51 protein-coding genes are annotated in these 46,470 nt (G+C 57.7%); 33 read left to right on the plus strand and 18 right to left on the minus strand.

Features of this window, described 5'->3' with window-relative positions:
* Positions 1-41 precede the first annotated feature (41 nt).
* The gene (locus FN633_RS05440) at positions 42-269 is read left to right on the plus strand and encodes a YceK/YidQ family lipoprotein (RefSeq protein ID WP_154057009.1); all 228 of its coding nucleotides are present in this window, start codon (positions 42-44) and stop codon (positions 267-269) included.
* Here FN633_RS05440 and FN633_RS05445 read toward each other — a convergent pair whose 3' ends face one another.
* Both FN633_RS05445 and FN633_RS05450 read right to left on the minus strand, forming a co-directional pair.
* On the minus strand, positions 270-644 hold the full coding sequence (locus FN633_RS05445) for a MysB family protein (protein ID WP_042392686.1): 375 nt from the start codon (positions 642-644) through the stop codon (positions 270-272).
* 158 nt (positions 645-802) lie between these two features.
* Positions 803-1,741, minus strand: a complete 939-nt coding sequence (locus FN633_RS05450) for a Kdo(2)-lipid IV(A) acyltransferase (protein WP_154057010.1) — start codon at positions 1,739-1,741, stop codon at positions 803-805.
* A 132-nt stretch (positions 1,742-1,873) separates the two neighbouring features.
* Between FN633_RS05450 and trhO the strand changes: the two genes are divergently transcribed.
* Positions 1,874-2,923 (plus strand): oxygen-dependent tRNA uridine(34) hydroxylase TrhO, encoded by a 1,050-nt coding sequence (gene trhO, locus FN633_RS05455; RefSeq protein ID WP_154057011.1) that lies wholly within the window; start codon positions 1,874-1,876, stop codon positions 2,921-2,923.
* Between the two features lie 49 nt (positions 2,924-2,972).
* Here trhO and FN633_RS05460 read toward each other — a convergent pair whose 3' ends face one another.
* The 10 genes from FN633_RS05460 to mdtH form a co-directional block, all read right to left on the minus strand.
* Complete coding sequence (locus FN633_RS05460; RefSeq protein WP_154057012.1) at positions 2,973-3,548, minus strand: YceI family protein; 576 nt, start codon at positions 3,546-3,548, stop codon at positions 2,973-2,975.
* A 1-nt stretch (position 3,549) separates the two neighbouring features.
* On the minus strand, positions 3,550-4,116 hold the full coding sequence (locus tag FN633_RS05465; RefSeq protein ID WP_154057013.1) for a cytochrome b: 567 nt from the start codon (positions 4,114-4,116) through the stop codon (positions 3,550-3,552).
* Between the two features lie 269 nt (positions 4,117-4,385).
* Positions 4,386-4,502: a YceO family protein gene (locus FN633_RS05470; RefSeq protein ID WP_154057014.1), complete on the minus strand. Its 117-nt coding sequence runs from the start codon at positions 4,500-4,502 to the stop codon at positions 4,386-4,388.
* Positions 4,503-4,553: 51 nt separating this feature from the next.
* Positions 4,554-5,675, minus strand: coding sequence for an N-methyl-L-tryptophan oxidase (solA, locus tag FN633_RS05475; RefSeq protein WP_154057015.1), 1,122 nt, complete (start codon positions 5,673-5,675; stop codon positions 4,554-4,556).
* A 116-nt stretch (positions 5,676-5,791) separates the two neighbouring features.
* Positions 5,792-6,046 (minus strand): biofilm formation regulator BssS, encoded by a 255-nt coding sequence (gene bssS / locus FN633_RS05480; RefSeq protein ID WP_042392696.1) that lies wholly within the window; start codon positions 6,044-6,046, stop codon positions 5,792-5,794.
* Between the two features lie 268 nt (positions 6,047-6,314).
* Positions 6,315-6,560: a DNA damage-inducible protein I gene (gene dinI, locus FN633_RS05485; protein ID WP_154057016.1), complete on the minus strand. Its 246-nt coding sequence runs from the start codon at positions 6,558-6,560 to the stop codon at positions 6,315-6,317.
* A 75-nt stretch (positions 6,561-6,635) separates the two neighbouring features.
* Positions 6,636-7,682: a dihydroorotase gene (gene pyrC / locus FN633_RS05490; RefSeq protein ID WP_154057017.1), complete on the minus strand. Its 1,047-nt coding sequence runs from the start codon at positions 7,680-7,682 to the stop codon at positions 6,636-6,638.
* 127 nt (positions 7,683-7,809) lie between these two features.
* Entirely contained in the window at positions 7,810-8,370 is a 561-nt protein-coding gene (locus tag FN633_RS05495) for a lipoprotein (protein WP_154057018.1), read from the minus strand.
* A 127-nt stretch (positions 8,371-8,497) separates the two neighbouring features.
* Positions 8,498-9,145: a glutaredoxin 2 gene (gene grxB / locus FN633_RS05500; RefSeq protein WP_154057019.1), complete on the minus strand. Its 648-nt coding sequence runs from the start codon at positions 9,143-9,145 to the stop codon at positions 8,498-8,500.
* Positions 9,146-9,210: 65 nt separating this feature from the next.
* Complete coding sequence (mdtH, locus tag FN633_RS05505) at positions 9,211-10,419, minus strand: multidrug efflux MFS transporter MdtH (RefSeq protein WP_154057020.1); 1,209 nt, start codon at positions 10,417-10,419, stop codon at positions 9,211-9,213.
* Between the two features lie 192 nt (positions 10,420-10,611).
* On the opposite strand from mdtH, the gene rimJ reads away from it, so the two are divergent.
* The 4 genes from rimJ to murJ all read left to right on the plus strand — a co-directional run bounded on the left by rimJ (position 10,612) and on the right by murJ (position 14,444).
* Positions 10,612-11,199 (plus strand): ribosomal protein S5-alanine N-acetyltransferase, encoded by a 588-nt coding sequence (gene rimJ / locus FN633_RS05510; RefSeq protein ID WP_042392708.1) that lies wholly within the window; start codon positions 10,612-10,614, stop codon positions 11,197-11,199.
* 12 nt (positions 11,200-11,211) lie between these two features.
* Positions 11,212-11,859: a YceH family protein gene (locus tag FN633_RS05515; RefSeq protein ID WP_154057021.1), complete on the plus strand. Its 648-nt coding sequence runs from the start codon at positions 11,212-11,214 to the stop codon at positions 11,857-11,859.
* A 2-nt stretch (positions 11,860-11,861) separates the two neighbouring features.
* Positions 11,862-12,785 (plus strand): Gfo/Idh/MocA family protein, encoded by a 924-nt coding sequence (locus FN633_RS05520; protein ID WP_154057022.1) that lies wholly within the window; start codon positions 11,862-11,864, stop codon positions 12,783-12,785.
* Between the two features lie 123 nt (positions 12,786-12,908).
* Positions 12,909-14,444 carry a murein biosynthesis integral membrane protein MurJ gene (murJ, locus tag FN633_RS05525; protein ID WP_154057023.1) on the plus strand — a complete coding sequence of 512 codons (1,536 nt, stop codon included), beginning with the start codon at positions 12,909-12,911 and terminating at the stop codon, positions 14,442-14,444.
* 47 nt (positions 14,445-14,491) lie between these two features.
* Here murJ and flgN read toward each other — a convergent pair whose 3' ends face one another.
* From flgN to flgA, 3 genes are all read right to left on the minus strand, one after another.
* Positions 14,492-14,914, minus strand: a complete 423-nt coding sequence (gene flgN / locus FN633_RS05530) for a flagella biosynthesis chaperone FlgN (protein ID WP_154057024.1) — start codon at positions 14,912-14,914, stop codon at positions 14,492-14,494.
* A 4-nt stretch (positions 14,915-14,918) separates the two neighbouring features.
* Complete coding sequence (gene flgM / locus FN633_RS05535) at positions 14,919-15,212, minus strand: flagellar biosynthesis anti-sigma factor FlgM (RefSeq protein ID WP_042392719.1); 294 nt, start codon at positions 15,210-15,212, stop codon at positions 14,919-14,921.
* A gap of 94 nt (positions 15,213-15,306) precedes the next feature.
* Positions 15,307-15,966: a flagellar basal body P-ring formation chaperone FlgA gene (gene flgA, locus FN633_RS05540; RefSeq protein ID WP_154057025.1), complete on the minus strand. Its 660-nt coding sequence runs from the start codon at positions 15,964-15,966 to the stop codon at positions 15,307-15,309.
* A gap of 174 nt (positions 15,967-16,140) precedes the next feature.
* Here flgA and flgB point away from each other — a divergent pair, with 174 nt between their 5' ends.
* From flgB to flgL, 11 genes are all read left to right on the plus strand, one after another.
* Positions 16,141-16,557: a flagellar basal body rod protein FlgB gene (gene flgB / locus FN633_RS05545; RefSeq protein ID WP_042392724.1), complete on the plus strand. Its 417-nt coding sequence runs from the start codon at positions 16,141-16,143 to the stop codon at positions 16,555-16,557.
* 3 nt (positions 16,558-16,560) lie between these two features.
* Positions 16,561-16,965 carry a flagellar basal body rod protein FlgC gene (gene flgC, locus FN633_RS05550; RefSeq protein WP_042392725.1) on the plus strand — a complete coding sequence of 135 codons (405 nt, stop codon included), beginning with the start codon at positions 16,561-16,563 and terminating at the stop codon, positions 16,963-16,965.
* Positions 16,966-16,976: 11 nt separating this feature from the next.
* Positions 16,977-17,654: a flagellar hook assembly protein FlgD gene (gene flgD / locus FN633_RS05555; RefSeq protein ID WP_042392727.1), complete on the plus strand. Its 678-nt coding sequence runs from the start codon at positions 16,977-16,979 to the stop codon at positions 17,652-17,654.
* Positions 17,655-17,680: 26 nt separating this feature from the next.
* Positions 17,681-18,886, plus strand: a complete 1,206-nt coding sequence (gene flgE / locus FN633_RS05560; RefSeq protein WP_154057026.1) for a flagellar hook protein FlgE — start codon at positions 17,681-17,683, stop codon at positions 18,884-18,886.
* 20 nt (positions 18,887-18,906) lie between these two features.
* Complete coding sequence (locus FN633_RS05565; protein ID WP_042392731.1) at positions 18,907-19,662, plus strand: flagellar basal body rod protein FlgF; 756 nt, start codon at positions 18,907-18,909, stop codon at positions 19,660-19,662.
* Positions 19,663-19,675: 13 nt separating this feature from the next.
* Positions 19,676-20,458 carry a flagellar basal-body rod protein FlgG gene (gene flgG, locus FN633_RS05570; RefSeq protein ID WP_042392733.1) on the plus strand — a complete coding sequence of 261 codons (783 nt, stop codon included), beginning with the start codon at positions 19,676-19,678 and terminating at the stop codon, positions 20,456-20,458.
* A 60-nt stretch (positions 20,459-20,518) separates the two neighbouring features.
* Positions 20,519-21,217, plus strand: a complete 699-nt coding sequence (flgH, locus tag FN633_RS05575; protein WP_106403933.1) for a flagellar basal body L-ring protein FlgH — start codon at positions 20,519-20,521, stop codon at positions 21,215-21,217.
* An 11-nt stretch (positions 21,218-21,228) separates the two neighbouring features.
* Complete coding sequence (locus tag FN633_RS05580; RefSeq protein WP_042392737.1) at positions 21,229-22,326, plus strand: flagellar basal body P-ring protein FlgI; 1,098 nt, start codon at positions 21,229-21,231, stop codon at positions 22,324-22,326.
* Positions 22,326-23,282: a flagellar assembly peptidoglycan hydrolase FlgJ gene (gene flgJ / locus FN633_RS05585; protein ID WP_042392738.1), complete on the plus strand. Its 957-nt coding sequence runs from the start codon at positions 22,326-22,328 to the stop codon at positions 23,280-23,282. Before FN633_RS05580 ends, flgJ begins: the two co-directional genes overlap by 1 nt.
* Before the next feature lie 75 nt (positions 23,283-23,357).
* The gene (gene flgK, locus FN633_RS05590) at positions 23,358-25,010 is read left to right on the plus strand and encodes a flagellar hook-associated protein FlgK (RefSeq protein ID WP_154057027.1); all 1,653 of its coding nucleotides are present in this window, start codon (positions 23,358-23,360) and stop codon (positions 25,008-25,010) included.
* A gap of 14 nt (positions 25,011-25,024) precedes the next feature.
* Positions 25,025-25,978, plus strand: a complete 954-nt coding sequence (gene flgL, locus FN633_RS05595; RefSeq protein WP_154057028.1) for a flagellar hook-associated protein FlgL — start codon at positions 25,025-25,027, stop codon at positions 25,976-25,978.
* Between the two features lie 81 nt (positions 25,979-26,059).
* Here flgL and FN633_RS05600 read toward each other — a convergent pair whose 3' ends face one another.
* Positions 26,060-27,271: an MFS transporter gene (locus FN633_RS05600; RefSeq protein ID WP_154057029.1), complete on the minus strand. Its 1,212-nt coding sequence runs from the start codon at positions 27,269-27,271 to the stop codon at positions 26,060-26,062.
* Positions 27,272-27,380: 109 nt separating this feature from the next.
* On the opposite strand from FN633_RS05600, the gene FN633_RS05605 reads away from it, so the two are divergent.
* Positions 27,381-28,316, plus strand: a complete 936-nt coding sequence (locus tag FN633_RS05605) for a LysR family transcriptional regulator (RefSeq protein ID WP_154057030.1) — start codon at positions 27,381-27,383, stop codon at positions 28,314-28,316.
* A gap of 42 nt (positions 28,317-28,358) precedes the next feature.
* Here the strand turns inward: FN633_RS05605 and rne are convergent, their stop codons facing one another.
* Positions 28,359-31,661, minus strand: a complete 3,303-nt coding sequence (rne, locus tag FN633_RS05610) for a ribonuclease E (protein ID WP_154057031.1) — start codon at positions 31,659-31,661, stop codon at positions 28,359-28,361.
* Positions 31,662-32,228: 567 nt separating this feature from the next.
* Here rne and rluC point away from each other — a divergent pair.
* Positions 32,229-33,176, plus strand: a complete 948-nt coding sequence (rluC, locus tag FN633_RS05615; protein WP_208673963.1) for a 23S rRNA pseudouridine(955/2504/2580) synthase RluC — start codon at positions 32,229-32,231, stop codon at positions 33,174-33,176.
* Between the two features lie 58 nt (positions 33,177-33,234).
* Here the strand turns inward: rluC and FN633_RS05620 are convergent, their stop codons facing one another.
* Positions 33,235-33,819, minus strand: a complete 585-nt coding sequence (locus tag FN633_RS05620; RefSeq protein ID WP_154057033.1) for a Maf family protein — start codon at positions 33,817-33,819, stop codon at positions 33,235-33,237.
* Between the two features lie 141 nt (positions 33,820-33,960).
* On the opposite strand from FN633_RS05620, the gene yceD reads away from it, so the two are divergent.
* The 14 genes from yceD to ptsG all read left to right on the plus strand — a co-directional run bounded on the left by yceD (position 33,961) and on the right by ptsG (position 46,399).
* Complete coding sequence (gene yceD / locus FN633_RS05625; RefSeq protein ID WP_042392753.1) at positions 33,961-34,482, plus strand: 23S rRNA accumulation protein YceD; 522 nt, start codon at positions 33,961-33,963, stop codon at positions 34,480-34,482.
* Between the two features lie 48 nt (positions 34,483-34,530).
* The gene (gene rpmF / locus FN633_RS05630; protein ID WP_042392755.1) at positions 34,531-34,704 is read left to right on the plus strand and encodes a 50S ribosomal protein L32; all 174 of its coding nucleotides are present in this window, start codon (positions 34,531-34,533) and stop codon (positions 34,702-34,704) included.
* 121 nt (positions 34,705-34,825) lie between these two features.
* Positions 34,826-35,860: a phosphate acyltransferase PlsX gene (gene plsX, locus FN633_RS05635; RefSeq protein WP_154057034.1), complete on the plus strand. Its 1,035-nt coding sequence runs from the start codon at positions 34,826-34,828 to the stop codon at positions 35,858-35,860.
* 6 nt (positions 35,861-35,866) lie between these two features.
* Complete coding sequence (locus FN633_RS05640; protein WP_154057035.1) at positions 35,867-36,820, plus strand: beta-ketoacyl-ACP synthase III; 954 nt, start codon at positions 35,867-35,869, stop codon at positions 36,818-36,820.
* Between the two features lie 17 nt (positions 36,821-36,837).
* Entirely contained in the window at positions 36,838-37,767 is a 930-nt protein-coding gene (gene fabD / locus FN633_RS05645; RefSeq protein ID WP_154057036.1) for an ACP S-malonyltransferase, read from the plus strand.
* Positions 37,768-37,783: 16 nt separating this feature from the next.
* Complete coding sequence (gene fabG, locus FN633_RS05650) at positions 37,784-38,518, plus strand: 3-oxoacyl-ACP reductase FabG (protein WP_042392763.1); 735 nt, start codon at positions 37,784-37,786, stop codon at positions 38,516-38,518.
* A gap of 178 nt (positions 38,519-38,696) precedes the next feature.
* The gene (gene acpP / locus FN633_RS05655) at positions 38,697-38,936 is read left to right on the plus strand and encodes an acyl carrier protein (protein ID WP_042392766.1); all 240 of its coding nucleotides are present in this window, start codon (positions 38,697-38,699) and stop codon (positions 38,934-38,936) included.
* Between the two features lie 88 nt (positions 38,937-39,024).
* Positions 39,025-40,266 carry a beta-ketoacyl-ACP synthase II gene (gene fabF / locus FN633_RS05660; protein ID WP_154057037.1) on the plus strand — a complete coding sequence of 414 codons (1,242 nt, stop codon included), beginning with the start codon at positions 39,025-39,027 and terminating at the stop codon, positions 40,264-40,266.
* A gap of 130 nt (positions 40,267-40,396) precedes the next feature.
* Positions 40,397-41,212 (plus strand): aminodeoxychorismate lyase, encoded by an 816-nt coding sequence (gene pabC, locus FN633_RS05665; RefSeq protein ID WP_154057038.1) that lies wholly within the window; start codon positions 40,397-40,399, stop codon positions 41,210-41,212.
* On the plus strand, positions 41,209-42,231 hold the full coding sequence (gene yceG, locus FN633_RS05670) for a cell division protein YceG (RefSeq protein WP_154057039.1): 1,023 nt from the start codon (positions 41,209-41,211) through the stop codon (positions 42,229-42,231). The genes pabC and yceG overlap by 4 nt, the downstream gene beginning before the upstream one ends.
* Entirely contained in the window at positions 42,221-42,862 is a 642-nt protein-coding gene (gene tmk, locus FN633_RS05675) for a dTMP kinase (protein WP_154057040.1), read from the plus strand. The genes yceG and tmk overlap by 11 nt, the downstream gene beginning before the upstream one ends.
* Positions 42,859-43,863: a DNA polymerase III subunit delta' gene (gene holB / locus FN633_RS05680; protein WP_154057041.1), complete on the plus strand. Its 1,005-nt coding sequence runs from the start codon at positions 42,859-42,861 to the stop codon at positions 43,861-43,863. Before tmk ends, holB begins: the two co-directional genes overlap by 4 nt.
* A 10-nt stretch (positions 43,864-43,873) precedes the next feature.
* Positions 43,874-44,671: a metal-dependent hydrolase gene (locus FN633_RS05685; RefSeq protein ID WP_042392778.1), complete on the plus strand. Its 798-nt coding sequence runs from the start codon at positions 43,874-43,876 to the stop codon at positions 44,669-44,671.
* Between the two features lie 294 nt (positions 44,672-44,965).
* On the plus strand, positions 44,966-46,399 hold the full coding sequence (gene ptsG / locus FN633_RS05690) for a PTS glucose transporter subunit IIBC (protein ID WP_154057042.1): 1,434 nt from the start codon (positions 44,966-44,968) through the stop codon (positions 46,397-46,399).
* Positions 46,400-46,470: the final 71 nt, after the last annotated feature.

Genomic DNA, 46,470 nt, shown 5'->3' on the forward strand with positions numbered 1-46,470 from the left:
AATACCGGCTCTACAGCCGGTATTTTTTTATAAGGAGAGGTATGCGGATAATCACTGTGGTGATCATGGCGATGCTGCTTAGCGGATGCGGCAGCATTATCAGTCGTACTCTTCCGGGGCAGGGACATGGAAACCAGTACTACCCCGGCGTCCAGTGGGACGTGCGCGACTCAAAGTGGCGCTACCTCACCGTGCTGGATCTCCCTTTCTCGCTGGTCTTTGACACGCTTCTGCTACCTATTGATGCGCATCACGGTCCCTACGAGTAATTAACGCTCGTCCCACTCGTCCGCTGCGGTGCGACCCTCTTCGGTATCCAGCGGCGGTTGAAGCTGGTATTCACCCTCATCCCACTCGTGAAGGGTATTCTCCTCCAGCCACTCCTGACGTAGCTCGATCTCATCGAAGTCACCGTCGAAAACGCTCTGTGCGGCTTCGCCGGTCAACAATGGCAGACACTCCCCGTCTTCGCCCTCATCGGCAAAAAATTCCACCTGCCACATGATCTCGCCATCCTGTAGCACATACTTCTGCATATTAAACTGCTGAATATTGGCGCTCTCTTCGTCCAGCTCCGGACTGTTGGCCAAAAACTCTTCACGAGCAGCATCAATGGCTTCTTCCAGCGTGGCGTACATGGTCATTGGTTTCTCCCTGTGAAATTGACATGTTGTTCAGGGAAAGAATAGTTGAATCTGAGATTTTACAAGAATGATTGCGGAAAATAATTCACGGGCGGGCGAGAGGATGAGTAGGCCGGACAGGGCGTTATGCCGCCATCCGGCGTTTCGGGACGCAATACTCAGTAACGGGACGGCACGCCCTCGGGACGGGTTTTAAAGCGGCGGTGCAGCCACATGTACTGCTCCGGGGCCATCAGAATGCACTTCTCGACAACCTTATTCATCCAGGCGGCGGTGGTTTCAGCATCGTCCAGCGGCGGTGACAGCTCGGGATCCAGCATCACCAGCTCGTAGCCTTTGCCGTCGGCTTTGCGGCGTGGAACAAAGGGAACCAGCGCTGCGCCTGAGAGACGCGAGAGCATCCAGGTTCCCGAGGTAGTAGCCGCCTGGTCGACGGCAAACAGCGGCACAAAGACGCTGGCACGCGGGCCGTAGTCATGGTCCGGCGCGTACCAGACGACTTCACCGTTCTTCAGCGCCTTCACCATGCCTTTCAGATCCTTGCGATCGAGCATGCTTTTATTGGAGCGTAGGCGTCCCCATGTTTGCAGCCAGTCGATCACCGGATTGTCGTTGGGGCGATAAACGCCAATGCCCGGCGTCTGCATCCCGAACATGCGTGCGCCCAGCTCCAGGGTTAAAAAGTGCACGCCAATCAGCAAAATACCGCGCTTTTGCCGCTGTAGCTCGTATACAGGTTCAAAATTGATGACCTCCATCCAGCGGGCAAGACGCTTATCTGACCAGAACCAGGCCATGCCGGTCTCCAGCAGGCCCATGCCGGTGGATTCAAAGTTCTTTACCGCCAGGGCATGACGCTCATTGGCGCTCATCTCAGGAAAGCACAGTTCAAGGTTGCGTATAGCAACGTGCGCCCGGCGCTTCATAAAACGCATGGCCAGCCGGCCAAGACCCGAGCCCAGGCGGTAGAGGAGCGGGTAGGGAAGCTGGACGATAAGCCATAAAATCCCTATGCCGAACCACGTCAGCCAGTAACGAGGGTGCAGCAACGCTGCTGAAAATTGGGGTAAATGCGTTTGGTCTTTCCTGTTATCCAACGCCTGTTCTCCTTTTTAATCATTCTGGTGTGCAAATGTAACGTAAACGCCAGGGATGTAAATTAACAGTAATTGCTTTATGATGCTGCCCGATTTTCATTCATCATTCACCGATCGCAGGAAACGTACACCATGCCAGTGTTACACAACCGCATTTCGAATGAGGAGCTGAAGGCGCGTATGCTTGCCGAAACCGAGCCGCGCATCACTGTCTCATTCTATCAATACTTTACCATTATCGATCCTCAGACCACTCGCGATGCATTATACAAGGCATTGACCGCCCTGAACGTTTTTGGTCGCATCTATCTGGCCCATGAAGGGATTAATGCACAAATAAGCGTCCCGGAGAGCCAGTTCGAGGCTCTGCGCGCCTGCCTTTACGCCTTCGATCCGGCACTGGACGGCCTGCGTCTGAACGTTGCTCTGGATGACGATGGTAAATCATTCTGGGTATTGCGCATGAAAGTCCGCGATCGCATCGTCGCCGACGGTATCGACGATCCGACCTTTGATGCCAGCGACGTCGGTGATTACCTGAAGGCCGCAGAGGTCAATGCCATGCTGGACGATCCCGATGCGATCTTTATCGATATGCGTAACCACTATGAGTATGAAGTGGGGCACTTCGAGCGGGCGCTGGAGATCCCGGCGGACACCTTCCGCGAGCAGCTGCCGAAGGCGGTCGACATGATGCAGGAGCATAAAGATAAAAAGATCGTTATGTACTGCACCGGCGGCATTCGCTGCGAGAAGGCCAGCGCGTGGATGAAGCACAACGGCTTCAATAAGGTGTGGCATATCGAAGGCGGGATTATTGAGTATGCGCGCCGGGCGCGGGAGCAGGGTCTGCCGGTACGCTTTATCGGTAAAAACTTTGTTTTTGACGAGCGGATGGGAGAGCGCATCTCTGAAGATGTGATTGCCCACTGCCACCAGTGCGGGACGCCGTGCGACAGCCATACCAACTGCCTGAACGACGGCTGCCATCTGCTGTTCATTCAGTGCCCGTCATGCGCGGAGAAGTATAAAGGCTGCTGTAGCGAGCTGTGCCAGACGGAGCGTGAGCTGCCGGAAGAGGAGCAGCGCCGCCGCCGGGCGGGGCGTGAGAATGGGAATAAGATCTTCAATAAATCCCGCGGTCGCCTGAATACCAAATTAGGCATTCCGGACCCGGAGTAAGGGGGCAACCCTGCCGGGGCGATCCCGGCAGGGGCTCTGCAAGGCGGCGCTATTTCTGGCGCACGCCCTCAACGGAGATAATCAGATCCACTTCCTGCGCTGCCGGACCCAGATCGGTATTGATGTTGAAGTCCTTCAGCTTGATTTTGCCTTCGGCTTCAAAGCCCGCGCGTACGCCGCCCCACGGATCGTCACCCTGGCCAATCAGCTTCGCTTCGAGGGTAACCGGCTTGGTCACGCCGTTAAGGGTCAGGTTACCGGTAATATCCAGCTCGTCGCCATCTTTCTTAACCCCGGTAGAGGCGAAGGTCGCTTGCGGGAACTTCGCTACGTTGAGGAAGTCCGCGCTGCGCAGGTGTTTATCGCGCTCGGCGTGGTTGGTATCGACGCTGTTGGTGTTGATAGTGACGTTGACCTTATCCGCAGCAGGGTTCTGTTCGTCAAAGGTAAATGTCCCGTTGAAGTCCTTAAAGGTACCGTACAGCCAGCTGTAACCAAGGTGCTGGATACGGAAGTTAACGAAGGCGTGCTGGCCCTCTTTATCGATTTTGTAATCGGCGGCCACGGCAGAGCCGGTGGTGAACAGCAGCGCGCCGAAGGTTAATGCCAGCAGGTTTTTCTTCATCTTATGCTCCAGAGTCAGGGGACGATTTACCCAGCATACGTTTGAGGGTGTCGTCTTTATCAATAAAATGGTGTTTAAGGGCAGCCAAGGCGTGCAGCACGGAGAGGATCACCACGCTCCATGCCAGCCACAGATGTAAAGTACCCGCGAGATCGGCCTGCGCACCGGCGTCGGTCAGCGTCGCCGGGATCTCAAACAGACCAAACACGCTAATGGCTTGACCGTCAGCGGTAGAGATCAGATAGCCGCTGATCACAATGGCGAACAGCAGGGCGTAGAGAATGATGTGTGCGCCAATGGCGGCAGCATGAGTCAGACGAGAGTAAGAGGCTAATGCTTTCGGTGGCGGAGAAACATGACGCCAGATCAGGCGAACCACCAGGCCCATCATTAGCAGTACGCCGATGCTTTTATGCAGCTCCGGGGCCTGATGATACCAGCCATCATAATAGCTCAGCGTAACCATCCACAGGCCAAGGGCAAACATGCCGTAAACCACAATGGCAACCAACCAGTGTAACGCAATAGAGACCGCACCATAGCGGCGAGCAGAATTACGCAGTTGCATAGAGTTAACCATACTCAAATATAAAGTTAACTTAAAATGGCCTGCAAAAAATATTAATGCAACTTAAAAATAACAAAAAGGGAGGCTATTTAATTTTGTTCAGTTTTTTTGCTATAATTTACCTGATGACCTTCAATGATTTCGTTTCACATTGAAAAAAATGAGCCTATTACTGAGCTTGCAGGCTGATTAGCCTGCTTACTTTCATTCAAAAAAACTGCGCTAAAATTAGGTTTTATTAAAGTAATGTCAACTTTTGTCAATATTACCTATCCGGCATAGAGTATATAAATAAAATCAATTAAGGCCAGCAGCAACCAGAAGGCAATATAGGCCATCAAATGTTCACGGACGTTTTCTGTGAGGTAAGTAAATAGCCGGCGCATTATATCTCCAGGGATAATTAAGCGTGTACAGGCCCGCGAGGGGCCTTTTGCTTATCCTGCCATGAAACGTCGTAATGAAAAGGGGGTTAAGTCAAACGCTGGCGTTTTACCTGCGGCAAAGTCAGCGACAATCTCGCCCAGTACCGACGCAAACTTAAACCCATGTCCGCTGAGGCCGGTGATAACCATCGTGCTGATGCTGTCCGGCAGCGTATCGATGATAAAGTCCTCATCTGGCGAATTATCATAGGTACAGGCGGCACCATACAGGCAGCCGCCGATGCCGGGAAGGCACTGGCGAAGGAACGGGAAGCACTCTGAGCCGTCAGTGGCGACGCGGCCAAAGGGCAGGCGCTCGTCTTCACTGCTGATAGGCTGGCCGCCGTTATGCCTGCCAATCTTAAGCGCATCGTCTTCTGCCGGAAAACCATAGTACTGGTCACCGTTAGCCAGCTCGCCGGTAAAGGCCGGAAAGTTGTTTTTACTGCTGTAGCGGCCATCGGCCTGATACCAGGCAAATACCTTACGCACCGGCTGAATGGGCAGGGCAGGTAGCAACTGCTTAACCCAGGTTCCGGCACTGACCAGCAGCTTCGTACCCTGATACTCGCCGTCAGCCGTCTCAATGGTCACGCCATCATCATGGTGATGGATCGCCGTCACCGGACAGTTAAACAGCTGTGCACAGCCCGCTTCCCGGGCGAGGCGGATCCAGGTTTTTATCGCCAGCTCGCTCTTCAGCACGCCAGAGTTGGCTTCGAACAGGGCGATGTAGTCGTCCGGCACGCGAAATTCAGGCCAGCGTGCCATCAGCGCGGCAGCGTCGAGTTGCTCAACGTTAAGGTTGAACTGCTGCGCGCTCTGCGCAACGTTGCGCAGAAAATCAGAGTCAGCGGGCCCCAGGTTAACTACGCCGCTGCGGATAAACACCTCTTCGCCGCTTTCAGCTGCCAGCTCTTCCCACAGCGCCTGCGCTCTGAGCACCAGCGGAACATACCTTTCGCCTTCGCCGTAGGCGTGGCGGATCAGCCGCGTATCGCCATGATGGCTACCCTGCTGGTGGGGCGGCATATGGGCATCGGTCATCAGCACCTTCAACCCGGCGCGGGTAGCATAATAGCCCGCCGCCGCGCCGACTGAACCGCTGCCGATAATAATTAGATCGTATTTCATTAGGCTCTCCAGGCAAAAACGCGTGCTCAGGAGAGTAATTAACCCGCCGACGTTATACAAGCCAGAAATAAATAAGGCACCCTATGGGTGCCTGTTGGTTGAAAAATGAGCATTCACTAATGCCGCTTGTACTCGTTTTCCTGGTAGTCGCCAGATTCAATTTTGGCAATGCCGGCTTCTAGAATCGATATAAATTGACGAGCAACGTCGGTCGTTAACCACAGAGTCTGTCCGACCTCGGTGTCATCACGGTCGGCGTGATTTGGGGTCTGGTAGTGCAGGCGCAGCATCAGCGCATCGTAACTATCTACGGTGCTGATGTCCCACCCTACGAGCGGATGGGTTTGAATGACTTCATTATTTTTTACCATTTTAACCCCCTAAATGCGTGTGTAGAGACAACGACTCTTGAGGTTCAATGCGTGATTATTGAAGCAACTTAAGTATATCAATAATTAAGCAGATTGCGCCAATAAAAAAATGGGGGACAGTTTTTCTGAACTTTCTTAGAATTTTTTGAACAAGAAAAGGGCTGATTAGGGCTTATTTATTACGGAGATAAGCGGCACCATCAGAATAATGCCTAAAAATGAAAAAAAGCCGGGGCGACCCGGCAAAAGCACAATAGGGAAACAACCATTAATCCTGCGTAAACCAGTCGTCCGCGCTCTCCCAGGTTTGCTGGAGGATCTCGCTAACGCGTTCTTTATCACCTTTGGCACCGCCGAGAACAGAGAGGTTGTTGGCGGCTGCATAGCGGACGGACACCTTGCTTTCGGTATCGGGATAGTCGCTCTGCAGACGGCGGGAGAGTTCGCTTGCCAGCGCGTCAATCGCGCCCGGCGGTAAGGGTGTTGTTTTAGCGATAGTCACTTCGATACGCATGATTGCCCCCTGAGTAATGTACTGTATTTTTATACAGTATAGACGCAGAACTTACAACAGGGAGCAAACTCTTTTTTAGCGACGGATCCGCCAGTTAACGCGCTCGCCCGCCAGGAAAGGGATCAGCGTATCGTCAGTGAGGGTGATGCTTTCCGGCACCTGCTCCTCTTCGCGGACCAGCTCTACGTAACCCTCGTTCACCGGCAGGCCGTAGAAGCGCGGACCGTTAAGCGAACAGAAGCCTTCAAAATGCGCCAGCGCGTTCATCTCTTCAAAGACGGTGGCATAGCTGGCCAGCGCCGTCGGGGCGTTGAAGCAGCCTGCACAGCCGCAGCTGGTCTCTTTACGCAGGCGCGCATGCGGGGCGGAGTCAGTACCAAGGAAGGCTCGCTCGAAGCCGCTGGCGACCAGCTCGCGCAGCGCCTGCTGGTGAACGTTACGCTTGAGGATCGGCAGACAGTAAAGATGCGGGCGTACGCCGCCCACCAGCATATGGTTACGGTTAAACATCAGATGCTGCGGGGTGATGGTGGCCGCCAGCAGCTCATTGCCCTCGCGTACATAGTCGGCTGCATCTTTCGTCGTGATGTGCTCAAACACCACCTTCAGCGCCGGCAGGCGCTGGCGCAGCGGCTCCATCACCGTCTCAATAAAGCGCGCCTCGCGATCGAAGATGTCGATCTCGGCGTGGGTCACTTCGCCGTGCACCAGTAGCGGCATACCCAGCGTCTGCATTCGCTCCAACACCGGCATGATAGCGTCAATGCTGGTCACCCCATGGCTGGAGTTGGTGGTGGCGTTGGCCGGATAGAGCTTGGCTGCGGTAAAGACCCCTTCGCGGAAGCCGCGCTCGACCTCGTTGGGATCCAGCGAGTCGGTAAGGTAACAGGTCATCAGCGGGGTAAAATCGTGGCCGGCAGGAACGGCGGCAAGAATACGCTGGCGGTAGGCGATGGCGGCCTCGACGGTGGTCACCGGCGGAGCCAGGTTTGGCATCACGATAGCGCGGCCATAGGTTTCACTGGTATAGGGCACCACAGTCTTCAACATATCGCCGTCGCGCAGATGTACGTGCCAGTCGTCAGGGCGGCGAATTTTTAAAACCTGGGGTTGTGCTGTCATGGTAGTGCTCCGGCTAAAGTGAAGTCAGTAATGGCTGGTTTTATGCCGGGCACTAAGCATAGGCGTAAACGTTTTCGTTTGCACCTCTTTCCTGACCGAGGTGCAAAAATTACGGTGCGCCTACGGGTCAGTTAACAAAGGGAATAACAATTTCACCCGCTTTAATCTCCAGCCCTTTGGCATACTTTTTCGCCAGCGCTTCGCCCTTGCTGCTGTCTTCGCTCAAGACGTAGGCAGGCTGCTGGTTAAAGTAGTTTTGCAGGGTCTGGTTCAGGTAAGGGATCAGGGTCTGCACCACCGGCTGCATTTTCTGCGGCATTACCGAGGCGTCTACCACCTCCATCTGCTGGAGAAAGATTGCCCCTTTCTCTTTATTAAAGACCGGGAGCGCCTTGAGCTTCAGCTTAACAGTGGCCTGCTGGCTGCCGAACAGAGAGTTAAGATCCAGCCCGGCATCGCCGGAGAGCGTAACTTTGCCCGGATCTTCGCGCCCGATGGCGCTGACCAGGTTATTTAGCACGATATGCGCATCCGCCACGCCTGGCAGGCCAATATCGCGGGAAAAATTATTGTGCTTTTGCAGCGCCTGGTTGATCTCCTGCTCGCTGACGGTGTACTGGGTGAGCTGGTTACAACCTGCCAGCAGGCCGCCTGCGACAAGGGCTGCGGCAAATAAAATCTTCTTCATGGGATCCCTCAAAAGCCATCCATTTATGCCATCGTGACATAAAGCAGCCTGGCGCACCAGCGGGAGGCGTAACAGCAGAAAAGGCTGAAAGCGGTGGCGGAAACCTGCGCTTCCGCCGTACCAGAGGTTAAATTGCGATAGATGAGAGGAGGTTAATTTGCGTCTGCTTGGCCATATTGTCGCGATAGTCGGCGACGCGGGTGGGCCAGACAATACCTGGCACAATCGTCAGGTTACGCAGCAGCGGGAAGAGGTGGATATCATCCTCAGAGAGTTCACCGTTAACCGCGTTGGGCTGGACAATATGCTTATCCAGATCGCGCAGGTCATCGCTGATTTTTTTCACCAGCCCCGGCGTATGGGCAAGATGCTCGCTAAAGTTGCCGATAGCCGCCTCTTTTTTCTTGGTGAAGTAAGCGCGCGCTTCCGGCGTCGCAAACTCATCAAACGGCGCTTTGGCAAAGCGTGGGATCAGCAGGCGATTGGTGTACTCGTTGACCTTGCGCAGCCACGCCTCAATGGCTGGCTTACGTGCGCCGGTCAGCAGCGGCGCGCCGTCGAGTTGGTCAACGTACTTCACAATGTCCAGGCTCTCGGCCATGTAGCGGCTGTCATCTTTTTGCAGGATTGGGGCCATCTTCTGGCCAATCATACGGGTGGGCGTGGCTTCATCATCGTTGAGCAACACGTTAAGTTCGACCGGCAGATTTTTCAGGCCGAAGATCATGCGGGCTTTCAGGCAGTACGGGCAGTGGTCGTAAATATAGAGCTTCACGTTTCCCCTCCAGGTGATGGTTGTCCGTAACCATCAGTATGGAAGAGAAAAAAGCGCCTTTCAAATCAGGCCTCCGGTTCGAGCACCCCAGGCCGGGGATGCCGGGGGCTGAACTGCCACCACAGCGCAAAGAGCGTTATCAGGCCAATCGCCGACAGCATCATCCACGGCAGCTCGGGCTGGCTGAAGGCTTTTCCGGCGTCGAACAGCCAGCCACCCCCCGCGTAGCCAAGGAATCCCCCGAAGGCGAGACCCAGGCGGCTAAAGCCCATATAGCTGCCCCGTGCCCGGGCGTCCGCCAGCTCGGCGCTCAGCGTTTCCCGCGCCGGTTCGGCAATAATCGAGCCGATATAAAACGTGCAAATTAATGTAAAGAGCTGTTGTAGCGAGCTCACCATGCCAATCGGCAGCAGGCTGAAGGTCATAAACAGCAGGCCAGCCATCAGGCGCTGCTCAAGGCGAAAGCGTTTTTCGCTCCAGCGGGCGAGCGGGTAGAGCAGGGTCAGCGACAGGCTTGCCTCAATGGCATACATCCACTTCACCGCTGCGGGGGAGCCAGCGATGTCGTTCACCATGATCGGCAGCATCAGCATCACCTGCACGGCCAGCATGTAGTAGCCGGTTAAGGTAAGAACGTAAGTCACGAAGCGTTTGTCGCCCATTACCCGGCTAAGCCCCTCCCGCACCGGGGTTTTCACCGTCGAGAGCCGCCACGCTGGCAGCAGCCAGGCGTTGAAGGCGGCGCAGAGGACAAAGATCACCGCGCCGGTGGCGCACACGAGGCGGAAATCGTACTGCAGCAGCCAGCTGCCAAGCAGGGCACCGATCACCGCCCCGGCGCTGTCCTGCATCATCAGCAGCGAGAAGAAACGTCCGCGCAGGTGCGGACGGATCAGCTTAACCACCAGCGCCGAGCGCGGCGGATCGAACAGCGTGCCGCCGAGGCCGGAGAGGATGCACGAGCTCCAGAGCAGCCACGGCTCCTGCGCCACGGCCATGGTGGCAAACCCGGCAGCCCGCAGCAGCATGCCGGTGACGATCATCGGCTTAGCACCAAAGCGGTCGGCGATAGCACCGCCGAAGATCCCCAGCCCCTGCTGAATAAGCTGACGCAGGCCGAGGGCAATCCCCACCATCAGGGCGGCCCAGCCGAGCTGATCCACAAAACGAATAGAAATAAGCGGGAAGACAACGAAAAAGCCCAGCACAACCAGCATATTATCGATGAGCAGGAAATATTTACCCAGGCGCCTGGCCTGCGATACGCGGGACATCTCCCCTCCTGGGAATGTCAAAATAGTTACCCTGCTATTTTGCGTGGTTGTTGGCCATTTTCCCACCGCTGCGGCGACAATATTTTTTTCTCAAAGCAACGCTTTGATTGATGCTCTTTATCGTAATAGTGGCCTGGCGCAGGTATAGTTATTCGCAGGGGTAACAAGACGTTTTGACAGGAGTGGTGATGAATGTTCGGCTATCGTAACAACGTTCCAAAAGTGCGCTTGACGACGGACCGGCTGGTGGTGCGTTTAGTGCATGAGCGCGATGCATGGCGTTTAGCAGACTACTACGCAGAGAACCGCCAGTTTTTAAAGCCCTGGGAGCCCATCCGCGATGAGAGCCACTGCTATCCGTCCGGCTGGCAGGCGCGCCTGAGTATGATTAACGAATTTCACAAGCAGGGAAGCGCCTTCTATTTTGCGCTGTTCGATCCCGATGAAAAAGAGATCATGGGCGTCGCCAACTTCTCTAACGTCGTGCGCGGCTCGTTTCACGCCTGCTACCTGGGCTACTCAATCGGGCAGAAGTGGCAGGGGCAGGGGCTGATGTTTGAGGCGCTGACCGCCGCGATCCGCTATATGCAGCGCACCCAGCATATCCACCGCATTATGGCCAACTACATGCCGCATAATCAGCGCAGCGGCGGCCTGCTGGCACGGCTGGGTTTTGAAAAAGAGGGCTATGCCAAAGCCTATCTGCTGATCGACGGTGAGTGGCGCGATCATGTCCTGACGGCGCTGACCACTCAGGAGTGGACCGCTGGCCGCAACTAAGGAAAGAAGAAAATGAAAATCCTGTTAAGCCCCGCCGAAGCGCGGATTATTGGCTGCCTGCTGGAGAAGCAGGTGACGACGCCCGAGCAGTATCCCCTCTCTCTGAATGCAGTGGTCAGCGCCTGCAACCAGAAAACCAACCGTGAACCCGTTATGTCTCTCAGCGACGCCGAGGTGCAGGATCTCCTCGACACGCTGGTCAAGCGCCACTTTCTGCGCAACGTCAGCGGCTTCGGCAACCGGGTCACGAAATACGAGCAGCGCTTTTGTAATTCCGAGTTTGGTAACCTCAAGCTCAGCAGCGGCGAGATGGCGCTCATCACCACGCTGCTGCTGCGCGGCGCGCAGACCCCTGGCGAGCTACGGATGCGGGCGGCAAGAATGCATGAGTTTGCCGACGTGCCGGAGGTCGAAAAGACCTTAGAGGTGCTGGCGGTGCGGGAGGATGGGCCCTTTGTGGTTCGCCTGCCGCGCGAGCCGGGCAAACGTGAAAGCCGCTACATGCACCTGTTTAGCGGCGAGGCGGCTCCGGAAGCCACCTCCATAGAGCGCGACGCGCCACAGCCAGAGGATCTCGCGGCGCGGGTGGCAGCGCTGGAGGGCGAGGTCGCCGAACTGAAGCAGCGTCTCGATTCGCTGCTGGCACACCTGGGAGATTAACCATGACACAGTTACGCATAGGCGTAGTGGGGCTGGGCGGAATTGCTCAGAAGGCCTGGCTGCCGGTGCTGGGCGCGGCCACCGACTGGACGTTGCAGGCGGCCTGGTCGCCGTCGCGGGAGAAGGCGTTAGAGATCTGCCAGCGCTGGCGGATGCCCTACGCCGGATCGCTGCCGGAACTGGCCGCTCAGTGCGATGCCGTGTTCGTTCACACCTCTACGGCCTCGCATTACGCGGTGGTAAGCGAACTTTTAAATGCCGGGGTCCACGTCTGCGTCGATAAGCCGCTGGCGGAGAACCTTGCCGATGCCGAGCGGCTGGTGGCGCTGGCCGCGCGTAAAAAGCTGATCCTGATGGTCGGCTTCAACCGTCGCTTTGCACCTCTGTATCGTGACCTGAAAACCCGCCTCGCCAGCGGAGCCTCGCTGCGCATGGATAAGCACCGGAGCGACAGCGTCGGGCCGCACGATCTGCGCTTTACGCTGCTGGACGACTACCTGCACGTAGTGGACACCGCCCTGTGGCTGGCGGGAGGCGAAGGCCAGCTTAACGGCGGCACGCTGCTGACCAACGACGAGGGGGCGATGATCTACGCCGAGCACCACTTTAGCCATGACGCCCTGCAAATCACCACCAGCATGCATCGCCGGGCGGGCAGCCAGCGCGAGTGGGTGCAGGCGGTGACCGACGGCGGCCTGTATGACGTGACCGACATGCGCGAGTGGCGGGAAGAGCAGGGCAGCGGCATTACGCTGCGTCCTATTCCTGGGTGGCAAAGCACCCTGGAGCAGCGCGGCTTCGTGGGCTGCGCCCAGCACTTCATCTCCTGTGTGAAAAATCAGACTGCGCCTGAAACCTCCGGCGAGCAGGCGGTGCTGGCCCAGCGCATCATCGACAGGCTCTGGCGCGAGGCGATGGTCGAATAACTCGCTGTAGTATCTGGTAATAGTTTCTGGATGTAGTATTTCATCGCAATCCAGGTAGACTAAGCGCTTCTTCTAACGCCTGCTATGCAGGCGTTTTGCCGCAGGGTTCGGATTAATACGGTAATGAATTTATTAAAATCGCTGGCTGCGGTCAGCTCGATGACTCTCTTTTCCCGCGTGCTGGGCTTTGCCCGCGATGCCATCGTGGCGCGGGTATTTGGCGCAGGCCTGGCAACCGACGCCTTTTTTGTCGCGTTCAAGCTTCCCAACCTGCTGCGCCGTATTTTTGCGGAAGGCGCGTTTTCCCAGGCGTTTGTGCCCATTCTGGCCGAGTACAAAAGCAAGCAGGGCGAAGATGCGACCCGCGTCTTTGTCGCCTATGTCTCCGGTCTGCTGACGCTGGTGCTAGCGATCGTGACCATTGCCGGGATGCTGGCCGCACCCTGGGTGATCATGGTCACCGCGCCGGGCTTTGCCGATACCGCCGACAAGTTTGCGCTCACCACCCAGCTGCTGAAGATCACCTTTCCCTACATTCTGCTAATTTCACTGGCCTCGCTGGTGGGGGCGATCCTTAACACCTGGAACCGCTTCTCGGTGCCAGCCTTTGCACCAACCCTTTTAAACGTCAGCATGATTGGCTTTGCGCTCTTTGCCGCGCCGCTGTTTCATCCGCCGGTGCTGGCGCTGGCCTGGGCGGTTACCGTTGGGGGCGTGCTGCAACTTTTTTACCAGCTGCCGCACCTCAAAAAGATCGGCATGCTGGTGCTGCCGCGCATCAGCCTACGTGATGAAGGGTCGCTCCGCGTAGTTAAGCAGATGGGGCCAGCGATCCTTGGCGTCTCGGTCAGCCAGATCTCGCTGATCATCAACACCATTTTCGCCTCGTTTCTCGCCTCAGGCTCGGTATCGTGGATGTACTACGCCGACCGCCTGATGGAGTTCCCCTCTGGCATCCTGGGCGTCGCGCTGGGCACGATCCTGCTGCCATCGCTCTCCCGCAGCTTTGCCAGCGGCAACCAGGACGAGTACTGCCGCCTGATGGACTGGGGCCTGCGCCTCTGCTTCCTGCTGGCGCTGCCGAGCGCCGTGGCGCTGGGGATCCTCGCCAAACCGCTGACGGTTTCGCTGTTCCAGTACGGCAAATTCACCGCCACCGACGCGCTGATGACTCAGAGGGCGCTGGTAGCCTACTCCGTGGGACTGATGGGGCTGATTGTGGTGAAGGTGCTGGCGCCGGGCTTCTACTCGCGGCAGGACATCAAAACCCCGGTCAAGATCGCTATCGTCACGCTGATTATGACCCAGCTAATGAACCTGGCCTTTATCGGCCCGCTCAAACATGCCGGACTGGCGCTGTCCATTGGCCTGGCGGCGTGCCTTAACGCCAGCCTGCTCTACTGGCAGCTGCGCAAGCAGAAAATCTTTACCCCGCAGCCGGGCTGGCAGCGTTTTCTGCTGCGTTTGGTTATTGCCGTTGTGGTGATGGCCGCCGCGCTGCTGGGCGTGCTCTCGGTGATGCCGGAGTGGTCGCAGGGCACCATGGCCTGGCGACTGCTGCGTCTGATGGCGGTGGTAGCAGTGGGAGGCATTGCCTACTTCGCCACGCTGGCGCTGCTGGGCTTTAAGGTGAAGGAGTTTGCTCGCCGGACGGCATAAAACAGAACAGGCCTGGGCAGCGCTGCCCGGGCCTGTGCGGTGCGAGATCAGATGGAGATTTTCTTGCCGCCGCGGTGGGAAGCCGAGGTCTGGCCATTCGCGCCGTAGAGGGCGGGCTCCTGATGCGGTTTTAGCACCTCCAGCGCCTGCCTGTTGCGCTGGATCTGATCTTCCAGCAGCCAGCCGTTGTGCTGGTTAAGCTCGCGCAGGTGCTGCGTTTTTTTCGTGATAGTCAGCCAGCGGCCAGCGATATCATCATTTGCGCTCTGCTGCATATTCTGTTCGGCACGACGCTGCTGTTCAAGATAGTCCAGCGTGGCGAGCAACGAACTCTTCTCTTCGGTAATACGCTGTAGCGCGCTGCCGTTAATCTGGCCCGCAGAAAGATGTTGTTGCTCAGCATCCATCACGCCTTTCAGCGCGTTCAGGATAACTGTCATTTGATCAAGAACTTCTGACAGTTTGCTCATACGCTCACTTACTCTGTAGGAAACTCTGCGCTTCGCTAATCAGGGCGTCGGCAATTTTGCCGGTATCCATTTTCAGCTCGCCGTTGCGGATCGCGGTTTTCAGGGCTTCCACGCGCTCCATATTGATATCTTCACTGCCCGCCTGGGTCAGCTTGGTCTGCGCATTGCTAATGGTGACGCTGGTACTGTTCGCAGTAGCGGATTTTTCCAGACGCGCTTTTGGGGTCTGAGTATCGTGAGTTTCGCGCGGTTGGACAGTGCTAACCGACTTTAAAGGCGATGTACGATCAATGCTCATAGTGTTGTCCTCATCGAGGGTTCGCGGCCGTTGTGGCTTGCCATCATCATATATTGCTTAATTATCGGCAGGTGCCGCAAATTCTTTAAAAAGATTACAGGTTAATAAGAATATTCCCATCAGGCGCTACCGTTCCGCTGACCACCTGACCTGAGGTCATGCGCACGCGGGCATTTTGCGCCACCGAGGCGTTGTTCAGCGCCTGGCCTTCACCGTTTACGCTAAAGCCGTCGCCGCTGGCGATCACCTGCACCCGCTGACCGGCTTTAACCCGCCACGACTGGCGTAGCATTGAAAGTTGAATCGCCTGACCTGGGGCCAGATCGCGCAGGCTAACCGCATCCTGGGCCTGGTTAATATCCAGCATGGTGCGCGGCGGGAGCCGATCCAGACGGCCACGCTTGAGGGTCACGCTACCCGGTTCAAGCGTGCTGCCGCGGGTAATCGCCTGGGCCGCCACCACGTAGTTGCCGGTCGCCTCTACCGTAACTTGCAAATAGCGTTTCTCATTGGCGCACTGGGCCAGCACGTTAACGTTGCCCCACAGTTTGGCGTTACCCGCGACGCTCAGCGCCGGTTGTTCGCAGGCAGGCAGCAGGTTAGCCGGTGTGCGCACGGTGACGGCGACCTCATCGCTAAAGCCTGCCAGCCGCTGGGCAAAAAAGGTGGTCAGCTGGGCGGTGAGATCCTGTGCGGCTGCAAAGGGGCTGATAAACAGCAACAGGGCGGCGCAGAGGCTTTTCACACTGTGCATGGCGAACTCCTGCCTGGATGAGAAAGTGAGAGGATTTTACCCGGAGTGCAAATCTATCAACGCAATAAATAGCGACGCATTTTGCGTTTATTCCAACGATAAGGCGTGCCCTCTGACCTTTAAGCTGTCATCTGTCAATTTCTCATCAGCGTAATAGTCATCAGCGGGGGAGACATGCTCGATAAACTCGATGCCGCGCTACGATTTCAGCAAGAAGCATTAAACCTGCGCGCGCAGCGCCAGGAAGTTCTGGCTGCCAATATTGCCAACGCCGATACCCCGGGGTATCAGGCGCGCGATATGGATTTTGCCAGTGAACTTAAAAAAGTGATGGAGCGCGGCCGGGCCGAAAGCAGCGGGGTATCGCTGGCACTGACTTCCGCTCGCCATATTCCTGCCCAGACCATCGCCGCACCGTCTACTGAACTGCTCTATCGCATTCCCGATCAGCCATCGCTGGACGGTAACACCGTCGATATGGACCGGGAGCGTACCCAGTTTGCCGATAACAGCCTGCAATACCAGACCGGGCTGAGCGTTCTGGGTGGACAGATCAAAGGCATGATGAGCGTGCTGCAGGGGGGGAATTAATAGATGGCATTACTGAACATTTTTGATATCGCCGGATCGGCGCTGACTGCTCAGTCACAGCGACTGAACGTGGCGGCCAGTAACCTGGCGAACGCCGACAGCGTCACCGGTCCCGACGGCCAGCCTTATCGCGCCAAGCAGGTGGTGTTTCAGGTGAATGCGGCTCCGGGCGCAGCCACCGGCGGCGTTAAGGTTGCCAACGTTATTGAGAGCCAGGCCCCGGAAAAACTGGTCTTTGAGCCAGGCAATCCGCTTGCCGATGCCAAAGGTTACGTACGGATGCCCAACGTAGACGTCGTCGGTGAGATGGTTAACTCCATGTCCGCTTCACGCAGCTACCAGGCAAACGTGGAAGTACTTAACACCGTGAAGAGCATGATGCTGAAAACGCTCACGCTTGGCTCGTAAAGGAGAGTCGCATGTCTATCGCTGTAAATCTCAACGACACAACCAGCAGCACTACCGCCACATCGAAAACGACCAGCGCGACCTCCGGCAGTAGCGCAACGGATCTGCAGAGCAGCTTCTTAACGCTGCTGGTGGCCCAGCTCAAAAACCAGGATCCCACCAATCCGATGGAGAACAACGAGCTGACCACTCAGCTGGCGCAGATCAACACCGTGAGCGGCATTGAGAAGCTCAATACCACCCTCGGCGCGATCTCTGGTCAGATTGACAACAGCCAGTCGCTGCAGGCGAGCACGCTGATCGGCCACGGGGTAATGATCCCGGGCACCACCGTACTGGCAGGCAGCGAAACCACGACGCCGTTTGGCGTTGAGTTGACCCAGCCGGCAGATAAAGTCACCGCGACCATTACCGATAAAAATGGCCTTGTGGTACGCACTATTGATATTGGCGGCTTGAGCGCGGGAGTTCACACCTTTAGCTGGGACGGCAAGATGACCGACGGCACCGCCGCACCGGACAGCGCCTACACCGTTTCTATCAGCGCCAGCAACGGCTCTACCCAACTGGTCGCTCAGCCGCTGCAGTTTGCGCTGGTGCAGGGCGTCACCAAAAGCAGCACCGGTAACACCTTAGATTTGGGTACCTACGGTACCACCACCCTCGACGAAGTACGGCAGATTATATAAGCCTTTACACTTATCAGGAGTAAGTCATGGCCTTCTCACAAGCGGTCAGCGGCCTGAATGCTGCGGCCACCAACCTCGATGTCATTGGTAACAACATTGCCAACTCCGCCACCTATGGCTTTAAATCTGGCACCGCGTCCTTCGCCGATATGTTTGCCGGTTCTAAAGTCGGTCTCGGCGTGAAGGTAGCGGGCATTACCCAGGACTTCACCGACGGCACGACCACCAACACCGGTCGCGGCCTGGACGTCGCCATCAGCCAGAACGGTTTCTTCCGTCTGGTCGACAGCAACGGTTCGGTATTCTACAGCCGTAACGGTCAGTTCAAGCTGGACGAAAACCGTAACATCGTTAACATGCAGGGTCTGCAGCTGACCGGCTTCCCGGCCTCCGGCACCCCGCCGACCATTCAGCAGGGCGCAAACCCGACGGCGATCTCTATCCCGAACACGCTGATGGCGGCGAAAACCACCGACACCGCGGCGATGCAGATCAACCTGAACTCCACCGATGCAGCGCCGACCGTGGCCTTCGATCCGACCAACGCCGACAGCTACAACAAAAAAGGCTCGGTAACCGTTTTCGATAGCCAGGGTAACTCTCACGACATGAACGTCTACTTCGTGAAGAGCACGGCCAGCAACACCTGGAACGTTTACACCCAGGACAGCAGCGTGGCAAACAGCGCCGCAACGCTCTCCACTACCCTGGGCTTCAGCAACACCGGTGCGCTGACCTCCGGCGGCACCGCCAGCGTGACGACGGCGACGATCCCGGGCGCGACCCCGGCGACCTTTAGCCTGAGCTTCCTGAACTCCATGCAGCAGAACACCGGCGCGAACAACATCGTGGCCACTAACCAGAACGGCTACAAGCCGGGTGACCTGGTGAGCTACCAGATCAACGACGACGGCACCGTAGTGGGTAACTACTCTAACGAGCAGAACCAGCTGCTGGGCCAGATCGTGCTGGCTAACTTCGCGAACAACGAAGGCCTGGCCTCTGAAGGCGACAACGTCTGGACGGCAACCCAGTCCTCTGGCGTGGCGCTGCTGGGCACCGCAGGCAGCGGTAACTTCGGTACCCTGACCAATGGCGCACTGGAAGCATCCAACACCGATCTGAGTAAAGAGCTGGTCAACATGATCGTCGCGCAGCGTAACTATCAGTCAAACGCGCAGACCATCAAAACCCAGGATCAGATCCTTAACACCCTGGTTAACCTGCGCTAAGCGCCTGACGGGACGGCTTTATGGATCACGCAATATATACCGCGATGGGCGCGGCCAGCCAGACGCTCAACCAGCAGGCGGTTACGGCCAGCAACCTCGCGAACGCCTCTACGCCGGGCTTCCGTGCGCAGCTCAATGCGCTGCGCGCCGTACCGGTAGAGGGCCTGTCGCTGCCTACTCGTACGCTGGTCGCGGCGTCTACCCCCGGCGCGGATATGACCCAGGGCCAGATGGACTACACCTCCCGCCCGCTGGACGTTGCCCTGCAACAGGATGGCTGGCTGGCGGTGCAGACCCCGGACGGCACCGAGGGCTATACCCGCAACGGTAATATGCAGGTGAGCCCGACGGGGCAGCTGACCATCCAGGGTAACCCGGTGATGGGCGACGCGGGTCCGATTGCCGTCCCGGAAGGAGCGGAGATCACCATTGCGGCGGACGGCACCGTCTCGGCGTTAACTCCCGGCGATCCGCCGAATACGGTATCACCCATTGGCAAGCTGAAGCTGGTCAAGGCGACCGGGGCTGAAGTGGTGCGTGGCGATGACGGCATGTTCCGTCTCAGCCAGGCCGCTCAGGCGACCCGAGGCGCTACCCTACAGGCCGATCCCACCATCCGCGTGATGTCGGGCGTGCTGGAGGGGAGCAACGTGAAGCCGGTTGCCGCGATGACCGATATGATCGCCAGCGCACGTCGCTTTGAGATGCAGATGAAGGTCATCAGCAGCGTTGATGAAAACGAGCAGCGTGCTAACTCACTGCTGTCGATGAGCTAATACAGGACTAACTATGATTAACTCTTTATGGATTGCCAAGACCGGCCTCGACGCCCAGCAAACCAATATGGACGTCATCGCCAACAACCTGGCGAACGTCAGCACCAACGGTTTCAAGCGTCAGCGCGCGGTCTTTGAAGATCTGCTCTATCAGACCGTTCGCCAGCCCGGCGCACAGTCGTCCGAGCAGACGACGCTGCCGTCAGGCCTGCAGATTGGTACCGGCGTCCGTCCGGTGGCCACCGAGCGCCTGCACAGTCAGGGTAACCTCTCCCAGACCAACAACAGTAAAGACGTGGCAATCAAAGGCCAGGGCTTCTTCCAGGTGATGCTGCCGGACGGCACCTCAGCCTATACCCGTGACGGCTCTTTCCAGGTGGATCAGAACGGCCAGCTGGTAACCGCAGGCGGTTTCCAGGTGCAGCCAGCCATTACCATTCCGGCGAACTCCCTGAGCATCACCATCGGCCGTGACGGCGTGGTGAGCGTGACCCAGCAGGGCCAGGCCGCACCGGTCCAGGTAGGGCAGCTCAACCTGACCACCTTTATGAACGATACCGGTCTGGAAAGCATTGGTGAGAACCTCTACACCGAAACGCAGTCTTCCGGTGCGCCGAACGACTCGACGCCTGGCCTGAACGGTGCAGGGCTGCTTTACCAGGGGTATGTTGAAACCTCTAACGTGAACGTGGCTGAAGAGCTGGTGAATATGATCCAGGTTCAGCGCGCTTACGAAATTAACAGTAAAGCCGTATCGACTACCGATCAGATGCTGCAAAAACTGACGCAACTCTAAGGCGCGCTCCGGTGCGGCAGTAACCGCCGCGCCGGGCCCCTGATTTCGAAGATGAAAGCAATGCATAAATCCGCCGCGTTTCGTTATCCGCTTATGGCTTTGGTGGCACTCACCCTCAACGGGTGTGCCTGGATCCCCTCGACGCCGCTGGTGCAGGGTGCAACCACTGCGCAGCCCACGCCTGGCCCGCAGCCCATAGTCAACGGCTCCATTTTTCAGACTGCCCAGCCCATCAACTACGGCTATCAGCCGCTGTTTGAGGATCGCAGACCGCGTAACGTAGGCGATACGCTGACCATTGTGCTGCAAGAGAACGTCAGCGCCAGTAAAAGCTCGTCGGCGAACGCCAGCCGCGACGGCAAAACCAACTTCGGCGTCGGTACTGCGCCGCGCTACTTAGAAGGCCTGTTTGGCAACGCCCGTGCGGATGTTGACGCCTCAGGCAGCAACGGCTTTAACGGTAAGGGTGGGGCCAACGCCAGCAACACCTTCAGCGGAACGCTGACCGTGACGGTTGACCAGGTTCTGGCCAACGGTAACTTACACGTCGTGGGTGAAAAACAGATCGCCATTAACCAGGGCACTGAGTTCATCCGCTTCTCCGGTGTCGTGAACCCACGCACCATCAGCGGCAGCAACTCCGTTCCGTCCACTCAGGTGGCGGACGCGCGCATTGAATATGTCGGCAACGGCTATATCAACGAAGCGCAGAATATGGGCTGGCTGCAGCGTTTCTTCCTTAATCTCTCGCCGATGTAACGGGGTGACCAATGTTTAAATATCTGGCAGGGATCGCGCTGGTACTGGTAGCAACTATTGCCCAGGCCGAGCGCATCCGCGACCTCACCAGCGTACAGGGCGTACGACAGAACTCACTGATTGGCTACGGGCTGGTTGTCGGCCTGGATGGCACGGGCGACCAGACCACCCAGACGCCGTTTACCACTCAGAGCCTGAACAACATGCTCTCCCAGATGGGGATCACCGTCCCCGCCGGGACCAACATGCAGCTGAAAAACGTGGCGGCGGTGATGGTTACCGCCCAGTTCCCGGCGTTTGCCCGCCAGGGACAGACCATCGACGTGGTGGTCTCCTCCATGGGTAACGCCAAGAGCCTGCGCGGCGGGACGCTCATCATGACGCCGCTGAAAGGCGTCGATAACCAGGTCTACGCTCTGGCGCAGGGCAACGTGCTGGTCGGCGGCGCGGGCGCAGCGGCAGGCGGTAGCAGCGTGCAGGTCAACCAGCTCAACGGCGGCCGTATTACCGGCGGCGCGGTGGTCGAGCGTGAGCTGCCTAGCCAGTTTGGCTCTGGCAACACCATCAATCTGCAGCTGAACCAGGAAGATTTCACCCTGGCGCAGCAGATCACCGACACCATCAACCGCTCTCGCGGCTACGGCAGCGCCACGGCGCTGGATGCGCGGACCATCCAGATCCGCGTGCCGAGCGGCAACAGCTCGCAGGTGCGTTTCCTGGCCGATATCCAGAATATGGAAGTGGGCGTGACGCCGCAGGATGCGAAGGTAGTGATCAACTCCCGTACCGGATCGGTGGTAATGAACCGCGAGGTGACGCTGGACAGCTGTGCGGTAGCCCAGGGCAACCTCTCGGTGACCGTAAACCGCCAGGCCAACGTCAGCCAGCCGGATACGCCGTTTGGCGGTGGCCAGACCGTGGTCACCCCGCAGACGCAGATCGATCTGCGCCAGAGCGGCGGTTCGCTGCAGAGCGTTCGCTCCAGCGCCAACCTGAACAACGTTGTTCGGGCGCTGAACGCGCTGGGCGCGACGCCGATCGATCTGATGTCGATCCTTCAGTCAATGCAGAGCGCAGGCTGCCTGCGCGCGAAACTGGAAATTATCTAATGCTAACCGACAGCCGGATGATGGCGAGCGCGGCATGGGATGCGCAATCGCTGAATGAACTGAAAACCCAGGCCGGGCAGGATCCGCAGGCTAACCTGCGCCCGGTGGCGCGCCAGGTGGAAGGGATGTTCGTGCAGATGATGCTGAAAAGCATGCGTGAAGCCCTGCCAAAAGACGGCCTGTTTAGCAGCGACTCCACCCGCATGTACACTAGCATGTATGACCAGCAGATTGCTCAGCAGTTAACTGCGGGCAAGGGGCTGGGGCTGGCGGAGATGATGGTGAAGCAGATGTCCGGCGGCCAGAGCGAACCGACAGAGGCACCTTCGCAGGTGCCAATGAAGTTCCCGCTGGAAACGGTGACCAGTTATCAAAACCAGGCCCTGACCCAGATGGTGCGCAAGGCGATGCCGAAAACGCCCGACGGCGGGGGCAACGATGCCGCACTGTCGGGCGACAGCAAAGAGTTCCTCGCTCAGCTCTCACTGCCGGCGCGGCTGGCCAGCGAGCAGAGCGGGGTGCCGCACCACCTGATCCTCGCCCAGGCGGCGCTGGAGTCTGGCTGGGGCCAGCGGCAGATCAAGCGTGAAAACGGTGAGCCGAGCTTTAACCTGTTTGGCGTCAAGGCCAGCAGCAGCTGGAAGGGACCTACCACCGAGATCACCACCACCGAATATGAGAACGGTGAGGCGAAGAAGGTGAAGGCGAAGTTCCGCGTCTACGGCTCCTATCTGGAGGCGCTGTCGGACTACGTAGGCCTGCTGTCGCGCAACCCACGCTATGCCGCCGTTACCACTGCGGCCACCGCCGAGCAGGGGGCGCAGGCGTTGCAGAGTGCGGGTTACGCTACCGATCCGAACTATGCCCGTAAGCTGACCAGCATGATCCAGCAGCTGAAATCCCTTAGCGATAAGGTGAGTAAAGCCTACAGCAACGATATTGAAAATCTGTTCTGACAGCTCTCAAGTTCAGCCTGGCGCTGCCGATAATCGTTAGCAGGACTTATGTCTAAAAGTGTATAAGGAATCTCCATGTCCAGTAGCTTGATTAACAGCGCCATGAGCGGGCTGAATGCAGCCCAGGCCGCGTTGAATACCGTCAGTAATAACATCTCCAGTTATAACGTCGCGGGCTATACCCGTCAGACGACGGTGCTGGCACAGGCAAACAGTACGCTGGGTGCAGGCGGTTGGGTTGGCAACGGGGTGAACGTCACCGGCGTCCAGCGTGAATATGATGCCTTCATCACCAATCAGCTGCGCGCCGCGCAGACCCAGAGCAGCGGCCTGACCACGCGCTATGAGCAGATGTCCAAAATTGATGACATGCTCTCTGGCTCGACAAACACCCTGGCCACCACCATGCAGGGCTTCTTCACCAGCCTGCAAACGCTGGTTAGCAACGCAGAAGATCCGGCTTCACGCCAGACGCTGCTGGGCAAAGCCGACGGGCTGGTGAACCAGTTCAAGGTAACCGATCAGTATCTGCGCGATCAGGATAAGCAGGTTAATCTGTCTATCTCCTCCAGCGTGGATCAGATCAACAACTACACCACCCAGATCGCTAACCTTAACGATCAGATTTCCCGTTTGACCGGCGTGGGCGCAGGCTCTTCGCCAAACAACCTGCTGGATCAGCGCGATCAGCTGGTGAGCGAGCTCAACAAGATTGTTGGCGTGGAAGTGAGCGTTCAGGATGGCGGCACCTATAACATCAGCATGGCTAATGGCTACACCCTGGTTCAGGGCAGCGCTTCGCGTCAGCTGGCTGCCGTGCCGTCCAGCGCCGATCCGTCCCGCACCACCGTAGCCTACGTTGATGCTACTGCGGGCAATGTGGAGATCCCAGAGAAGCTGCTCAACAGCGGCTCCCTCGGTGGGCTGATGACCTTCCGCAGCCAGAACCTCGACCAGACCCGCAACTCGCTGGGCCAGCTGGCGCTCTCCTTTGCTGACGCCTTCAACGCCCAGCATGCCAAAGGCTTTGACGCTAACGGCGACAAGGGCGGCGACTTCTTTACCATTGGATCGCCTTCTACGCTGAGCAACGCACGCAACACCGGCGATGCGGCGCTGACCACCACGGTGAGCGACAGCAGCAAGGTGCAGGCAACCGACTATAAGGTGGCTTACGATGGCTCGAAGTGGCAGGTGACTCGCCTGTCAGACAACACCTCGTTTACCGCCACGCCGGATGCCAACGACGGCAGCCTGAACTTTGACGGTCTGAAGGTCAATATCAGCGCCACCAATGGTGCGGGCAATAACGACAGCTTTATTATCAAGCCGACGGCCAACGCCATCGTCAATATGGATCTGGCCTTCCAGGACGAGTCAAAAATTGCCATGGCGGCGTCGGCCACCAGCGGTGATAGCGATAACGTCAACGGCCAGGCGCTGCTGGATCTGCAAAAAAGCAAGAGCGTTGGCGGCAACAAGAGCTTCAACGATGCCTATGCCGCGCTGGTCAGTACCGTGGGCAGCACCACGGCCACGCTGAAGAGCAGCAGCACTACCCAGGATAACGTGGTCACTCAGCTGAGCAACCAGCAGCAGTCTATCTCCGGGGTTAACCTCGACGAAGAGTACGGTAACCTTCAGCGTTACCAGCAATATTATCTCGCAAACGCACAGGTTTTACAGACGGCGAGCTCGCTGTTTGATGCGTTACTGAACATCCGCTAAGCAAGAGGTTAATGATGCGCGTTAGCACTCAGATGATGTATGAACAAAACATGCGTGGTGTCACCAGTTCGCAGAGCAAGTGGCTAGGCTACGGTGAGCAGATGTCTACCGGCAAGCGCGTCAACCGTGCTTCCGACGACCCTATCGCCGCCTCGCAGGCGGTGGTGCTCTCCCAGGCCCAGGCGCAGAACAGCCAGTATCAGCTGGCACGCACCTTCGCGACGCAGAAAGTGTCGCTGGAAGACAGCATCCTGGATCAGGTCTCTACCGCGATCCAGTCGGCGCAGTCCAAGGTCATCAACAGCGGCAACGGCTCCCTGAGCGATGACGACCGCGCCTCGCTGGCAACCGATCTGCAGGGTATTCGCGATCAGATCATGAACCTTGCCAACAGTACCGACGGTAACGGTCGCTATATTTTTGGCGGCTACAAAACCGAAAGCGCACCGTTCAACCAGACTACCGGTCAGTACGGTGGCGGCGCGCAGCCGATTACCCAGCAGGTAGATGCCGCGCGATCAATGGTGATTGCTCACACTGGCACCCAGGTTTTTGACAGCGTGACCAGCAATGCGGTACCTGAGCCGGACGGCACCGCCCCGGAAACGAACCTGTTTGCCATGCTGGATTCGGCTATTGCCTCGCTGAAGACCCCGGTAAGTGGGGATGAGACGGCTCAGACCAAGGCGCAAGAGGTGATGGATAAAACCAACCGTGGCCTGCGCAACTCTCTTAACAACGTTCTGGCCGTGCGTGCCGAAGTCGGGACCCAGCTGAATGAGCTGGATAACCTTGACGCGCTGGGTACCGATCGCGCCCTGGGCCAGACCCAGCAGATGAGCGATCTGGTTGACGTTGACTGGAATGCGGCTATCTCCTCCTACACCATGCAGCAGGCGGCGCTACAGGCATCTTATAAAGCGTTTTCCGATATGCAGGGCATGTCGCTGTTCCAGATTAACTCTTAATAAAAAGAAAACCTGTCCGGTTAAATGGACAGGTATGAGCTCTCTTTGCAGGCCGTCCTCATTGACCGGGGCGGCTTTTTTTTATCCAACGTTGACTACCGCTGCGCGACGCGTACCGGTTGTCAGGCGGATTGCCAGAGCAATGATGCCTGAGACCGTAGCCAGGGCCACAACGCCAGGCCAGCCCGCCATAGTGTAGATTTTACTGCCGAGGGCCGAGCCAGCTGCCATGCCGATAAACACCACGGTAAACAGCAGCGCATTAAGACGGCCCCGCGCCTGCGGCTCCAGGCTATAAACCAAATTCTGGTGAGCAACCAGGCTCGACTGTAATCCCAGATCGAAACCTACCGCCGCAATCGCAATCACTACTAGCTGCATCTGGGTTGAGAGCAGCGGCAGGGCAAACATCAGCGCAAAGGAGACGGTTACCAGCGCCGCACCCAGCTGGGTGACTTTCGCTGCCCCGACCCGGTCGGCCAGGCCACCGGCCAGCGGTGCAGCCAGGGCACCCGCCGCGCCAGCAATGCCGAAGGTGCCTGCTACCGCGCTGCCCAGGTGAAAACGATCCAGCAGCATGACTGCGAGGGTAGACCAGAAGGCGCTAAAGGCCACCGAGAGAAAACCTTGTGCCAGCGCGGCGCTGCGCAGGGCAGGGTAGCGCCCCCACAGCTGGGCGACAGAGCGCATCAGCGCCGGATAGCTGAGGCTGGAGTGGGTAGCAAAGCGCGGCAGCACCGCCCACATCACAACGCCAATAAACGCGATGCTCGCTGCCGCCAGCTGGTACATCACCCGCCAGCCAAAGGCCGCCCCCACGAAGCCGCTTACCGTCCGGGAGAGCAGGATCCCCAGCAGCAGGCCGGTCATCACGGTGCCGACGGTTTTTCCCTGTTTGCCTTCCGGGGCAAGGATCGCGGCAGCAGGCACAATATCCTGCACCATCGTGGCGGCCATCCCCAGCAGCAGGCTTACCGCCAGCAGGGTATTGAGATGGCTGGTCAGGCTACAGGCCAGCAGGAAGAGGGCCAGCGCGGCACATTTTACCAGGATAAGCATCCGGCGATCGTAGCGGTCCCCCAGCGGCAGCAGGAACAGAATGCCCAGCGCATAGCCTGCCTGAGTCAGCGTTGGCACGAGCCCCATGCCGTTAACGGTTAAATGGAGATCGCGCCCCATCAGCGGCAGCAGAGGCTGAGCATAATAGATGGCGGCAACGCTGAATCCGGCTCCCATCGCCAGGATAAAGATAATCCAGCGCGGTACGTCAAAGGGTGATGCCTGGCGGTTCATAATAGAGTCCTCAAAGGTGGTGTGAAGACATTTTTGCTGAAGATGGCGTGACGCGGTAGCCGGTCCAATGGTAAAAGAGCTATACGCGAAACGTATAGGCAAAAATAAAATGAAGCGAACTGAACGTATAGACAGGGTTGATCTGATGCATACCTTTGTCCGCATCGTTGAGAGCGGCTCCCTGTCTGCTGCCGCAAGGCTGCTGGAAACCACCCAGGCAACGGTAAGCCGCCGTCTTCAGTCGCTGGAGGCGCTGCTGGGGGTCAAGCTGATCCTGCGCACTACCCACGCCATGAAGCTGACCGATGATGGCGAACGTTGCTACCAGCACGCCAGGCGGCTGCTATCGGCCTGGTCCACTCTTGAGGATGAGGTAAGTCACGCTGGCGATGAGCCGGTGGGTACCCTGCGGGTGCGCGCCCCGCACGCCTTCGGGCAGGAGCAACTGATCGCGCCGCTGACCCGCTTTCTGAGCCAGCATCCGCAGCTCTCGGTGGAGTGGATGCTGAACGATAAAAACGTCGATTTTCTTAGCGCTAACATTGACTGCGCTATTCGCGTCGGCGCGGAGATCGATCCGAGTACGGTGTCGGTGCTGTTGGCGGAGGTGCCACGCAGCATCGTGATTGCGCCTGCGCTGCTTGCTCACACCCCAGCCGTGACCGGGCCGCAGCAGCTGGCGGCACTGCCGTGGGTGGCGCTCAGCACCTTCTATCAGCACAGCATCAGCCTGACCCATACCGCCGGGGCGGTTGAGCAGGTGACCATTGCCCCACGGCTCTATACCGACAGCCTCTACGTTGCACGCAGTACGGCCCTGCAAGGATTAGGCGCAGCGATCGTCTCAAGCTGGGCGGTAGCGGAGGACCTACGCGAGGGCAGGCTGGTCAATCTGCTGCCGGACTGGGAGCCCGCCCCGCTGCCGGTGCATCTGGTCTATCCGTGGGCGCGTTACTATCCGGCCCGGCTGCGGGCCTTTTTGCAAATGATGCGCGAGGCGGTTCCCGGCATCACAGGGATGCGCCTTCCCGCCACCGGGGCATAAAAAAAGCCGACCCGGAGGTCGGCTTTTTATTCGCAGAGCGCGTTACTCAGGCTGCTGCGGGCGTGTTGCCGGGGCGGTAGCCTGATGGCTAGCGCTATGGCCGCCCGCAGAACCTTTACCCTCGAAATCAAACGCCGGGCGAACCCAATCGCTGTGGCGCGGCGGCTCAGGAACGTATTCCGGGGCCGGGGCGCGGGTCATCGGCGCGGTGGCAAAGCTGTGCAGCGGCTTGGCAGCGACAGGCTCAACGGCAGCGGCCGGTTTAACCGCCGCAGCAGGCTTAACGTCTGCTTCCGGCTTCGGCTCGACAGCGGGTTTCGCTTCTGGCTCTGGCTGGGCTTCAACCACAGGCTGCGCTTCCACGGCTGGCTTCGCCTCAACTTCTGGCTTAGTCTCAACGACCGGCTCAGCGGCTTTTACTTCTTCAACTTCTTCAGCGGGCTCGGCGATCTCAGCGATGTGCTCAGCAACCGGCACGTCTTCCGGGGCGATCAGCTGCGGCTGCTCGTCAACCGGCGTCTCAATCGCTTCAGGATGCGTGGTGTCCACTGCGGCAGGCTGCGGCTCGCTCACTGTAGCTTCCGGCTCGACGACGGTAGGTTCAACGGCTACAGGTTCAACTACAGTCGGTTCAACACTAACGGATGCCGCAATCGGCTCTGCTACTGGCTCAACGATCGGCTGCTGGGTAGCTTCCGGTGCGGTCTCAACGGTAGTGTCATCCTGTACCGGCTCGATGTTCTGAGCGACCGGGTAGCGGATCCACACTTTACCTGACGCCATCTCCGGCGATGCACAGGCTACGGTCAGCGGCATCGGGGACTGGGTCGGGTAGCGCTCGTCACGGTAGCGACGACGGCGCTGGCCGCTGACGCGCAGGTGACGCGGAGAGCGACGTGAACGGCGCGGCATCCCGGCGTTATCACGATTCTCGCTGGACTCTTCCTGCTCCTGAACCGGCTGCTCAACAACCGCAGGCAGATCGACCTTCGCCAGCTCGGTATGGGACGCCTGGGCATCTGTCATCGGCGTCGCGGCAGCGAACTCATCAACAGCAGCATCGGCGGACGGCGCAGACTCAAAACGCACCTTCTGGCTCAGCTGGCGCTGTTTACGGCGCGGCATCACCTGAACGCGATCGTCCTGTTCCGCTTCGACTTCCGGGACGGGTTGCTCTTCGCGGTTCAGCACTTTAACTTCTTGCTGAGCCTGACGTTTCTCGTCGTTACGGCGACGGTTGCGCTCGCGGCGTGACTGCTGCTGCTCATCGCGGGATTTAGACTTATCTGCGTCCTCAACAACGGCCTGCGGCTGGCGAACTTCGCGAACTTCACCGTTCGGCTGCTGTTTTTCACGGCGGCCACGGCGATTCTCGTCACGCTCACGGTTGTCGCGGTTGTCGCGGTTATCACGACCTTCGCGCGCTTCAGCGCCTTCGCTACGGCTATCGCGACGTTCGTTACGATCGCCACGGTCTCCGCGCTCGTTGCGGTCACGGCGGTTGTTCTGGCGCGGCTTACGACGCTCCTGGGAACGGGCCGGTTTCTCTTCTTTAACTTCTTCTTCCGCTTTAACCTCAACCGGCTGGCTGGCTGGCTCGCTGGCGAACACCTTCTTCAGTGCGCCAAAGAGACGGCCCAGCAGGCCCGTTTCCGCCGGAGCGGCAGGCTGTGCAGCGGCTGGCTGTGCTTTTTCTTCAACAACCGGCGCAGACTGTGGCGCTGGTGCTGGCGGAATGTCAGGCATCACGAAGGTGGCCAGCGCAGGCTGTTCAGGCTGTTTGCGCTCGGCGTACTCCTCTTCGGACGGCAGCGCCATCGCCTCTTCATGCAGCTTCGGCAGCTTGTAGCTCAGCGTCGAGGTCTCTTCGCCTTTACGCACGCGCAGCACGGAGTAATGCGGGGTTTCCATCTGGTCGTTCGGTACGATAACGCACTTAATGCCGCCCTGACGCGCTTCGATCGCGCTTACCGCGGCGCGTTTTTCGTTAAGCAGGTAGGAGGCAATCGGCACGGGAACAATCGCGTGAACTTCCTGGGTGTTCTCCTTCAGCGCTTCCTCTTCGATCAGGCGCAGAATAGAGAGTGACAGGGATTCGTTGTCACGGATGGTGCCGGTACCGCTACAGCGCGGGCAGACGTGATGGCTGGACTCGCCGAGGGACGGGCTCAGACGCTGGCGGGACATCTCCAGCAGGCCGAAGCGAGAAATATGGCTGATCTGAATACGGGCACGATCCTGGCGCACGGCTTCACGCAGGCGGTTTTCAACCGCGCGCTGGTGGCGAACCGGGGTCATGTCGATAAAGTCGATAACGATCAGGCCGCCTAGGTCGCGCAGGCGCAGCTGGCGGGCGATTTCGTCAGCCGCTTCCAGGTTGGTGTTAAACGCTGTCTCTTCGATATCGCCGCCGCGGGTTGCGCGGGCGGAGTTGATATCAATCGCGGTCAGCGCTTCGGTAGAGTCGATAACGATAGAGCCGCCAGACGGCAGACGCACTTCACGCTGGAAGGCGGATTCAATCTGCGATTCGATCTGGTAGTGGCTGAACAGCGGGATCTCACCGGTGTAGAGCTTGATTTTGCTGCTGAAGTCAGGACGGCCCAGCGCAGCGATATGCTGGCGTGCCATCTCCATCACTTTCGGGTTGTCGATGAGGATCTCACCGATATCCTGGCGCAGATAGTCGCGGAAGGCGCGAACAATAACGTTGCTCTCCTGGTGGATCAGGAACGGAGCAGGGCGGTTTTCAGCGGCTTTCTTGATCGCTTCCCAGTGCTTCAGGCGGAAGCTTAAGTCCCACTGCAGCGCTTCGGCAGATTTGCCTACGCCTGCGGTACGAACGATAAGCCCCATGCCATCCGGCATCTCCAGGCTCGCCAGCGCCTCTTTCAGCTCGGTACGGTCATCACCTTCAATACGGCGAGAGATGCCGCCCGCGCGCGGGTTGTTTGGCATCAGAACCAGATAGCTACCGGCCAGGCTGATAAAGGTGGTTAAGGCTGCGCCTTTATTGCCGCGCTCTTCTTTGTCAATCTGGACAATGACCTCCTGGCCTTCGCGCAGAACATCTTTGATGTTCGGGCGGCCATGGGCACTGTAGTTAGCAGGGAAGTATTCGCGGGAGATCTCTTTCAGAGGTAGGAAACCATGACGCTCAGCACCGTAGTCAACAAATGCGGCTTCAAGGCTCGGTTCAATACGGGTAATTTTACCTTTGTAGATGTTCGCTTTTTTCTGTTCGTGTCCCGGGCTTTCAATATCCAGGTCGTACAGGCGCTGCCCATCAACAAGGGCGACGCGCAACTCTTCCTGCTGAGTTGCGTTAATTAACATTCTTTTCATCGTAACTTACTCATTATTCTTACATTGACGACTAGGCTGCGGGCATAGTTAACGCCTTTCCGGGGTGAACCGATGGCCTCGTGTCTGTTCACGTCGCCAACCTCACGGTTATCGCACGCTTAAGAGGCGCAGAGTGTCGGTTGCCTGTATTTCATACGGAAAAACAGCGCAATTATCAGGGGAACTGCCTGGGTATTACTCTCCAGGGTCGATCCCTCTACCGGTAAGGACTGCAACCCGCAGCCCGCTAAGTGCCTGAAGGATCAATACGTCTTACGCCATTGCTGCGTGGATGATCGGACAGGCAAAACTGGTCATTCCGCAAATTTCCTTGTTTAACAAGATTCAAGCGGAAAACAGCCTCATTATTCCTTGCTAAATCTGTTATAGCAAGATGACTTTTGCCATTTATCACCCGGTTACTAACAGTTTTTTCACGTTTGCCCAGGGATTGTTCTAAAACCCAGCGAAAAGCGTGATGCCGGTCAACAAGACACCGGTAGAGATAAATATAAGCACATAAAAATGAGTGGCGCGAATCGGGCAGGGCTTTTAGAATCGCCCCCCATGAAAACTGAGACTCCATCCGTAAGAATTGTTGCTATCGCGGCCGACGACGCCGGGCAACGCATCGATAACTTTTTGCGCACCCAGCTGAAGGGCGTGCCGAAAAGTATGATTTACCGCATCCTGCGTAAAGGCGAAGTGCGGGTTAACAAGAAGCGCGTGAAGCCCGAGTATAAGCTGGAGGGCGGGGATGAGGTGCGTATCCCACCGGTGCGCGTTGCCGAGCGTGAAGAGGAGGCGGTGTCGCCGCATCTGAATAAGGTGGCGGCGCTGGCGGATGTCATTCTTTATGAAGATGATCATATTCTGGTGCTGAATAAGCCGTCAGGCACCGCCGTCCACGGTGGCAGCGGGCTGAGCTTTGGCGTCATCGAAGGCCTGCGCGCCCTGCGTCCGGAAGCGCGCTTCCTGGAGCTGGTACACCGTCTGGACCGAGATACCTCCGGCGTGCTGCTGGTGGCCAAAAAGCGTTCGGCGCTGCGTGCCCTGCATGAGCAGCTGCGTGACAAAGGCATGCAAAAAGATTACCTGGCGCTGGTGCGTGGCCAGTGGCAGTCGCATGTCAAAACGGTCCAGGCTCCGCTGCTGAAAAATATTCTGCAGAGCGGGGAGCGGATCGTACGCGTGAATAGCGAAGGCAAACCGTCGGAGACGCGCTTTAAGGTAGAAGAGCGCTATGCCTTTGCTACCCTGGTGCGCTGTAGCCCGATTACTGGCCGTACCCACCAGATCCGCGTCCATACCCAGCACGCCGGGCATCCCATCGCCTTTGACGATCGCTACGGCGACCGCGAGTTTGATAAGCAGCTGGCAGGCACCGGATTAAACCGTCTCTTCCTGCACGCGGCGGCGTTGAAGTTTACCCATCCGGGTACCGGCGAAACCCTGCGCATTGAAGCGCCGCTGGATGAGCAGCTCAAACGCTGTCTGAAGGTGTTGCGCGGGTAACGTAACGCCCGGCGGCGCAAGCTGGCCGGGCCTACAAAATCGTACCGCCGGACGTTATTTACATCAGTAACGGATTCGCATGCTCCCGGCGCAGCATCTGGCACAGCGCAATCAGCGGCAGCCCCACCAACGTATTCGGATCCCGGCCCTCCAGGCGATCAAACAGCGCAATTCCCAATCCCTCGCTTTTAAAGCTGCCGGCGCAGTTCAGCGGCCGCTCCTTACGCAGATAATCATTTATCTCCTGCTCGCTCAGGTGACGGAAGTGGACGTCAAATGGCTCGCACTCGGTTTGCAGATGGCCGGTGGCGGAGTTATAGAGCGCCAGCCCGGTATAGAAGGTGATGATGTTGCCCCGCGCCTTCATCAGCTGCTGGAAGGCTTTCTCCTCCGTTAACGGCTTGCCGGTGATCTCTCCGTCCAGCACGCAGACCTGATCGGAGCCAATAATCAGATGGTTAGGGTAGCGCTCCGCCAGCGACTGGGCTTTGGCCTGCGCCAGCCGCAGCACCAGGTGACGCGGCGATTCGCCAGGCTCCGGGGTCTCATCCACACCCGGTGCGGCGCACTCGAAGGCAATGCCGAGTTTTTCCAGCAGCGCGCGGCGGTAAGGAGACGTGGACGCAAGAATAATATTCGACATATTTTTTCCACCCTATATGGCATAACGAGGTCAGGCATTTTAAACTACAGGCCGCAATGTGTGCGAATAATTGGCAAAAGGCAATCACAGACTGCCTTTTTCTTTGACTCCAGAACGTTACAAAGTTAATATGCGCGCCCTATGCAAAAGGTAAAATTACCCCTGACTCTTGATCCGGTCCGTACCGCTCAAAAACGCCTTGATTACGAGGGTGTATACACTCGTGAGCAGGCCGAGCGCGTCGCTGAATCCGTAGTCAGTGTAGACAGTGATGTGGAATGCTCCATGTCGTTCGCTATCGATAACCAGCGCCTTGCGGTTTTAACCGGCGATGCAAAAGTTTCGGTAACGCTCGAGTGTCAGCGCTGCGGCAAGACATTTGCCCATCAGGTCTACACACAATATTGTTTTAGCCCGATCGTCAAAGACGAGCAGGCCGAAGCACTCCCGGAAGCGTATGAACCGATTCAGGTTAACGAATTCGGTGAAATCGACCTGCTGGCTCTGGTCGAGGATGAAATTATCCTCTCCTTGCCAGTAGTGCCGGTGCATGATTCTGAACACTGTGAAGTGTCCGACGCGGACATGGTCTTTGGTGAACTGCCTGAAGAGGCACAGAAGCCAAACCCATTTGCCGTATTAGCCAGCTTAAAGCGTAAGTAACAGGTTTCTCCGTAGTAATGGAGTTACCGTAATTGAGGAGTAAGGTCCATGGCCGTACAACAAAATAAACCAACCCGTTCCAAACGTGGCATGCGTCGTTCCCATGACGCGCTGACCGCAGTCACCAGCCTGTCTGTAGACAAAACTTCTGGTGAGTCTCACCTGCGTCACCACATGACCGCTGACGGTTTCTACCGCGGTCGCAAGGTTATCACTAAGTAATCACGCGTTACTCGCGTATTCATGTCCTTGTGGTGTGAACACGTAGAGTGAAAGCGTGATGAAGCTTAGTGAGGAAATCCCCGCGTAAGCGGGGGTTAACCGAACCAGGCTCGACGATACCTTGACACGTCTAACCCTGGCGTTAGATGTCATGGGGGGCGATTTTGGCCCTTCCGTGACAGTGCCTGCAGCATTGCAGGCACTGCATTCTAACCCTCAGCTCACACTTCTGTTAGTCGGTCATCCCGACGCTATCACGCCATTACTTGCCAAAGCCGATTTTGATCAGCGCTCGCGCCTGCAGGTTATTCCTGCCCAGTCGGTTATTGCCAGTGATGTCCGTCCCGCCCAGGCCGTACGCAACAGCCGGGGTAGCTCTATGCGCATCGCGCTGGAGCTGGTCAAAGAGGGGCGCGCCGAGGCCTGCGTCAGCGCAGGCAATACCGGGGCGCTGATGGGGCTGGCTAAGCTACTGCTTAAGCCCATTGACGGTATTGAACGTCCGGCGCTGATGACGGTGCTGCCGCATCAGCAGAAGGGCAGAACCGTGGTGCTGGATCTCGGCGCTAACGTTGACTGTGACAGTACCATGTTGGTGCAGTTCGCCATTATGGGATCGGTAATGGCCGAAGAGGTCATCGGTATTGAACATCCGCGCGTGGCGCTGCTCAATATCGGGGAAGAAGAGGTCAAAGGCCTCGACAGCATCCGCGATGCCTCGGCGCTGCTAAAATCGATCCCATCGATCAACTATATTGGCTATCTTGAAGCCAATGAGTTGCTCACCGGCAAAACGGATGTGCTGGTCTGCGACGGCTTCACCGGCAACGTGACGTTGAAGACGATGGAAGGCATGGTCAGAATGTTCCTGTCGTTGCTGAAATCGCAGGGCGAGGGTAAAAAACGGTCGTGGTGGCTGCTTTTATTAAAGCGTTGGTTACAAAAAAGCCTGACAAGGCGATTCAGTCACCTCAACCCCGACCAGTATAATGGTGCCTGTCTGTTAGGATTGCGCGGCACGGTGATTAAGAGTCATGGTGCAGCCAATCAGCGCGCATTTGCTGTCGCGATTGAACAGGCAGTGCAGGCGGTGCAGCGGCATGTCCCCGAACGGATTGCCGCGCGCCTGAAATCTGTGTTACCGGAAAAAGACTGAGCGTATATGTATACGAAGATTAGTGGTACCGGCAGCTACCTGCCCGAGCAAGTGCGAACCAACGCCGATCTGGAAAAGATGGTCGATACCTCTGACGAGTGGATTGTCACCCGCACAGGCATTCGTGAGCGCCGCATTGCCGCCCCGGATGAGACCGTGGCAACCATGGGTTTCGAAGCCGCTAAGCGCGCCATCGACATGGCGGGCATTGATAAAACTGAGATCGGTCTGATCATCGTCGCCACCACCTCGGCGACCCACGCGTTCCCAAGCGCGGCCTGCCAGGTGCAGAGCCTGCTGGAGATCAAAGGCTGCCCGGCATTTGACGTGGCTGCCGCCTGCGCAGGCTTTACCTATGCCCTGAGCATTGCCGATCAGTATGTCAAAAGCGGTGCGGTGAAGCATGCGCTGGTGATCGGCGCTGACGTGCTGGCCCGTACCTGCGATCCCACCGATCGTGGGACAATCATTATCTTCGGTGACGGCGCAGGCGCGGCTGTGCTGAGCGCATCCGCAGAGCAGGGTATTATCTCTACCCATCTGCACGCGGACGGAAGCTACGGCGAGCTGTTAACGCTGCCGAATCTGGATCGCGTCACGCCGGACAGCCCAACCTATCTGACCATGGCGGGTAACGAAGTCTTCAAAGTGGCCGTGACCGAGCTGGCGCACATCGTTGAAGAGACGCTGGCGGCGAATAATATCGATCGCGCCGAGCTGGACTGGCTGGTTCCGCACCAGGCGAACCTGCGCATTATCAGCGCGACGGCGAGAAAGCTGGGTATGGATATGGATAAAGTGGTGGTGACCCTTGACCGTCACGGCAACACCTCTGCGGCGTCGGTGCCTTGTGCGCTGGATGAAGCCGTGCGCGACGGACGTATCAAGCCGGGCCAGCTGGTGCTGCTTGAGGCCTTCGGCGGCGGTTTTACCTGGGGCTCTGCGCTGGTTCGTTTCTAGTATTAAGGATAAATAAGATGACGCAATTTGCTTTTGTGTTCCCGGGACAGGGTTCTCAGACCGTGGGTATGCTGGCCGATGTGGCAGCACAGTTTCCGCTGGTTGAAGAGACGTTCCGTGAAGCTTCTGCGGCGCTGGGCTATGACCTGTGGGCGCTGACCCAGCAGGGCCCGGCAGAAGAGCTCAACAAAACGTGGCAGACTCAGCCTGCGCTGCTGACGGCTTCCGTCGCACTGTGGCGCGTCTGGCAGCAGCAGGGCGGTAAAACCCCGGCGCTGATGGCAGGTCATAGCCTGGGCGAATACTCTGCGCTGGTGTGTGCGGGCGTGATCGATTTCGCCGATGCCGTACGCCTCGTTGAGCTGCGCGGCAAATTTATGCAGGAAGCGGTACCGGAAGGCACCGGCGGCATGTCGGCGATTATCGGCCTTGACGATGCGGCGATTGCCAACGCTTGCGAAGAGGCCGCTGAAGGCCAGGTTGTTTCTCCGGTGAACTATAACTCGCCGGGCCAGGTGGTCATTGCCGGGCATAAAGAGGCGGTTGAGCGCGCAGGCGCGGCCTGTAAAGCCGCGGGTGCTAAACGCGCGCTGCCGCTGCCGGTGAGCGTGCCATCCCACTGCGCGCTGATGAAGCCCGCAGCAGAGAAGCTGGCCGCCGAGCTGGAAAAAATCACCTTCAACGCGCCGGCTATTCCGGTGGTGAACAACGTTGACGTGAAGTGCGAAACCACGCCGGAAGCTATCCGTGATGCGCTGGTTCGCCAGCTCTACAGTCCGGTACAGTGGACCAAGAGCGTTGAATTTATCGCTTCTCAGGGCGTTACGCACCTGTATGAAGTCGGTCCGGGCAAAGTGCTTACTGGCCTGACCAAGCGTATTGTTGACACCCTGACCGCCTCAGCCATTAACGAGCCTGCGGCACTGTCAGCGGCGGCTGAGCAATAAAAAGGAACCCAAAACCATGAGTTTTGAAGGAAAGATCGCACTGGTTACCGGTGCAAGCCGTGGCATTGGCCGCGCAATCGCTGAAACCCTCGTTGCCCGCGGCGCGAAGGTGATCGGTACCGCGACCAGCGAAAGCGGCGCGCAGGCCATCAGCGACTACTTAGGTGCAAACGGCAAAGGTTTACTGTTAAACGTGACCGATCCTGCATCTATTGAATCTGTGCTGGAAAATGTCCGGGCAGAGTTTGGCGAAGTAGATATTCTGGTGAATAATGCCGGGATTACTCGCGACAACCTGTTAATGCGGATGAAAGACGACGAGTGGAACGATATCATCGAAACCAATCTCTCTTCTGTTTTCCGCCTGTCAAAAGCGGTAATGCGGGCTATGATGAAGAAGCGTCATGGTCGCATTATCACTATCGGTTCTGTGGTGGGTACCATGGGAAATGCTGGTCAGGCTAACTACGCTGCGGCGAAAGCAGGCCTGATCGGTTTCAGTAAGTCGCTGGCGCGCGAAGTTGCGTCCCGCGGCATTACTGTAAACGTTGTTGCTCCGGGCTTTATTGAAACGGACATGACGCGTGCGCTGACCGAAGATCAGCGTGCGGGTACGTTGGCAGCCGTTCCGGCGGGTCGCCTTGGCGATCCAAAAGAGATTGCCAGCGCGGTAGCATTTTTAGCTTCTGACGAAGCGGGTTACATCACCGGTGAAACCCTGCACGTCAACGGCGGAATGTATATGGTTTAACCACGTTATTTCCTAAAGCATCAAATGGGAATAATTTTATTTGCGTTATCAGCCCAATTGGCCTCAAAATAGCGCAAAATCGTGGTACGACCTGCCGGGATTTAGTTGCAAATTTTTCAACATTTTATACACTACGAAAACCATCGCGAAAGCGAGTTTTGATAGGAAATTTAAGAGTATGAGCACCACTATCGAAGAACGCGTTAAGAAAATTATTGGCGAGCAGCTGGGCGTTAAGCAGGAAGAAGTGACTAACAATGCTTCTTTCGTTGACGATCTGGGCGCGGATTCTCTTGACACCGTTGAGCTGGTAATGGCTCTGGAAGAAGAGTTTGATACTGAGATTCCGGACGAAGAAGCTGAGAAGATCACTACTGTTCAGGCTGCCATTGATTACATCAACGGTCACCAGGCATAAGTGAACATCTCCAGGCGGTCATTCGACCGCCTGAGTTTTATCTTTTTCTCCCACCCATCTCTTTTTTATCCCTCCCTGGAGGACAAACGTGTCTAAGCGTCGTGTAGTTGTGACCGGACTTGGCATGTTGTCTCCTGTCGGCAATACCGTAGAGTCTACCTGGAGTGCTCTCCTTGCCGGTCAGAGTGGCATCAGCCTGATCGACCATTTCGATACTAGCGCCTATGCAACAAAATTTGCTGGCTTAGTAAAGGATTTTAACTGTGATGACATCATCTCGCGCAAAGAGCAGCGCAAGATGGATGCCTTCATTCAATATGGAGTTGTTGCGGGCTGGCAGGCCATGCAGGATTCTGGCCTTGAGGTCACCCCAGAGAACGCTCACCGTATCGGGGCCGCTATCGGTTCAGGTATCGGCGGTCTTGGCCTGATCGAAGAGAACCATGCCTCGCTGGTCAACGGCGGCCCGCGTAAAATCAGCCCATTCTTTGTGCCCTCTACCATCGTTAACATGGTCGCCGGTCACCTGACGATTATGCTTGGCCTGCAGGGTCCGAGCATCTCCATCGCCACGGCCTGTACCTCTGGCGTGCACAACATCGGCCATGCAGCGCGTATTATCGCCTACGGTGATGCTGACGCCATGCTGGCGGGCGGCGCTGAAAAAGCCAGTACCCCGCTTGGCGTGGGCGGCTTTGGCGCAGCGCGTGCGCTCTCCACCCGTAACGACAATCCGCAGGCGGCAAGCCGTCCGTGGGATAAAGAACGTGACGGCTTTGTGCTGGGCGACGGCGCGGGTATGGTCATGCTGGAAGAGTATGAGCATGCGAAAAAACGCGGTGCGAAAATCTATGCCGAGCTGATTGGCTTTGGTATGAGCAGCGATGCTTACCACATGACCTCGCCGCCGGAAAACGGTGCGGGTGCGGCACTGGCGATGACCAATGCGCTGCGTGATGCCCAGCTGGATCCAGCGAAGATTGGCTACGTTAACGCTCACGGCACCTCCACGCCGGCCGGCGATAAAGCCGAAACCCAGGCGGTGAAATCCGTATTTGGCGAAGCGGCAAGCCGCGTTATGGTCAGCTCCACCAAATCCATGACCGGTCACCTGCTGGGCGCGGCGGGCGCGGTAGAGTCTATCTACTCGATCCTGGCCCTGCGCGATCAGGCGATCCCGCCGACCATCAACCTGGATAACCCGGATGAGGGTTGCGATCTGGACTACGTTCCGCATGTCGCACGCAAGGTGAGCAATCTGGAGTACACCCTGTGTAACTCCTTTGGCTTCGGTGGTACTAACGGCTCGCTGATCTTTAAACGGATCTAACGCCGTATGACCGGGTAGCCTCTGTGCTGCCCGGTCCGTTCTGCTCGTTTTCCCTTTCAATTCAGCTTTCTCCGCTTGTCCTGCGTTTCGCATCCTGCCAGACTACCCGGCCACGGATACAGGAGCCGCTATGTTCTTGATAAATGGCTGCCAACAGCAGACGCTGACGGCGAACGACAGGGCTGTACAGTTCGGTGACGGCTGCTTTACCACCGCTCGGATCCAAACCGGTGAGGTTCAGCTGCTTTCTGCCCATCTTGCCCGCCTGCGCGAGGCCTGTGAGCGATTATTTATCCCGTTTACCGACTGGCCTCTCCTTGAGCAGGAGATGCTCGCTCTGGCAGGTCGCCAGCAGACGGGCGTGCTGAAGGTGATGATCACCCGGGGCGCAGGCGGGCGCGGTTACAGCGCCGCGGGCTGCCAGACGCCCACGCGTATCCTGAGCCTGTCAGCGCCGCCTGCCCACTATGCCCGCTGGCAGCAGGCGGGGATCACCCTCGCGCTCAGCCCGATCCGGCTCGGGCGCAATCCCCATCTGGCGGGTATAAAGCATCTCAACCGCCTTGAACAGGTGCTGATTCGTACTCATCTTGAGCAGACGGCAGGCGACGAGGCGCTGGTTCTTGACAGCGACGGGTTGCTTACGGAATGCTGTGCCGCGAATTTATTCTGGCGGCAGGGCATGACGGTATTTACGCCCTGTCTTGACCAGGCTGGCGTGAAGGGCATTATGCGTCAGTTTATTATTGACCGGCTGGCCGTCTCGGGCTTTACCTTCGCCGAAGTTAACGCCCGGCCAAAGGCGCTGGCTGAGGCCGATGAGGTGCTGATCTGTAACGCGCTGATGCCGGTCGTGCCGGTTAACGCCTGCGGCGAGTGGGAATGGACATCCCGCGAGCTGTATTCCTTTTTATCTCCCCTTTGTGAGCGTGCGATCTCGTCATGAAGAAAATTTTTCGTTTTGTTGTACTTCTGCTGGTGGTTCTGGGCATTGCTGCCGGGGCAGGTTACTGGAAGGTTCGCCAGTTGGCGGAGAGCAAGCTGCTGATTAACGCAGAGACCATCTTTACCCTGAAAGCGGGCACCGGCCGCCAGGCGCTGGGAACCCAGCTCTATAGCGAGAAGATCATCAACCGCCCCCGCGTTTTCCAGTGGCTGCTGCGCGTGGAGCCGGCTCTCTCTCATTTTAAAGCCGGGACCTATCGCTTTACGCCGGACATGACCGTACGCGACATGCTGCGACTGCTGGAGAGCGGCAAAGAGGCGCAGTTCCCGCTGCGGCTGGTGGAGGGAATGCGTCTCAGTGACCTCCTGAAGCAGCTTCGCGATGCGCCCTATATTCAGCACACCCTGAAGGATGACAGCTACGCCACCGTGGCAGAGGCGCTGAAGTTTGAGCACCCTGAGTGGATTGAGGGCTGGTTCTGGCCCGATACCTGGCTCTACACTGCCAATACCACTGACATCACAATGCTTAAACGCGCCCATGATAAAATGGTCGCCGCGGTGAACAAGGCCTGGGAAGGGCGGGCGGAAGATCTGCCGTATAAGGATCAAAACCAGCTGGTGACCATGGCCTCGATTATTGAAAAAGAGACGGCGGTTGCCAGCGAACGAGATCGTGTCGCCTCGGTCTTCATCAACCGTCTGCGTACCGGCATGCGTTTGCAAACCGATCCCACCGTTATTTACGGCATGGGGGAGAGTTACAGCGGTAAAATCAGCCGTAGCGATCTGGAAACGCCAACGGCGTATAATACCTATACCATTAGCGGCCTGCCGCCGGGACCGATTGCCATCCCGAGCGCCGCATCGCTGCGTGCCGCTGCGCATCCGGCTAAAACGCCGTATCTCTATTTTGTCGCTGATGGCAAGGGGGGGCATACCTTTACCACCAACCTTGTCAGCCACAACCGCGCGGTGCAGGACTATCTGAAAGTGCTTAAGGAAAAAAATGGCCAGTAAATACATCGTTATCGAAGGGCTGGAAGGGGCCGGAAAGACCACCGCCCGCGATACCGTCGTGGAGACGCTGACCCAGCTTGGGGTAGGCGAGATGATCTTTACCCGCGAGCCGGGCGGTACCCAGCTTGCTGAGAAGCTGCGTAGCCTGGTGCTGGATATCAAATCGGTAGGCGATGAGGTCATTACCGACAAAGCCGAAGTGCTGATGTTCTATGCTGCCCGCGTTCAACTGGTGGAGACGGTCATCAAGCCCGCGCTGGCCCGTGGCTGCTGGGTGATCGGCGATCGCCACGATCTCTCGACTCAAGCCTATCAGGGCGGCGGACGCGGTATTGACGCCCATATGTTGGCGACCCTGCGTGACACCGTATTAGGCGATTTCCGCCCGGACCTGACGCTCTACCTCGACGTTGAGCCGGAAGTGGGTCTGAAACGCGCCCGCGCCAGGGGCGAGCTGGACCGCATCGAGCAGGAGTCCTATGACTTCTTCCATCGCGCCCGTGCCCGCTACCTTGAGCTTGCCGCTGCCGATCCGCGCATTAAAACCATCGACGCCACCCGCTCCCTCGACGAGGTGATGAGCGACATTCGCCAGACGGTTACCGCCTGGGTGCAGGAGCAGGGCGCATGAAATGGTATCCATGGTTACGCCCGGACTTTGAAAGCCTGGTGGCCAGCTACCAGGCCGGACGCGGACACCATGCGCTACTGATCCACGCTCTGCCCGGTATGGGTGACGAGGCGTTAATCTATGCCCTGACGCGCTACTTACTCTGCCAGCAGCCCGACGGCCATAAAAGCTGTGGTCGCTGTCGCGGCTGTCAGCTGATGCAGGCCGGAACCCATCCGGATTACTATATGCTGGAGCCAGAGAAGGGCAAAAGCACGCTCGGTATTGATGCGGTGCGCGAGGTGAGCGAGAAGCTTTACGAGCATGCACGCCTGAGCGGCGCGAAGGTGGTATGGGTGAGCGATGCGGCCCGCCTAACCGAGGCCGCCGCCAACGCCCTGCTTAAAACGCTGGAGGAGCCGCCAGCCAATACCTGGTTCTTCCTCGCCTGCCGTGAGCCGGCCCGCCTGCTGGCCACCCTACGCAGCCGCTGTCGCCTGCATCACCTTGCGCCACCGGACGAGCGCTATGCCTGTGCCTGGCTGTCACGGGAGGTTCAGGCCTCGCCCGAGGCGATCCTGACGGCGCTGCGGCTCTGCGGCGGTGCCCCAGGCGCGGCACAAACCCTGATCTCTACCGATGCGTGGGCACAGCGGCAGACGCTGTGCGCTGCCGTGGATGCGGCCCTGATCAGCGGCGACTGGCTTTCTCTGCTACCTGCGTTGAACCATGACAGCGTTGCCGATCGTCTGCACTGGCTGGCCTCGCTCTATCTTGACGCCATGAAAATCCAGCAGGGAGCCACGCAGATCGGCAACGCCGACGCGTATCCGCTGGTTACCCGGCTGGCTAAAATTATCGCGCCTGCGCGTTTGCGCGCGCTCTTAGCGGCGATCTTTACCTGCCGGGAGCAGCTGCTGACCGTGACCGGCGTTAATCGTGAACTGCTGTTAACCGATTTACTCCTGAGCCAGGAGCACTGGCTGCAACCCGACGCCGTGCTGCCTGTATCCCATCTTTAAGAGAGACATTATGTTTTTAGTCGACTCCCACTGCCATCTTGATGGCCTTGATTATCAATCCCTGCACCGGGACGTGGACGACGTGCTGGCCAAAGCGGCCGCCCGCGACGTTAAGTTTTGCCTCGCCGTGGCCACAACGCTGCCGGGCTACCGCGCCATGCGCGAGCTGGTAGGCAATCGTGACAACGTGGCCTTCTCCTGCGGCGTACACCCGCTCAATCAGGACGAGGTATATGACGTTGAGGAGCTGCGCACCCTGGCGGCAGAGGAGGGCGTCGTCGCCATGGGCGAGACCGGGCTGGACTACTTCTATACCCCGGAGACCAAACCCATTCAGCAGGAGTCGTTCCGCAACCATATTCGCATTGGCCGCGAGCTGAATAAGCCAGTGATTGTTCATACCCGCGATGCTCGCGAAGATACGCTGGCGATTCTGGCCGAGGAAAAGGTGACGGATTGCGGTGGCGTACTACACTGTTTCACTGAAGACAGAGAAACGGCAGGAAAGCTGCTGGATATGGGGTTCTATATCTCGTTCTCTGGCATTGTTACTTTCCGTAACGCTGAACAGCTGCGCGACGCTGCACGCTACGTACCGCTGGACAGAATGCTGGTGGAGACGGATTCACCCTATCTGGCACCGGTTCCGCACCGGGGCAAAGAGAATCAGCCTGCGATGACCCGCGACGTTGCGGAGTACATGGCCGTGCTGAAGGGCGTATCGTTGGAAACGCTGGCGCAGCAGACCACGCAAAATTTCGCCACGCTGTTCCATATCGACCCTGCGCGTCTGCTATCCCGCCAATAAGTCTGTTTTTTTAAGGCTCGTAATTAATTGACAATGCGAGTAGAGTGCACCGCCAGAAACTTGGCGGTGAGTCGAGTTTTTGATACTTTCAGACCCCGTTTTTGTAAATAAGTGAAAGTTTTCAGGTGACCGCGTTTTGAAACGTGATAACCGTCAAACAAACTTAGGGCGATTTATTTTACTCTGTGTAATAAATAAAGGGCACTTAGATGCTCTGTCCAGGGCGCGGTTCTCCCCCCGAGCCAATGCGTGAAAACGTAAAAAAAGCACAAATACTCAGGAGCACTCTCAATTATGTTTAAGAATGCATTTGCTAACCTGCAAAAGGTCGGTAAATCACTGATGCTGCCCGTTTCCGTACTGCCCATCGCAGGGATCCTGCTTGGCGTCGGTTCGGCTAACTTCACTTGGCTTCCAGAAGTGGTTTCCCATGTTATGGCAGAAGCGGGCGGTTCCGTTTTTGCTAATATGCCTCTGATTTTCGCTATCGGTGTTGCACTTGGCTTCACCAATAATGACGGCGTGTCTGCGCTGGCGGCAGTGGTTGCCTATGGCATCATGGTGAAAACCATGGCCGTGGTTGCGCCGCTGGTGCTGCATCTGCCTGCGGAAGAGATTACGGCGAAACACCTTGCGGATACCGGTGTTCTCGGCGGGATCATCGCGGGTGCGATTGCTGCCTACATGTTCAATCGCTTCTACCGCATCAAGCTCCCTGAGTATCTGGGCTTCTTCGCCGGTAAGCGCTTCGTGCCGATCATCTCTGGTCTGGCTGCGATCTTCATGGGCGTGATCCTCTCCTTCATCTGGCCACCGATCGGTACGGCTATCCAGACCTTCTCCCAGTGGGCTGCTTACCAGAACCCGGTTGTGGCGTTTGGTATCTACGGCTTTATTGAGCGCTGCCTGGTGCCGTTCGGTCTGCATCACATCTGGAACGTTCCTTTCCAGATGCAGATTGGTGAATACACCAACGCGGCAGGCCAGGTCTTCCACGGCGATATCCCGCGCTACATGGCAGGTGACCCGACCGCAGGTAAACTCTCCGGTGGCTTCCTGTTCAAAATGTACGGCCTGCCGGCTGCGGCCATTGCTATCTGGCACTCTGCAAAACCGGAAAACCGTGCCAAAGTGGGCGGGATCATGATCTCCGCTGCGCTGACCTCGTTCCTGACCGGTATCACCGAGCCGATCGAGTTCTCCTTCATGTTCGTTGCGCCGATCCTCTACGGAATCCATGCGGTGCTGGCGGGTCTGGCCTTCCCAATCTGTATCCTGCTGGGTATGCGTGACGGAACCTCCTTCTCACACGGTCTGATCGACTTCATCGTGCTGAGCGGTAACGGCAGCAAACTGTGGCTGTTCCCGATTGTTGGCCTGTGCTACGCGGCAATCTATTACACCGTGTTCCGCGTGCTGATCAAAGCGCTGGATCTGAAAACCCCGGGTCGTGAAGACGCAACCGAAGACACAAAAGCTGGTGCAACCAGCGAGATGGCTCCGGCACTGGTCTCTGCCTTCGGTGGTAAAGAGAACATCACTAACCTCGACGCCTGTATTACCCGTCTGCGCGTAAGCGTGGCCGACGTGGCGAAGGTTGACCAAGCTGGCCTGAAGAAACTGGGTGCAGCGGGTGTGGTGGTTGCAGGTTCGGGCGTTCAGGCTATTTTCGGTACTAAATCCGATAACCTGAAAACCGAAATGGATGAGTACATCCGCAACAGCTAATTTGCAGTCTGGGGAGACTGAGGGAGCCGTAAGGCTCCCTTTTTTATTGCTTAACTTTTGGTAATTTATGC

It is taken from the genome of Pseudescherichia vulneris, from assembly GCF_902164725.1.
Classification (GTDB): Bacteria; Pseudomonadota; Gammaproteobacteria; order Enterobacterales; family Enterobacteriaceae; genus Pseudescherichia; species Pseudescherichia vulneris.

Coding starts and splice junctions, on each gene's coding strand:
- FN633_RS05440 (WP_154057009.1), top strand. CDS start 42: ATGCGGATAATCACTGTGGTGATCATGGCGATGCTGCTTAGCGGATGC.
- FN633_RS05445 (WP_042392686.1), bottom strand. CDS start 644: ATGACCATGTACGCCACGCTGGAAGAAGCCATTGATGCTGCTCGTGAA.
- trhO (WP_154057011.1), top strand. CDS start 1,874: ATGCCAGTGTTACACAACCGCATTTCGAATGAGGAGCTGAAGGCGCGT.
- FN633_RS05460 (WP_154057012.1), bottom strand. CDS start 3,548: ATGAAGAAAAACCTGCTGGCATTAACCTTCGGCGCGCTGCTGTTCACC.
- FN633_RS05465 (WP_154057013.1), bottom strand. CDS start 4,116: ATGCAACTGCGTAATTCTGCTCGCCGCTATGGTGCGGTCTCTATTGCG.
- FN633_RS05470 (WP_154057014.1), bottom strand. CDS start 4,502: ATGCGCCGGCTATTTACTTACCTCACAGAAAACGTCCGTGAACATTTG.
- solA (WP_154057015.1), bottom strand. CDS start 5,675: ATGAAATACGATCTAATTATTATCGGCAGCGGTTCAGTCGGCGCGGCG.
- bssS (WP_042392696.1), bottom strand. CDS start 6,046: ATGGTAAAAAATAATGAAGTCATTCAAACCCATCCGCTCGTAGGGTGG.
- dinI (WP_154057016.1), bottom strand. CDS start 6,560: ATGCGTATCGAAGTGACTATCGCTAAAACAACACCCTTACCGCCGGGC.
- pyrC (WP_154057017.1), bottom strand. CDS start 7,682: ATGACAGCACAACCCCAGGTTTTAAAAATTCGCCGCCCTGACGACTGG.
- FN633_RS05495 (WP_154057018.1), bottom strand. CDS start 8,370: ATGAAGAAGATTTTATTTGCCGCAGCCCTTGTCGCAGGCGGCCTGCTG.
- mdtH (WP_154057020.1), bottom strand. CDS start 10,419: ATGTCCCGCGTATCGCAGGCCAGGCGCCTGGGTAAATATTTCCTGCTC.
- rimJ (WP_042392708.1), top strand. CDS start 10,612: ATGTTCGGCTATCGTAACAACGTTCCAAAAGTGCGCTTGACGACGGAC.
- FN633_RS05515 (WP_154057021.1), top strand. CDS start 11,212: ATGAAAATCCTGTTAAGCCCCGCCGAAGCGCGGATTATTGGCTGCCTG.
- FN633_RS05520 (WP_154057022.1), top strand. CDS start 11,862: ATGACACAGTTACGCATAGGCGTAGTGGGGCTGGGCGGAATTGCTCAG.
- murJ (WP_154057023.1), top strand. CDS start 12,909: ATGAATTTATTAAAATCGCTGGCTGCGGTCAGCTCGATGACTCTCTTT.
- flgN (WP_154057024.1), bottom strand. CDS start 14,914: ATGAGCAAACTGTCAGAAGTTCTTGATCAAATGACAGTTATCCTGAAC.
- flgM (WP_042392719.1), bottom strand. CDS start 15,212: ATGAGCATTGATCGTACATCGCCTTTAAAGTCGGTTAGCACTGTCCAA.
- flgA (WP_154057025.1), bottom strand. CDS start 15,966: ATGCACAGTGTGAAAAGCCTCTGCGCCGCCCTGTTGCTGTTTATCAGC.
- flgB (WP_042392724.1), top strand. CDS start 16,141: ATGCTCGATAAACTCGATGCCGCGCTACGATTTCAGCAAGAAGCATTA.
- flgC (WP_042392725.1), top strand. CDS start 16,561: ATGGCATTACTGAACATTTTTGATATCGCCGGATCGGCGCTGACTGCT.
- flgD (WP_042392727.1), top strand. CDS start 16,977: ATGTCTATCGCTGTAAATCTCAACGACACAACCAGCAGCACTACCGCC.
- flgE (WP_154057026.1), top strand. CDS start 17,681: ATGGCCTTCTCACAAGCGGTCAGCGGCCTGAATGCTGCGGCCACCAAC.
- FN633_RS05565 (WP_042392731.1), top strand. CDS start 18,907: ATGGATCACGCAATATATACCGCGATGGGCGCGGCCAGCCAGACGCTC.
- flgG (WP_042392733.1), top strand. CDS start 19,676: ATGATTAACTCTTTATGGATTGCCAAGACCGGCCTCGACGCCCAGCAA.
- flgH (WP_106403933.1), top strand. CDS start 20,519: ATGCATAAATCCGCCGCGTTTCGTTATCCGCTTATGGCTTTGGTGGCA.
- FN633_RS05580 (WP_042392737.1), top strand. CDS start 21,229: ATGTTTAAATATCTGGCAGGGATCGCGCTGGTACTGGTAGCAACTATT.
- flgJ (WP_042392738.1), top strand. CDS start 22,326: ATGCTAACCGACAGCCGGATGATGGCGAGCGCGGCATGGGATGCGCAA.
- flgK (WP_154057027.1), top strand. CDS start 23,358: ATGTCCAGTAGCTTGATTAACAGCGCCATGAGCGGGCTGAATGCAGCC.
- flgL (WP_154057028.1), top strand. CDS start 25,025: ATGCGCGTTAGCACTCAGATGATGTATGAACAAAACATGCGTGGTGTC.
- FN633_RS05600 (WP_154057029.1), bottom strand. CDS start 27,271: ATGAACCGCCAGGCATCACCCTTTGACGTACCGCGCTGGATTATCTTT.
- FN633_RS05605 (WP_154057030.1), top strand. CDS start 27,381: ATGAAGCGAACTGAACGTATAGACAGGGTTGATCTGATGCATACCTTT.
- rne (WP_154057031.1), bottom strand. CDS start 31,661: ATGAAAAGAATGTTAATTAACGCAACTCAGCAGGAAGAGTTGCGCGTC.
- rluC (WP_208673963.1), top strand. CDS start 32,229: ATGAAAACTGAGACTCCATCCGTAAGAATTGTTGCTATCGCGGCCGAC.
- FN633_RS05620 (WP_154057033.1), bottom strand. CDS start 33,819: ATGTCGAATATTATTCTTGCGTCCACGTCTCCTTACCGCCGCGCGCTG.
- yceD (WP_042392753.1), top strand. CDS start 33,961: ATGCAAAAGGTAAAATTACCCCTGACTCTTGATCCGGTCCGTACCGCT.
- rpmF (WP_042392755.1), top strand. CDS start 34,531: ATGGCCGTACAACAAAATAAACCAACCCGTTCCAAACGTGGCATGCGT.
- FN633_RS05640 (WP_154057035.1), top strand. CDS start 35,867: ATGTATACGAAGATTAGTGGTACCGGCAGCTACCTGCCCGAGCAAGTG.
- fabD (WP_154057036.1), top strand. CDS start 36,838: ATGACGCAATTTGCTTTTGTGTTCCCGGGACAGGGTTCTCAGACCGTG.
- fabG (WP_042392763.1), top strand. CDS start 37,784: ATGAGTTTTGAAGGAAAGATCGCACTGGTTACCGGTGCAAGCCGTGGC.
- acpP (WP_042392766.1), top strand. CDS start 38,697: ATGAGCACCACTATCGAAGAACGCGTTAAGAAAATTATTGGCGAGCAG.
- pabC (WP_154057038.1), top strand. CDS start 40,397: ATGTTCTTGATAAATGGCTGCCAACAGCAGACGCTGACGGCGAACGAC.
- yceG (WP_154057039.1), top strand. CDS start 41,209: ATGAAGAAAATTTTTCGTTTTGTTGTACTTCTGCTGGTGGTTCTGGGC.
- tmk (WP_154057040.1), top strand. CDS start 42,221: ATGGCCAGTAAATACATCGTTATCGAAGGGCTGGAAGGGGCCGGAAAG.
- holB (WP_154057041.1), top strand. CDS start 42,859: ATGAAATGGTATCCATGGTTACGCCCGGACTTTGAAAGCCTGGTGGCC.
- FN633_RS05685 (WP_042392778.1), top strand. CDS start 43,874: ATGTTTTTAGTCGACTCCCACTGCCATCTTGATGGCCTTGATTATCAA.
- ptsG (WP_154057042.1), top strand. CDS start 44,966: ATGTTTAAGAATGCATTTGCTAACCTGCAAAAGGTCGGTAAATCACTG.